The 57,497-nt window shown below is 68.8% G+C and carries 48 protein-coding genes (1 of these 48 cut by a window edge); 13 read left to right on the top strand and 35 right to left on the bottom strand.

The window, feature by feature from the left end; all coding sequences use genetic code 11:
• From acnD to prpB, 4 genes are all read right to left on the bottom strand, one after another.
• Positions 1-1,422, bottom strand: partial view of a Fe/S-dependent 2-methylisocitrate dehydratase AcnD gene (gene acnD / locus BLP83_RS10825; protein WP_091242455.1) — the 5' portion only. The gene continues 1,185 nt to the left of window position 1, outside the view; only the first 1,422 of its 2,607 coding nucleotides appear in the window; it begins with the start codon at positions 1,420-1,422; its stop codon lies beyond the left edge, outside the window.
• Positions 1,423-1,500: 78 nt separating this feature from the next.
• Complete coding sequence (locus tag BLP83_RS10820) at positions 1,501-1,998, bottom strand: GNAT family N-acetyltransferase (protein WP_091242452.1); 498 nt, start codon at positions 1,996-1,998, stop codon at positions 1,501-1,503.
• A 186-nt stretch (positions 1,999-2,184) separates the two neighbouring features.
• Entirely contained in the window at positions 2,185-3,348 is a 1,164-nt protein-coding gene (gene prpC, locus BLP83_RS10815; protein WP_245680015.1) for a bifunctional 2-methylcitrate synthase/citrate synthase, read from the bottom strand.
• Between the two features lie 69 nt (positions 3,349-3,417).
• Positions 3,418-4,305, bottom strand: a complete 888-nt coding sequence (prpB, locus tag BLP83_RS10810; protein WP_091242447.1) for a methylisocitrate lyase — start codon at positions 4,303-4,305, stop codon at positions 3,418-3,420.
• A gap of 424 nt (positions 4,306-4,729) precedes the next feature.
• Here prpB and BLP83_RS10805 point away from each other — a divergent pair, with 424 nt between their 5' ends.
• From BLP83_RS10805 to BLP83_RS10790, 4 genes are all read left to right on the top strand, one after another.
• Entirely contained in the window at positions 4,730-7,654 is a 2,925-nt protein-coding gene (locus BLP83_RS10805) for a cadherin-like beta sandwich domain-containing protein (RefSeq protein WP_176764139.1), read from the top strand.
• Positions 7,655-7,795: 141 nt separating this feature from the next.
• Positions 7,796-9,412 (top strand): propionate catabolism operon regulatory protein PrpR, encoded by a 1,617-nt coding sequence (gene prpR / locus BLP83_RS10800; protein ID WP_091242441.1) that lies wholly within the window; start codon positions 7,796-7,798, stop codon positions 9,410-9,412.
• Between the two features lie 108 nt (positions 9,413-9,520).
• Positions 9,521-10,828 (top strand): SDR family oxidoreductase, encoded by a 1,308-nt coding sequence (locus tag BLP83_RS10795; protein ID WP_091242438.1) that lies wholly within the window; start codon positions 9,521-9,523, stop codon positions 10,826-10,828.
• 4 nt (positions 10,829-10,832) lie between these two features.
• Complete coding sequence (locus BLP83_RS10790; protein WP_091242435.1) at positions 10,833-11,297, top strand: DUF2269 family protein; 465 nt, start codon at positions 10,833-10,835, stop codon at positions 11,295-11,297.
• 356 nt (positions 11,298-11,653) lie between these two features.
• Here the strand turns inward: BLP83_RS10790 and BLP83_RS10785 are convergent, their stop codons facing one another.
• The 23 genes from BLP83_RS10785 to BLP83_RS10675 form a co-directional block, all read right to left on the bottom strand.
• Positions 11,654-13,030, bottom strand: coding sequence for an ABC transporter permease (locus BLP83_RS10785; RefSeq protein ID WP_091242432.1), 1,377 nt, complete (start codon positions 13,028-13,030; stop codon positions 11,654-11,656).
• Entirely contained in the window at positions 13,027-13,959 is a 933-nt protein-coding gene (locus BLP83_RS10780; RefSeq protein WP_176764138.1) for an ABC transporter ATP-binding protein, read from the bottom strand. The genes BLP83_RS10785 and BLP83_RS10780 overlap by 4 nt, the downstream gene beginning before the upstream one ends.
• A 242-nt stretch (positions 13,960-14,201) precedes the next feature.
• Entirely contained in the window at positions 14,202-14,954 is a 753-nt protein-coding gene (locus tag BLP83_RS10775; protein WP_176764137.1) for a TadE/TadG family type IV pilus assembly protein, read from the bottom strand.
• 1 nt (position 14,955) lies between these two features.
• Positions 14,956-15,474 (bottom strand): tetratricopeptide repeat protein, encoded by a 519-nt coding sequence (locus BLP83_RS10770; RefSeq protein WP_091242426.1) that lies wholly within the window; start codon positions 15,472-15,474, stop codon positions 14,956-14,958.
• Positions 15,475-15,559: 85 nt separating this feature from the next.
• Positions 15,560-15,934 (bottom strand): DUF192 domain-containing protein, encoded by a 375-nt coding sequence (locus BLP83_RS10765; RefSeq protein ID WP_091242424.1) that lies wholly within the window; start codon positions 15,932-15,934, stop codon positions 15,560-15,562.
• Positions 15,931-16,794, bottom strand: coding sequence for a type II secretion system F family protein (locus tag BLP83_RS10760; protein WP_091242421.1), 864 nt, complete (start codon positions 16,792-16,794; stop codon positions 15,931-15,933). The genes BLP83_RS10765 and BLP83_RS10760 overlap by 4 nt, the downstream gene beginning before the upstream one ends.
• Positions 16,795-16,828: 34 nt before the next feature.
• Positions 16,829-17,674, bottom strand: a complete 846-nt coding sequence (locus BLP83_RS10755; protein WP_091242419.1) for a type II secretion system F family protein — start codon at positions 17,672-17,674, stop codon at positions 16,829-16,831.
• Positions 17,671-19,452 carry a TadA family conjugal transfer-associated ATPase gene (locus BLP83_RS10750; RefSeq protein WP_091242417.1) on the bottom strand — a complete coding sequence of 594 codons (1,782 nt, stop codon included), beginning with the start codon at positions 19,450-19,452 and terminating at the stop codon, positions 17,671-17,673. Before BLP83_RS10750 ends, BLP83_RS10755 begins: the two co-directional genes overlap by 4 nt.
• 4 nt (positions 19,453-19,456) lie before the next feature.
• Complete coding sequence (locus tag BLP83_RS10745) at positions 19,457-20,935, bottom strand: type II and III secretion system protein family protein (protein ID WP_218121238.1); 1,479 nt, start codon at positions 20,933-20,935, stop codon at positions 19,457-19,459.
• A 161-nt stretch (positions 20,936-21,096) separates the two neighbouring features.
• Positions 21,097-22,068 (bottom strand): Flp pilus assembly protein CpaB, encoded by a 972-nt coding sequence (gene cpaB, locus BLP83_RS10740; RefSeq protein ID WP_091242412.1) that lies wholly within the window; start codon positions 22,066-22,068, stop codon positions 21,097-21,099.
• A gap of 147 nt (positions 22,069-22,215) precedes the next feature.
• Positions 22,216-22,416 carry a hypothetical protein gene (locus BLP83_RS10735; RefSeq protein ID WP_091242410.1) on the bottom strand — a complete coding sequence of 67 codons (201 nt, stop codon included), beginning with the start codon at positions 22,414-22,416 and terminating at the stop codon, positions 22,216-22,218.
• A complete protein-coding gene (locus BLP83_RS10730; protein WP_091242408.1) occupies positions 22,413-23,111 on the bottom strand; it encodes a hypothetical protein in 699 nt (232 codons plus the stop codon). The genes BLP83_RS10735 and BLP83_RS10730 overlap by 4 nt, the downstream gene beginning before the upstream one ends.
• Before the next feature lie 2 nt (positions 23,112-23,113).
• On the bottom strand, positions 23,114-24,013 hold the full coding sequence (locus BLP83_RS10725) for a hypothetical protein (RefSeq protein ID WP_091242406.1): 900 nt from the start codon (positions 24,011-24,013) through the stop codon (positions 23,114-23,116).
• Positions 24,010-25,533 (bottom strand): Tad domain-containing protein, encoded by a 1,524-nt coding sequence (locus tag BLP83_RS10720; protein ID WP_176764135.1) that lies wholly within the window; start codon positions 25,531-25,533, stop codon positions 24,010-24,012. Before BLP83_RS10720 ends, BLP83_RS10725 begins: the two co-directional genes overlap by 4 nt.
• A gap of 242 nt (positions 25,534-25,775) precedes the next feature.
• Positions 25,776-26,078, bottom strand: coding sequence for a hypothetical protein (locus BLP83_RS10715; RefSeq protein WP_091242397.1), 303 nt, complete (start codon positions 26,076-26,078; stop codon positions 25,776-25,778).
• Positions 26,079-26,480: 402 nt separating this feature from the next.
• Positions 26,481-29,585, bottom strand: a complete 3,105-nt coding sequence (locus tag BLP83_RS10710) for a fused MFS/spermidine synthase (RefSeq protein WP_091242394.1) — start codon at positions 29,583-29,585, stop codon at positions 26,481-26,483.
• Positions 29,586-29,831: 246 nt separating this feature from the next.
• On the bottom strand, positions 29,832-30,431 hold the full coding sequence (locus tag BLP83_RS10705) for a pyridoxamine 5'-phosphate oxidase family protein (protein WP_091242391.1): 600 nt from the start codon (positions 30,429-30,431) through the stop codon (positions 29,832-29,834).
• A 137-nt stretch (positions 30,432-30,568) separates the two neighbouring features.
• Complete coding sequence (locus tag BLP83_RS10700; protein WP_091242388.1) at positions 30,569-31,411, bottom strand: MlaA family lipoprotein; 843 nt, start codon at positions 31,409-31,411, stop codon at positions 30,569-30,571.
• A 74-nt stretch (positions 31,412-31,485) separates the two neighbouring features.
• On the bottom strand, positions 31,486-31,776 hold the full coding sequence (locus BLP83_RS10695) for an STAS domain-containing protein (RefSeq protein WP_091242386.1): 291 nt from the start codon (positions 31,774-31,776) through the stop codon (positions 31,486-31,488).
• On the bottom strand, positions 31,763-32,380 hold the full coding sequence (locus tag BLP83_RS10690) for an MlaC/ttg2D family ABC transporter substrate-binding protein (RefSeq protein WP_245680014.1): 618 nt from the start codon (positions 32,378-32,380) through the stop codon (positions 31,763-31,765). Before BLP83_RS10690 ends, BLP83_RS10695 begins: the two co-directional genes overlap by 14 nt.
• A gap of 11 nt (positions 32,381-32,391) precedes the next feature.
• Positions 32,392-32,889, bottom strand: a complete 498-nt coding sequence (gene mlaD, locus BLP83_RS10685) for an outer membrane lipid asymmetry maintenance protein MlaD (RefSeq protein WP_091242384.1) — start codon at positions 32,887-32,889, stop codon at positions 32,392-32,394.
• Positions 32,890-32,896: 7 nt separating this feature from the next.
• The gene (locus BLP83_RS10680) at positions 32,897-33,637 is read right to left on the bottom strand and encodes an MlaE family lipid ABC transporter permease subunit (RefSeq protein ID WP_091242382.1); all 741 of its coding nucleotides are present in this window, start codon (positions 33,635-33,637) and stop codon (positions 32,897-32,899) included.
• The gene (locus tag BLP83_RS10675) at positions 33,630-34,424 is read right to left on the bottom strand and encodes an ABC transporter ATP-binding protein (protein WP_091242380.1); all 795 of its coding nucleotides are present in this window, start codon (positions 34,422-34,424) and stop codon (positions 33,630-33,632) included. Before BLP83_RS10675 ends, BLP83_RS10680 begins: the two co-directional genes overlap by 8 nt.
• A gap of 367 nt (positions 34,425-34,791) precedes the next feature.
• Between BLP83_RS10675 and BLP83_RS10670 the strand changes: the two genes are divergently transcribed.
• A complete protein-coding gene (locus BLP83_RS10670; RefSeq protein WP_091242377.1) occupies positions 34,792-35,664 on the top strand; it encodes a rhomboid family intramembrane serine protease in 873 nt (290 codons plus the stop codon).
• A 221-nt stretch (positions 35,665-35,885) separates the two neighbouring features.
• On the opposite strand, the gene BLP83_RS10665 is transcribed toward BLP83_RS10670, so the two are convergent.
• From BLP83_RS10665 to BLP83_RS10655, 3 genes are all read right to left on the bottom strand, one after another.
• The gene (locus BLP83_RS10665; protein WP_091242374.1) at positions 35,886-36,791 is read right to left on the bottom strand and encodes a lysophospholipid acyltransferase family protein; all 906 of its coding nucleotides are present in this window, start codon (positions 36,789-36,791) and stop codon (positions 35,886-35,888) included.
• On the bottom strand, positions 36,791-38,032 hold the full coding sequence (locus BLP83_RS10660; protein ID WP_091242373.1) for a class I SAM-dependent methyltransferase: 1,242 nt from the start codon (positions 38,030-38,032) through the stop codon (positions 36,791-36,793). Before BLP83_RS10660 ends, BLP83_RS10665 begins: the two co-directional genes overlap by 1 nt.
• A gap of 126 nt (positions 38,033-38,158) precedes the next feature.
• Positions 38,159-38,788, bottom strand: coding sequence for a DUF2238 domain-containing protein (locus BLP83_RS10655; RefSeq protein WP_091242370.1), 630 nt, complete (start codon positions 38,786-38,788; stop codon positions 38,159-38,161).
• Positions 38,789-38,934: 146 nt separating this feature from the next.
• Between BLP83_RS10655 and BLP83_RS10650 the strand changes: the two genes are divergently transcribed.
• Positions 38,935-40,479 carry an FAD-binding domain-containing protein gene (locus tag BLP83_RS10650; protein ID WP_091242367.1) on the top strand — a complete coding sequence of 515 codons (1,545 nt, stop codon included), beginning with the start codon at positions 38,935-38,937 and terminating at the stop codon, positions 40,477-40,479.
• A gap of 78 nt (positions 40,480-40,557) precedes the next feature.
• Here BLP83_RS10650 and BLP83_RS10645 read toward each other — a convergent pair whose 3' ends face one another.
• Together BLP83_RS10645 and BLP83_RS10640 are read right to left on the bottom strand one after the other, a co-directional pair.
• Complete coding sequence (locus tag BLP83_RS10645; protein WP_176764134.1) at positions 40,558-42,270, bottom strand: vWA domain-containing protein; 1,713 nt, start codon at positions 42,268-42,270, stop codon at positions 40,558-40,560.
• Positions 42,271-42,345: 75 nt separating this feature from the next.
• Positions 42,346-42,765: a MerC family mercury resistance protein gene (locus tag BLP83_RS10640; protein WP_176764133.1), complete on the bottom strand. Its 420-nt coding sequence runs from the start codon at positions 42,763-42,765 to the stop codon at positions 42,346-42,348.
• Between the two features lie 99 nt (positions 42,766-42,864).
• Here BLP83_RS10640 and BLP83_RS10635 point away from each other — a divergent pair, with 99 nt between their 5' ends.
• Genes BLP83_RS10635 through BLP83_RS10620 form a run of 4 tightly spaced genes read left to right on the top strand, consistent with a single transcriptional unit; the run spans position 42,865 to position 46,010 of the window.
• Positions 42,865-43,518, top strand: coding sequence for a ZrgA family zinc uptake protein (locus BLP83_RS10635; protein ID WP_091242361.1), 654 nt, complete (start codon positions 42,865-42,867; stop codon positions 43,516-43,518).
• Positions 43,515-44,246 carry an ABC transporter ATP-binding protein gene (locus tag BLP83_RS10630; RefSeq protein ID WP_091242359.1) on the top strand — a complete coding sequence of 244 codons (732 nt, stop codon included), beginning with the start codon at positions 43,515-43,517 and terminating at the stop codon, positions 44,244-44,246. Before BLP83_RS10635 ends, BLP83_RS10630 begins: the two co-directional genes overlap by 4 nt.
• Positions 44,243-45,496, top strand: a complete 1,254-nt coding sequence (locus BLP83_RS10625) for an ABC transporter permease (RefSeq protein WP_091242356.1) — start codon at positions 44,243-44,245, stop codon at positions 45,494-45,496. The genes BLP83_RS10630 and BLP83_RS10625 overlap by 4 nt, the downstream gene beginning before the upstream one ends.
• A 37-nt stretch (positions 45,497-45,533) precedes the next feature.
• Positions 45,534-46,010 (top strand): DUF3299 domain-containing protein, encoded by a 477-nt coding sequence (locus BLP83_RS10620; RefSeq protein ID WP_176764132.1) that lies wholly within the window; start codon positions 45,534-45,536, stop codon positions 46,008-46,010.
• A gap of 6 nt (positions 46,011-46,016) precedes the next feature.
• Here BLP83_RS10620 and BLP83_RS10615 read toward each other — a convergent pair whose 3' ends face one another.
• Positions 46,017-49,898, bottom strand: coding sequence for a bifunctional diguanylate cyclase/phosphodiesterase (locus BLP83_RS10615; RefSeq protein WP_176764131.1), 3,882 nt, complete (start codon positions 49,896-49,898; stop codon positions 46,017-46,019).
• Between the two features lie 236 nt (positions 49,899-50,134).
• Here BLP83_RS10615 and BLP83_RS10610 point away from each other — a divergent pair, with 236 nt between their 5' ends.
• Positions 50,135-51,805, top strand: coding sequence for a M28 family metallopeptidase (locus tag BLP83_RS10610; protein WP_176764130.1), 1,671 nt, complete (start codon positions 50,135-50,137; stop codon positions 51,803-51,805).
• A gap of 431 nt (positions 51,806-52,236) precedes the next feature.
• Here the strand turns inward: BLP83_RS10610 and glmU are convergent, their stop codons facing one another.
• Both glmU and BLP83_RS10600 read right to left on the bottom strand, forming a co-directional pair.
• Entirely contained in the window at positions 52,237-53,607 is a 1,371-nt protein-coding gene (glmU, locus tag BLP83_RS10605) for a bifunctional UDP-N-acetylglucosamine diphosphorylase/glucosamine-1-phosphate N-acetyltransferase GlmU (RefSeq protein ID WP_091242559.1), read from the bottom strand.
• 113 nt (positions 53,608-53,720) lie between these two features.
• Positions 53,721-54,875, bottom strand: coding sequence for a sensor histidine kinase (locus BLP83_RS10600; RefSeq protein WP_091242346.1), 1,155 nt, complete (start codon positions 54,873-54,875; stop codon positions 53,721-53,723).
• A gap of 179 nt (positions 54,876-55,054) precedes the next feature.
• On the opposite strand from BLP83_RS10600, the gene BLP83_RS10595 reads away from it, so the two are divergent.
• Together BLP83_RS10595 and BLP83_RS10590 are read left to right on the top strand one after the other, a co-directional pair.
• Positions 55,055-55,570 (top strand): c-type cytochrome, encoded by a 516-nt coding sequence (locus BLP83_RS10595; protein ID WP_091242342.1) that lies wholly within the window; start codon positions 55,055-55,057, stop codon positions 55,568-55,570.
• Between the two features lie 78 nt (positions 55,571-55,648).
• The gene (locus BLP83_RS10590; RefSeq protein WP_091242339.1) at positions 55,649-57,478 is read left to right on the top strand and encodes an ExeM/NucH family extracellular endonuclease; all 1,830 of its coding nucleotides are present in this window, start codon (positions 55,649-55,651) and stop codon (positions 57,476-57,478) included.
• Positions 57,479-57,497 lie beyond the last annotated feature (19 nt).

Below are 57,497 nucleotides of genomic sequence, written 5' to 3'. Positions count from 1 at the left end.
CGCAACGATGCCGAAGCCCAGCTTCTCCAGCTCGGTTTTCAGACCAGCCTCTTCCAGATACAGCGCCACGGCCTTCGAGCCCGGCGCCAGCGAGCTCTTCACCCAGGGCTTGCGCGACAGGCCCAGCGCATTGGCCTTCTTCGCCAGCAGTGCGGCGGCGATGACGTTGCGCGGGTTGCTGGTGTTGGTGCAGCTGGTGATGGCGGCGATGATCACCGCACCGTCCGGCATCAGGCCCTGCGCCTCCTGCGCGCGCGCAGCCTCCAGGTTCACCGCGATGCCCTTGGCAGCGAGGTCCGCCGTGGCCACACGCGCATGCGGGTTGGACGGCCCGGCCATGTTGCGTACCACTCTGGAGAGATCGAAGTGCAGAGTGCGTTCGTAGGTCGCGGTGGCGAGGTCATCGGCCCACAGGCCGGCGGTCTTGGCATAGGTCTCGACCAGCGCGACCTGCTCGTCGCTGCGACCGGTCAGGCGCAGGTAGTCGAGCGTCTGGCCGTCGATGAAGAACATCGCGGCGGTCGCACCGTACTCCGGCGCCATGTTGGAGATCGTCGCGCGGTCGCCGAGCGTGAGCGCTGCCGCGCCCTCGCCGCGGAACTCCAGATAGGCGCCGACCACTTTCGACTTGCGCAGGAATTCGGTCAGCGCCAGCACGATGTCGGTGGCGGTGATGCCGGGCTGCGGCTTGCCCGTTAGCTCGACGCCGACGATTTCCGGCAGGCGCATCCACGAGGCGCGGCCGAGCATCACGTTCTCGGCTTCGAGGCCGCCGACGCCGACCGCGATCACGCCCAGCGCATCGACATGCGGGGTGTGGCTGTCGGTGCCGACGCAGGTGTCGGGAAAGGCCACACCGTCCTGCACATAGATCACCGGCGACATCTTCTCCAGATTGATCTGGTGCATGATGCCGTTACCCGGCGGAATCACATCGACGTTGCGGAAGGCGCGCTTGGTCCAGTCGATGAAATGGAAGCGGTCCTCGTTGCGACGATCCTCGATGGCGCGATTGCGCTCGAAGGCATCGGGCACATAGCCGCCACATTCCACCGCCAGCGAGTGGTCGACGATGAGCTGCACCGGCACCACCGGATTCACTTTCGCCGGATCTCCCCCCTGATCCGCGATGGCATCGCGCAAGCCGGCGAGATCGACCAGCGCGGTCTGACCGAGGATGTCATGGCAGACCACCCGCGCCGGGAACCAGGGGAAGTCGCGCTCGCGCTTGCGATGGACGAGTTGCTCAAGGCACTCGCGCAGGATCGAAGGCTCGCAGCGACGCACGATGTTCTCGGCGTGCACGCGCGCGGTATAGGGCAGCGTGGCCCAGGTACCCGGCTGGATCGCATCGACCGCCTCGCGGGCGTCGAACCAGTCGAGGGCGGTGCCGGGCAGCGGTTTGCGGTGCTGAGTGTTCATTTGAGAGCCGGGATTGGGGAGTCGGGAGTCGGGATTCGTTTGGAGCGCTGGCGTATCGCGCGTCGAGGGATGTTGGGTCTACTGAGGCAACAGCTTCTTGAAGCCAAGGTGACTATCGACATAGCCCAGGCCACGGTAGAACCGATGCGCGTCGATCCGGCTGGCGTCCGAGCTCAGCTGCAGCAGGATGCAGCCACGCTCCCGCGCACGCGCCTCGCAGGCCCACATCAGCAGCGCGCCGAAGCCTTGGCCACGCACATCGGAAGCGATACGTACGGCTTCGACATTGCAGCGCCAGGCGCCGCCGCGGCTGAGGCCGGGGATGAAGCTGAGCTGGGCCATGCCGACGATGCAGCCATCGAGCTCAGCCACCAGAAGCTGCTGATTGGGGTCTGCACTGATCGCTTCGAAGGCCTTGAGGTAGTTGGGGTTGGCAGCGTCGAACTCGCGGTTCTTGCCGAGGGTGTCGTCTGCGAGTAATGCGAGTACGGCCGGGAGATCCGTTTGCTGGGCGGTTCGAAAGCGCAGCGATCGCGTGCACTGGTCGGCGGAGGCTGCTTCAGGGCTCGAAGACATTGCGCTGCTCCATTGGACGCTCTCGCACGTTCGGGCCCGGGCTCCGCTCGGCCCCTCACCCCAACCCCTCTCCCGTCGGGAGAGGGGCCTAAAGCGAGAAGCTCGCAGCGTCACCAGATCAGGCAGGGCGAAGCGATGCACGCTTGAAGCGAATCCCGAATCCCCAATCCCAAATCCCAGCTGTCATCAGGCGCGCTGATCGATCGGCACAAACTTCAGATCCTCCGGCCCCACGTAGTTGGCGCTCGGCCGGATGATCTTGCCGTCGATGCGCTGCTCGATGACGTGCGCGCTCCAGCCCGAGGTGCGGGCGATCACGAACAGCGGGGTGAACATGGCGGTGGGTACGCCCATCATGTGGTAGCTCACCGCACTGAACCAGTCGAGGTTGGGGAACATCTTCTTGATGTCCCACATGACCGACTCCAGGCGCTCGGCGATGTTGTACATCTTCATCGAGCCGGCCTCTTCCGAGAGCTCCTCGGCCACGCGCTTGATCACCACGTTGCGCGGGTCGGAGACGGTGTAGACCGGGTGGCCGAAGCCGATGATGACTTCCTTCTTCTCGACGCGGGCGCGGATGTCGGCCTCGGCCTCGTCCGGCGTGTCGTAGCGCTTCTGCACTTCGAAGGCGACCTCGTTGGCGCCGCCGTGCTTGGGCCCGCGCAGCGCGCCGATCGCACCGGCGATGCAGCTGTACATGTCCGAGCCGGTGCCGGCGATCACGCGGCCGGTGAAGGTGCTGGCGTTGAACTCGTGCTCGGCGTAAAGCACCAGCGAGGTGTGCATGGCCGCGACCCAGCTCGACTTCGGCTTGGTCCCGTGCAGCAGGTGCAGGAAGTGGCCGCCGATCGAATCGTCATCGGTCTCGACTTCGATGCGCTTGCCGTTGTGGCTGTAGTGGTACCAGTACAGCAGCATCGAGCCCAGCGAGGCCATCAGCTTGTCGGCGATGCCGCGCGCGTCGGGATGGTTGTGGTCGTCCTTCTCGGGCGTGAGGCAGCCGAGCACGGACACGCCAGTGCGCATCACGTCCATCGGATGCGCGGACGGCGGCAGCTGCTCCAGCGCGGCCTTCAGACCCGCCGGCAGGCCGCGCAGGCTCTTCAGCTTGGCCTTGTAGGCGTTGAGCTCGGCGCGGTTCGGCAGCTTGCCATGCACCAGCAGGTGGGCGATCTCTTCAAACTCGCAGCTGCGCGCCACGTCGAGAATGTCGTAGCCGCGGTAGTGCAGGTCGTTGCCGCTGCGGCCGACCGTGCACAGCGCGGTGTTGCCGGCGGCGGTGCCGGACAGGGCGACGGACTTCTTCGGCTTGAAGCCGGGGGTGGCGGGGGCGGTGGATTCGGTCACGGTCATGCTCCGTTGACGGGGAGGAAATCGCGCGACTGCCGTTGGCCGTCGCGCGCACAGGGGATCGGCTTACTGCTTGGCCTTGGCGAACAGCGCGTCCAGACGCTGCTCGAAGGCGTGGTAGCCGATCGCTTCGTACAGCTCCATGCGCGTCTGCATGGTGTCGACCACGTTCTTCTGCGTGCCGTCGCGGCGGATCGCGGTGTAGACGTTCTCGGCGGCCTTGTTCATGGCGCGGAAGGCCGACAGCGGATACAGCACGATGCCGACGTCGGCGCCGGCCAGCTCCTCCACCGTGAACAGCGGGGTCGAACCGAACTCGGTGATGTTGGCCAGGATCGGCACGCCCACCGCGGCGGCGAACTGCCGGTACATGGCCAGCTCGGTCATGGCCTCGGGGAAGATCATGTCGGCGCCGGCCTCGACGCAGGCCACCGCGCGCTCGATGGCGCGGTCCAGTCCTTCCACCGCCAGTGCATCGGTGCGCGCCATGATCACGAAGTCGGGATCGGTGCGCGCATCCACTGCCGCCTTGATGCGGTCGACCATCTCGGCCTGGCTGACGATCTCCTTGCCCGGACGATGGCCGCAGCGCTTGGCGCCGACCTGGTCCTCGATGTGCATCGCACCCGCGCCGAACTTGATCAGCGACTTCACCGTGCGCGCCACGTTGAAGGCAGACGGCCCGAAGCCGGTGTCGACATCGACCATCAGCGGCAGGTCGCAGACGTCGGTGATGCGGCGCACGTCGGTGAGCACATCGTCCAGCGTGCTGATGCCGAGATCAGGCAGACCCAGTGAACCCGCGGCCACGCCGCCGCCCGACAGATAGATCGCCTTGAAGCCGGCGCGCTTCGCCAGCAGCGCGTGGTTGGCATTGATCGCGCCCGGCAGCTGCAGCGGCTTCTCGTTGGCGACGGCGGCGCGGAACTTGGCACCGGCGGAAACGTGGCTCATGGGAACTCCTCTCGATAGGTCGATGGCGGACGCGCGCGTTGCAGCAGGCGGCTGTGCTTTCCCTTCCATCAAGACTCATGCCAGCTAAGGCGGAACCCCACAGTCGCTTCAAGCGCCTGTTTTTTAGGGACCTCGCTGCGTCGTAGCGTCGTCCATGTTGCAAGCAATGAAACATTGCGACGCAACTTGCAACACCCGCTGAGGCGACCCGATGCGGGTCGGTGTCGTTCGACAGGTTCGCGACTCCGATGAATGCCTTAGCATCCGCGCCCCGGCAGTCCCCGCCGCGCCACCGGGGACGCGCCAAGGACGGCCCAACGCCCCCGCAGGATGTTCGGATTCAAGCCGAGAGCGGGATCGATCCCTGTGGCCGGTTGCCGTCCTCCCGCTCGTGGCGATGCCTCGAACCCGGAAGATCTGCCGCATGACGCTTCGCCATTCGATCATCGCGACTCTGTGCTGTCTCGCACTCATCCTCATTTCCGCACCACCTGCCTTGGCCCAGACCGCCGTCAGCGGAGTGACCGCCATCGGAGCCGGCGAGAACCACACCTGCCTGCTGACCAGCACTGGCGCCGTCCGCTGCTGGGGCGCCAACGTTCATGGGCAGCTCGGCAACGGTGGCGTCGACCCCTTCGAGACCAGCGCCTTTCCCAGCAATGTGCTGGGGCTGTCCCAGGGTGTGACCCAACTTGCGGTGGGTGACAATCACGCCTGTGTCCTGACTGAGCAGGGCGGGGTCAAGTGTTGGGGAAGCGTTGTCGACTACCTGCCCGGCAACAACAGCCCCTTGAGCCGACCGGTGGATGTCGAGCTGGGTCGCGCGGCAGTCGCGGTGGCGTCTGGCAACGGTTTCAGCTGCGCCCTGCTCGACTCCGGCGCGGTGGAATGCTGGGGCACAAACACTTTTGGCCAGCTCGGCATTGGCAGCTTCGACTTTCCGTTTGCGCCGGCGAGCGTGGTCGGTCTGCCGGGCCCCATGCAGAGCATCGAGGCTGGCGGCACCTCAGCCTGTGCGCGCAGCGCGGCGGGCGCGACCTACTGCTGGGGCAGCAACGGTGATGGCCAGCTCGCCCTGGGCACCTTCGGCACAAACCAGCCGTCGGCGACCCCGGTCGAGGCCTTGGATGCGGCCTATGCCGCGATCCGCTTCGGCGGAAGCCACGGCTGCGGCGTCAGGGCTGGCGCCGCGCTCTGCTGGGGGCTCGCCGTCTACGGTCAACTGGGGAATGGCTCCCTCGCTCGCCAAGCGCTGCCGGGCGCGGTCACCGATCTGGGCACGGGCGTCGCCCGCGTCAGCGGCGGCCTGGAGCACAGCTGCGCTACCTTGGACGACGGCACCGCGCGATGCTGGGGACGCAACAGCAACGGCCAGCTCGGAAACGGCACCAGCACGCAGCGGCTGCTGACCCCCGTGCAGGTGACAGACCTCAGCGGGGTTGCATCGATTGCAACCGGTCACCGCCACAGCTGCGCGGTGCTGGTGTCCGGCGGTGTGCGCTGCTGGGGCTCCAACAGCAGGGGCCAGCTGGGTGATGGCACCACGCTGTCCAGTCTGGTGCCCGTGGTGGTAGTGCAGCGTTCTGTCCCTGATGCGCCCACGGCGGCCACGGCTGTAGCCGGCGACGCCAGCGCGACCGTCAGCTTCCTGCCGCCCGCTCGCGATGGCGGGCTTGCGATCCTGGGCTATGTGGTGACCAGCCAGCCGGGCAACGTGCAAAGCGGGCTCTGCGCAGGTTCGCCCTGCCCCGTTTCGGGCCTGCAGGACGGCACCGCCTACACCTTCACCGTGGTGGCCCGCAATGCGCTGGGCGACAGCCCCGCGTCGGAACCCACCGCAGCGGTGAGCACGCGCCGCGTGCAGAGCCTGAGCTTCGGCCCCAATCCCGGCCCCCTGCCCCGCAATACCAGCGGTGCCAGCGTGACGGCAACCGCAAGCAGCGGGCTAGAGGTGAGCTTCAGCAGCCTGAGCCCGGAGGTCTGCGAGGTCGATTCGGCCACCGGCGCGCTGAGCCTACTGGCGATCGGCCAGTGCACCGTGGCCGCTGACCAGGCCGGCACGCCGGAGTACCGCCCGGCCGCACGAATCACCCAGACCTTCGAGATCCTGCGGTCGCTGCAGAGCGGATTCGGCGTCTCGGCGCAGACCCCGCTGGTCTTGCTGGGCGGCAGCACCGTGGTAAGTGCTGCAGGCGGCCAGTCGAGTGGCGCGCTCGGCTTCGCCCTCCAAGCGGGCTCGCCCTGCACGCTGTCGGGAACCACGCTCAGCGGCAGCGACGTGGGAACCTGCACCGTGATCGCCACCCGTGAGGGCGATGCGGAGTTCCAGCCTGTCAACGCCAGCGTTTCGGTCAACGTGTTCGCCCGCGGCCTCTCGGATTTGCAGGTGCCAAGCCAGAGCCTCACCCCGGCCTTCAATCCGGCGGTTGGCCTCTACCGCCTGGTCGTTGCCAATGGCGTGCAGCAGATCCCTGTCCGCGCGACGGCGAGAGACCCCTCCGCGGCCGTGCTGGTCGGCGGCCAGCTGGCGACGACGGGGACCGCCTTGCCGGTCAATCTCAATGCCGGCACCAATGTCGTGCCGGTGACCGTGATCGCCCAGGACGGCAGCCAGCAGACCTACCAGCTGATCGCGACCCGCCGCTTCGCGCAGAGCATCCAGCTCGACCTGCCCTCGAGCGCCGTGTTGGGCGATGCGCCGCTGCCCTTGGCTGCCACGGGTGGGCCCTCGGGCCAGCCGGTGCAGGTCAGCAACCTCACGCCGACGGTGTGCGCCTTCAGTGGCAACGAGCTGCAGCTGCTGAGCGCCGGCACCTGCGAGCTGCGCGCCAACCAGGCCGGCGATGCCAACCACGACCCCGCGCCGGAACTGGTGCGCACGGTCCACATCCAGCCCGGCGTCGACCTGCAGATCAGCGTCGACAACGGCGTCAGCAGCGTCGCACCGCAGAGCGCCGTGGTCTATCGCATCGAGCTCGGCAACGCCGGCCCGAGCCCCGCGCCGGGTGCAGGGTTCAGCGTTTCGACGCCCGCGGCACTCGGCGACATCGAGTGGATCTGTACGCCGCTGCAGGGCGCGAGCTGCCCCTCGGCCTCCGGCACGGGTGCGCCGGCGCTGAGCGTGGATCTGCCGGTGGGCGGCATGCTGCGCTTCGAGGTCGGCGGGCGCCTCAACGCCACGCCCGGCAGCACCCTGAAGTTCAGCGCCAGCCTGCAGCCACCCGCCGGCACCGTCGAGCGCGCCGCCAGCGACAACACGGGCGTGGACACCGATCCGGTGCAACCCTTTGGGGTGTTCAGCAACGGCTTCGAGGCGGGCGCGGACGGCCTGCGCATGCAGCAACGCTGAGCCCCGGTCCGAGGCCGTGCGCTCCCGCTCGGCCCGGACACCGAAGCCACGCCCGGGGCCCCACAGGCTGTCTGCGGGGCCCCGCTGTTTTGTGCCGTCGCAAGAGTGTTTCAATGCACCACCTGCACTGAAACACGCGACATGAGCGCGCATCCCGAATCGACCCGCCTGCCCGTCATCTGGACGGCCTCCGTCTCGCGGCTCTCGCAGCTGCTGCGCGAAGTCACGCCCGAGTTCGACGGCCGCGCCCGCATCGAGAACTTGAACCTCGGCTTTGAGGACGCGGTGCGCCACATCCGCACCCGCCTGCCGCGCGAGCGGGTCGACGTGCTGATCTCGGCCGGCAGCAATGGCGCCTATCTGCGCAACCGCATCAGCCGTCCGCTGGTGCTGGTGCGCGCCTCCGGCTTCGACCTGATGCAGGCGCTGTCGCGCGCGCGGCGCATCGCCGAGCGCATCGGCGTGATCACCCACGAGACCGATCTGCCGGTGTTCGCCGAGTTCCAGCGCCACTTCGGCCTCGACATCGCCCAGCGCAGCTTCACCACCGCCGAGGAAGCGCGCTCGGCCGTGGGCGATCTCGTCAGCCAGGGCGTGCGCGCGATCGTCGGCACGGGGCTCGTCACCGAGCTGGCCGAACAGGCGGGCGTGGCCGGCGTGCTGATGTACTCGGCCGACTCGATCCGCCAGGCCTTCGAGAGCGCCCTCGACGTGGCGCGACCGCTGATCGCGCAGGAAGAGCACGCCCCCAGCCCGCGCGCGAAGAAGCCCGGCGCGCCGCGGCACGCGCTGGAGGATCTGGTCGGTGCCAGCGCGGCGATGGTCGAGCTGCGCGAGCAGATCCGCCGCGCGGCGATGAGCCCGGCCACCGTGCTGATCCAGGGCGAGACCGGCAGCGGCAAAGAGCTGGTCGCGCAGGCCCTGCACGGCGTCAGTCCGCGGCGACGCGGGGCCTTCGTGGCGATCAACTGCGGCGCGGTGCCGGAGTCCCTGCTCGAAGGCGAGCTGTTCGGCCACGAGGAAGGCGCCTTCACCGGCGCACGTCGCGGCGGCCGTGCCGGCCTGATCGAAGCCGCGAGCGGCGGCAGCCTGTTCCTGGATGAGATTGGCGAGATGCCGCTGGCCCTGCAGACACGTCTCTTGCGCGTGCTGGAGGAGCGCGAGGTGCTGCGTGTGGGTGCCTCCACGCCGATTCCAGTCGACCTGCGGGTGATCGCCGCCAGCCACGTCGATCTGCGCGCGGCCGTCGCCGAAAGCCGCTTCCGCGCCGACCTGTTCTACCGCCTCGACGTGCTGCGCCTGCGCCTGCCGCCGCTGCGCGAGCGCCGCGAGGATCTGCCCGCGCTGATCACCAGCCTGCAGGACAGCCTGCGCCGGCGCGGCCTGGGCATGCGCGAGCTGAAGTTCAGCGCCGAAGCGATCGCGCTGATGGCTGCGTACCCATGGCCCGGCAATGTGCGCGAGCTGCGCAACCTGCTGGAGCGGCTGCATGCGCAGGTGGATCTGGCGGTGGTGGAGATCGAAGCTGCGCTGTTGATGCGGCTGGCGCCGGAGTTGGGCGCGGGCGCGGCCATGGGCCGGGTCGATCCGTCGTTGCCCGCTTCGATGCGGGTCGGCAATCCTGCGGCAAACGCGACGGCAACTCGCCCCTCGGCCACGGAGCTGCGCGCGTTGCTGGAACGCCATGGCGGATCGCGCAATGCGGTTGCGGAGGCGTTGGGGGTTTCGCGCAGTACCTTGTGGCGGTGGATGCGGTAGGGCGACGCGAAGGAGCTCCCCGGTGAGTCGGGTTGAGCCCCTCCCCTCTCCCGCAGGGGGAGAGGGGCTAAGCTCGCCGCGAAACGTGGGATGACGTGAGATCCGACCATCGATACGCACACGCATGATTCCTCAAGCCGGCAGTGCACCGCGCTCGTCACCGGCGCCCACGGCTTCCTCGCCGGCTTCATCATCGCCGCCCTGCGCGCTCGCGGCTGGCGGGTGATCCGCGGCGTGCGTTTGCAGCCGACCGCTGCGGACGAACGCCACTGCGACTTCGCGCAGGCGCAGAGCAGCACCGACTGGCGCGTCCTGCTCGACGGCGTGGATGCGGTGGTCAATGTCGCGGGCATCCTGCGCGAGACCCGAACGCAGTCCTTCGAGGCGATCCACCACACCGGCCCTTTGGCGCTGGCGCGGGCCTGCGTCGAACACGGCGTCCGCGACTTCGTGCAGATCTCGGCGCTGGGCGATCCCGCCGATGGCGAGTTCATCGCCTCCAAGCATCGCTTCGATGCCGCACTGCTGGGCCTCGAGCTGCGGGCGCTGGTGCTGCGGCCTTCGATCGTCTACACGACGCGCGGCTCCTACGGCGGCACCTCCCTGCTGCGGGCGCTGTCGGCCCTGCCCGTCGTCGTGCCGCTGCCGGGCGCGGGCCACTGGCCGGTGCAGCCCTTGGCGGCGGAAGATCTCGGCGAGCTGGTGGCCGCCGCGCTGGACGGCCAAGAGCGCGGCATGTTCGAAGTCGGCTGCGAACGGCCGATGGCGCTGCGCGAATACCTGCTGCGCTGGCGTGGGTGGCTGCGGATTCCGGGCGCGCGCACGCGGCCGACGCCGCTGTGGGCGGTGGATGCCGCGGTCGCGGTCGGCGAGCGCTTCGGCATCGGGCCGATGGGCCAGACCATGTGGCGCATGCTCAAGCGCGGCAACGTCTGCGCGCCCGATGCACACGTGCGCGTGCTCGAAGCCTTTGGCACCGCACCGCGCGATCTGGATAGCGTGCTGGCGCAGACGCCCAGCCAGGTGCAGGACCGCTGGCAGGCGCAGCTGTATCTGTTGGCGCCCCTACTCCGTTGGACCGTGATCCTGCTGTGCCTGATCTCGGCCTGGGCCGGCTTCGCCACGCCGGCTGCGGAGATCGAAGCGCTGTCCGCGGGCTCTCTGCTCGCGCATCTGCAGCCCGTGGCCCTGGCACGCGTGGCCGGTGGCGTCGACCTCGTGCTCGCGCTGTGGCTGGCCAGCGGCTGGCGAGCGCGCGCCGCGGTGGCGTCGACCCTGCTGCTGGTGCTGGGCTACACGGCCGTGTTCGGCGCGCTCGTACCGGCGCTGTGGCTGGACCCGCTCGGTGGGCTGGCGAAGAATCTGGTGCTGCTGCCGGCACTGGCCGTGCTGTGGGTGCTGAGCGATCGGAGGTAGGGCGATGGACTATCTGTGGCTGAAGTGGATCCACATCCTGTCGTCCACCCTGCTGTTCGGCACCGGGCTCGGCATCGCCTTCTTCCTCTGGGTGGCGCATCTTCGCGGCGATGCGCGGGTGATCGCGGCCACGGCCCGCACGGTGGTGATCGCCGATGCCTGTTTCACTGCGCCGGCGGTGGTGGTTCAGCTGGTGACCGGTCTGCTGCTGTCGGCGCAGCTCGGCTGGCCGCTCGAGGCCTTCTGGTGGCGCGCCTCCGTCGTGCTGTTCTTCGTGGTCGGCGCCTGCTGGCTGCCGGTGCTGTGGCTGCAGCTGCGGGCACGCGATCTGGCACTTGAAGCGAGCGCATCAGGTGCCGAACTTCCGCCGGCGTATCACCGTGCGATGCGGGCGTGGTTCTGGCTGGGCTGGCCGGCCTTTCTGAGCGTGCTCGCGATCTTCTGGTTGATGGTGGTGAAGCCGGGCTAGGACTGCATCACCACCGTTGCGCAGGCGCTGATGGAAGCAGGACTGAGGCCAGAGCGGCGCTCATGGTGGGCCAGGGCCCACCCTATGGCGCCCGGGCTTGGGCTTCCACCTTGGCCTTTGACTGCGCCTCGGGCTTGGTTTCGACCCTGGCCTTCGCCGCCGCTGCAGTTCGGATCTTACGGGCAGAAGGGAGCGCCGTTGTCGGGGCGCCAGGGGATGGTGAGGCTCGCACGATCAGCCCGAGCGCTCTGCCAGCTGGAGAGGCGCCACGGCGCCTCCTTCAGCTCGGACGAGGGTCCAGCAGACGCACTCGCCACTGGGAGTGGGGCCCGAACGCAGCGCGCACGCAGCTGCACTCACGCCATCCGCACCCAGCGAACGAGCGTGGCGAAGTTCGGCGGCTTGCCGTGCATCAGCAGTCCCACACGGAACACCTTGCCTGCGATCCACATCGCGATCGCGGTCGAGACCAGGCCGATGAGCAGGGCCAGACCGATCTGCCAGACCGGCGGCGGGGTGTTCGAGCTGATCCGCATCACCATCACGAAAGGGCTGACTGGCGGTGTCAGGCTCAGAACAGTGGCTAGCATGGAATTGGGGTCGCTGCGGATGGGCATCCACAGCAGCATCGGCGCCACGGCAAAGAGAACGATTGGGGTGAGCAGGCTCTGCGCTTCGCGCAGCTCGTTCACCGCCGCGCCCGCGGCGGCCATCAGGGCACCGAAGGTGGCGAAGGCGATCAGGAAGAACAGGGCGAACACGGCGATCTGCCAGAACTCGATGAGCCCGGTCAAAGCGAAACTCAACAGTGCCAGCACGCCCAGACCCGCATAGACCGAGATCATCAGCAGGCCGACGCCGAGCTGACCCAGGATCTTGCCGGCCATCAGCTCGGTCGGCGACACCGCCGCCAGCAGCACCTCGACCACGCGGCTCGACTTCTCCTCGACCGTGGTGGTCACCAGCATCTGGCCAGCGGTCATGATGGCGAGGAACATCAGCATCATGAAGGCCATCGGCAGGATCTGGCCGACGACCAGCGCAGCCGAGTTCTCGCCCTCCTCGCCGACGGTGATCGGGCGGACCCGCGGCAAGGCATTGAGCGCGCGGACGCGCTCGGCATCGAAGCCGTTGGCCTGCATGCGTGCGTCGATCAGGGCGGGCCGCAGGGCTTCGCGGATCTCGTCGACGACGCGCTCATCGAGCTTCTTGCGGATGTAGAAGCTGTAGCTGCCGAGGCCGTTCGAGGACTGCGAATGCACCGCATCGGCGTCAATGACCAGCAGTGCGAGGCGGCGCGCGTCTTCTGCATCGGCCTCCAGCAGTCGGGCCTTTTCGCGCTCAATGTCCGCTTCGGCCGGCAGCGAGAGCACGCGCAGCTTCGGCACCTCACCGAAGGCCGCCTCCACGCCTGCCGAGGCAGCGGACTGTGCCTGCAGTCCGCGCAGGGCCTGCGGCATCGCCGCGTCCATCCGCGACTGCAGGGCCGCACGACGCTGCACCAAAGCTTCGGGCGACAGCGCTTCGGCCAGACGCGCGTCGATTCCTGCGCCGGAAAGGTCGAGAACAGCCACTTCACCGCGCACGGGCGGTGACTTGAAGTTGATCAGCAGCGGCACGAGCAGCAGGGTGACCGCCATCATCATCGGAACCGCCACCAGACCGATCAGGAACCCCTTCGTCAGGGCCGTGGCGGCGAACTCGCGCCAGGCGATCTGCAGCACCTTGCTCATGCCGGCAGGCCCTCTTCCGATGTGCGCGCCACGATGTCGATGAAGATGTCCTCAAGGCTGGGACGCACGATGGCGAGTCGTGCCGGTGGCCAGGTCCGGGCGAGGTCCGCCATGAGCCTGGGAAGCTCGGCGTCGGCGTCGAGCCCGATCCGGTAGCCGACCTCCTGCGCGCTGATGCCCGTAATGCCCGGCAGCCCGTGCACCGTCTCGGGGATCGGCGCCGACGCGTCGAGCGGCTCGAGTTCGACCGCGTTCGGGCGGTGGCCTGCACGAATGCCGGCGAGGGTGTCGTCCAGCACCTTGCGGCCCTGGTGGATCATCACGATGTGCTCGCACATGGTCTCGGCCTGCGGCATGACGTGGGTGGAGAACAGCACGGTGCAGCCTCGCGCATGCTCGGCTTCGATGAGCCGCTTGAGCAGTCGCATGTTGACGGGATCGAGCCCGCTGAAGGGCTCGTCGAGAATCAGCAGCTCAGGCTCGTGCAGCACGGCGGCGATGAACTGGATCTTCTGCTGCATGCCCTTCGAGAGCTCTTCGCAGCGCTTCTTCGCGACATCGGGAAGCTCCACCCGCTCCAGCCAGGCCTGCGCCCGTCGAGCGGCTTCCGCCCGCGGCAGCGACTTCAGCACGCCCATGTGCAGCAGGAAGTCCGCCACCTTCATCTTGCGATAGACGCCGCGCTCCTCGGGCAGGTAGCCGATGCGATCCTTGGCCTTGAGCGCGGAGTCGAAGCCGAGAACGCGCACCTCGCCGCGATCCGGAAACAGGATCGACAGCAGCATGCGCAGCGAGGTGCTCTTGCCGGCGCCGTTCGGGCCGATGATTCCGTACAGCGCACCGCGGGGCACCTGCAAATTCAGGTCACGCACGGCGTGCCGGGTGCCGAAGGACTTCTGCAGTCCGATGAGTTCGATGGCGGGCGTCACAGGCGGCTCCGTGGGTCGGGACGGCACCGCGAGTATCGGACAGGGCCGGGTGTGACGGGGCAGTGCCATCGGGCAGGGCGGAGCGCGCTGCCACCAGGGCAGCGCAGCCGTGGATGAAGTCCGCGAGCAGACGGGCAGCTACCCGCCGCCGCGTCGTCAGGGCAGCGACTCGACCGCGCCTGCGGAGTGCCGGTGTGGCTAAGCAGGCGCCTGCGCCTGCGCCTGAGCTTGAGGGCAGTGAATCAGTTCAGATTGGTGCGCAACACCGGTGACTGCATGCGGGCGATGCTGTGGCTGCGCAGCACGATGTACTGACCCGGGCGGCCGTAGCGGGCGTCATCCGCCAGCTTCACCCCGACGCACTGCGCGGGCACGCCGAGCGGCCCATTGACCATGCGCGCGATCACGCGGTCGAGGATGGGAACCTTGAGGCGTTCGCACCAGTGGCTTTCGATCTTCAGGATGTTCGCGTCCTGCACTGTCATCGGTACGTTCTGGTTGCCGACCCGCACCTGCTGGACGGCGGCCGAGCGCCACATCAGGTTGTCGTTCGGGATCACCCGCTGGCCGATTTCGGCAGTGTCGACCGTGGTCCGCACGGTCTGTCGCTGGGCAAAGCGATCGAAGATCGCGCGGTTCGGGCTGATGATGCGAACGCCGCCACCGCCGGCCAGCATGCGGCCGCGTGCTTCAGCCAGCGACTGCACCACCGCGGCGGGTGTTCGCCCGCGCAGCAGGTGCGGCGCCATGCCTTCGGCCAGGCCGCGCTGCATGGGCGCCAGCAGGGCGTTCTGCAATGAGCCCTGCTGGGCGGCCTCGAAGGTGGCCGCATCCAGCACGGCGCGCGCCCGGTACAGCATGCTCAGCTCGAAGATGCCGCCCATCAGCAGGGCGAAGATCGGCAGGATGATGTACAGCTCGACCAGTACCGCACCGCCCTCGGCGCCGCGCCGTGGGCGCGCGCGGAGTGTCCGTTGAATCGCGGATGCCTGCATGTCAGCGCCCCTCCGTGACCTCGTTGCTTGTGCTGTCGACGACCCGACGGCGGAACGCATCCAGACGCGCGGCCTGCTCGGAATCGGTGATGAACTGGCCGGCCTGATCCAGGGTCAGGTTCGCCATCTTTATATAGGTCAGCGCCAGATTGTTCCAGCACCTTGCATCATCCTGCATGAACTTCAGGCACTCGCGGTAGGACCGTGCGGCGGCTTCGAGCTCACTGTTGCGCAGCTGCACATTGCCCAGCCGCAGCCAGGCATAGGCCGACTGCGGCATTTCGCGCAGGAGCTGCCGGTAGAGCTGCTCCGCGTCCAGCAGGCGACCCTCGGCATACGCCTGATCGGCACGATCCTGCAGCGACACCAGCCCTCCCGGCACGCGCTCGCCGCCTGGAGTTTCGCTGGCCGCGGCGGGCGGCCGCGTGGGCGCGGCACAGCCGACCAGCAGCATCGCCATCGACAGGCCGAGGCCGATGCCGCGCAGCCCCCACGCGCGTGAGCCCGGCTTGGGCAGCACCAGCGCCGATCCAGACGCGGGCGATTTCGGCATCGGGTGCTGAGCGGTAGCGGGCCGAGGGCGCTGGCTCCTCGACGGCCATGCGTCACTGCAGGTTTTCATGTTCACGGAACTCCAGCTGATCGCCCAGGCGCAGTCCAAGTGCTTGGATCTGATGCGCGGCGAGTTCAAGCGATGCATCGGCGCCGGCACAGGCGCGGAAGCGGTAGGGGCGCAGATCCTCGCACAGGCGAATGACTTCGCCGGCACGGAGAAAGACGAGATCGATCGACATGCGCATGCCGAACATGTGCACCGCCGAACAGCGATCGAACCAGAGGGCCTCCTGCGGATCCAGACGGCTGCGACCCAGCAGGCCGCGCGCCCGCGCTGCGAAACCCTGCGGTTGCGCGGCACGGGCCAGCAGCAGCCCGCGCCGTGCGCAGTGCACGCTGCCGTTCCGATAGCGGAAGACGCTCATACTTCGTAGAGGAACTTCATGAAGATCGGGAATCCCAGCACGATGAAGGTGGTGGGAAAGATGAAAGCAACCAGCGGAAACACGAGCTTCACGGGGGCCTCCAGCGCCAGCTTCTCGGCGCGCTGGAATCGCTCGGTGCGACGCTGATCCGCCTGTATCCGCAGGGTCTGTCCGAGGCTCGCACCGGTGCGCTCGGCCTGCGCCAGCGCCGAGGTGAACGAGTGGATCTCGCGGATGTCCAGGCGCTCCGACATGGCGCGGATCGCTTCCATGCGCGACATGCCCGCCTTGACGTCGCGCAGCACCTTCTGAAGCTCCACGCGCAGAGGCCCCTCGGGGCCCTTTTCCACGGCCTGCTGCAGGGCGCCGGAGAGGTTCATGCCGGCCTCGACGGCCATGGTGATGAAGTCGAGAAACATCGGCAGCGCGCGGACGATCTTCTTCTCGCGCAGCTTGCGCAGGTCGTTGACCTTCATCAGCGGGAACATCCAGCCCAGCAAGCCCGCCAGCAGCACCCAGAGCGGCTCGAACCGGTCGAGCATCAGCAGGCAGAGCACCATCAACACAATGAAGATGCCGGCGGCGACAAAGCGCAGCGAGATCATCTGCACCGGCGTCATCAGGTACTCCATGCCCGCCTTGCGCATCTTCAGGCGGGTCTGTTCGACCTGCTCCACGGGAATGTAGTCGCCGAGGTGCTGGGTGAGCAGGTTGACCAGCGGCCAGATCAGGCGCAGCGCGGGGGGCAGCGGATCGAGGAAGGCGCGGTCGTCCTCGCGGATGCTCGCACGGATGTTGCGCAGCGCGATCGCCAGGGCGATCACGCTCAGGGCCACGAGCAGGGCAATCACGAATGCCATGGTCTTCTCCGGGTGCGCGCGTGCGAGGGCGGCCTCATACGTCGATGTTCACGATCTTGCGGATGAAGAAGAAGCCCACCGAGAGCACGCTGATGACCACGGCAAGCGTGATCCATCCATAGAGTTCGGTGAACAGCCGCCCCATATGGACGGGCTCCATGTAGTACAGCACCACGCCAAGGAAGATCGGCAGCAAGGTCATCACGATGCCCTGCATGCGCCCCTGCGCGGTGAGCGCCTTGATCTTGCCTTCCATCTCGATCTTGCGACGCAGCGTGTCCGCCAGCCGCTCCAGGGTTTCGGCGAGGTTGCCGCCGATCTCGCGCGAGATCTTCATGCCGGCGACCACGAGGCGCAGCTCCTCGCTGGGCACGCGTTCAACCAGATTGTTGAGGGCATCCTCGTAGGACACGCCCACCCTGAGCTCACGCAGGAACAGGCCCCATTCCTGCGAGATCGGCCCCTTCGATTCAGCGACCAGAATCTCGATCGCCTGCACCACACTGGCACCGGCTTTCATGGCGCCGGCCACCGACAGCAGGGCCTCGGGCAGCTGCTGGATGAACGTCTGCAGGCGGCGCGCCTTCAGGACCTTGAAGGCGATGCCGGGCACAAAGCCCATGGCCGCGGCGATCAGGGCCGCCAGCAGCAGACTGCCGGTCAGCAGCCAGAACAGGATCAGCGACAGCGCGATGACCGCGAGGTTGATGCGATACAGCGTGCTCGCATCGACGAACAGGAAGAGGTCACGAAGCGAGGCGCTGGTGGCGTTGGTGAACACCTCGCGGTAGTTGGTGGACGCGCGCGCGAGCGCCCTTGCCCCGACCATCCCGAGCAGGACGAAGCAGGCGGCAAACACCGCGCTGATCAGCAGGTTCACGCCTCGGGCTCCGGCTTGGTGAAGATCGACAGATCCACGCGTTCGCCGCGCGCGCGCAGCTTTTCGTAGAACTCGGGCACAAGGCCGGTGGGCTCGAAGCGCCCCTGCACGCGGCCGCGCTCGTCATAGCCGGTCTGCTGGAAGCGGAAGATCTCGGCGAGCTGCACGCGTCCACCCTCCACGCCGGTGACTTCCGAGATCGACGTCACCTTGCGCTGGCCACAGGAGAAGCGCGTCTGCTGCACGATCAGGTTCACCGCCGACGAGATCTGCTCGCGAATCGCGATCGAGGGCAGATCCATGCCCGCCATCATCACCATCACCTCCAGACGGGCCACGCAGTCGCGCGGCGAGTTGGCGTGCGCGGTGGTGAGCGAACCGTCGTGGCCGGTGTTCATGGCCTGCAGCATGTCCAGCGCCTCGCCGCCTCGACACTCGCCAACCACGATGCGGTCCGGACGCATGCGCAGGCAGTTCTTGACCAGGTCGCGGATGCGCACCTCGCCCTTGCCCTCCTGGTTGGGCGGCCGTGCTTCGAGCGAGACCAGGTTCGGCTGCGGCAGCTGCAGCTCGGCGGCATCTTCGACCGTGACCACGCGCTCGTCGAACGGAATGAAGCCCGAGAGCACGTTGAGCAGGGTGGTCTTGCCCGATCCCGTACCTCCGGAAATCACCACGTTGCGCTTGGCCAGCACAGCCGTTCGCAGCACGCTGGCCATGGCGTCGCTCATCGATCCGAAGCCGACCAGTCGCTCGATGGTCAGCCGCTCCTTCATGAACTTGCGGATGGTGATGCAAGGACCCTTCAGGGCCAGGGGCGGAATCACCGCGTTCACGCGGGAGCCGTCGCGCAGGCGGGCGTCCACCATCGGTGAGCTTTCATCGATGCGCCGCCCCAGCGGGCTGACGATGCGCTCGATCGCGGCCACCACCGCCTGGTCGTCGGTGAAGGTGATCTTCGATTTCTCGAGCCGGCCATTGCGTTCGAAGAAGATCTGATCGGCCGCGTTCACCATGATCTCGCTGACCGACTCGTCTTCGATCAGCTCCTCCAGCGGTCCGAGACCGACCGCCTCGTCGACGACCTGCTTCTTGAGCGCCTCGCGCGACAGCTCAGGGGGAAGCTCGCGCTGCTGCTGCTGAAGGATCTGGTCCAGCAGATCCTCGGTCACCTTGCGCAAGGCGTCGTGCGACATCTGCGTCACCGCGACGCGGCGCAGATCCATCTGCTCGAGCAGGGCCTTGTGCAGGCGCTTGCGCCACTCGACGGTCAGCGCCAGATGTCGCTGCGCGGCGGTGTCGTTCTCTGCGGGGGGCGTCGTGGCGTCCTCGGCCACAGCCGCCGGCGAAGCCATGGAAGCGGCTGCAGGCGCCGTCTCCACAGGCTTGGCCGGCAGGCTCGCACCCTGCGGCGCGCCCTCCTGTCGGGGCGAGGCTGGCGCCACTGCCTCATTGGCGGAGCGCGTCGGCATCACCGAACGATTGGTGGGGGGTTTGATGCGGATCTGGTAGCCGGTGATTTCGATGACGTCATCGACGCTCAGCGGCCCGAAGCTCTCGACGCGTTTGCCGTTGACCTTGGTGCCCGAACCGCTGCCGTGGTCATCCAGGAACACATCCGCCCCCACCAGCCGGAGACTGGCGTGCTTGCGACCGACCTGCCAGCCGTGGAGGACGATGCGATTGTCCTGGTGCTTGCCGATCGTGCACAGCTCCTCCGAGACCAGCTCGTTGCTGATGACGGTACCCTTCAGGGTGCTGACGTGGATCTGGTACATAGCGTTACTCGGCCAAGGCGCCTTCGAGAATCAGTTCGTCGAGAAGACCGCGCATGCGGCGAGTCGTCGATTCGACGCCCTCGCCCACGCGGTCCGCGTCCTGAACCAGGGTGGGCGTCACCAGAACGACCAGCTCGGTCTTGCGGTTCTGGAAGCTGCGTGACTTGAACAGATTGCCGAGCACGGGAATCTCGGAAAGCCCGGGAATGCCGTTGGCGTTCTTGACCTCATCGGCGGAGACCAGGCCGGAGATGATCATTGTCTGCCCCGAGCGCAGGGTGACCGTGGACTCGGTTTCGCGTTTGAGCAGGCCGGGCACGTCGGCCACGGTGTTGGCCCGGTCGAGGGTGCTGATCTCGGCGCGCACGGACGTCTGCACGTTGCCGTTGAGATCCGCGGTGGGCTGGATCTCGAAACGGATTCCATAGTCCTTGAACTCGACGCCCGGTTGGCCGAACTGCCCGATCACCGGATACGGGAATTCGCCGCCAGCGAAGAAGGTCGCCGGCTCTCCGCTGCGCGTGGTGAGGTTGGGCTCGGCCAGCGTGGTGGCCTGGTTGTCGAGCTGCAGCATGTCCACCGTGGAGAACACGCGGGTGGTCCAGCCGGCGTAGGCGAACCAGCGGGCATCGTCGATGTTGATGCGCGAGACCAGGCTGTCCAGACCGTTGGGAACGACCCGAAAGCGGGTGTTCGCGATGGACGCGCCGGTGCTGCCGATCGAAGGCCCCGGGAAGGCCGCGTCCCAGTTGATGCCAAGACGCCTCGTGTACTCGCGATTCACCTCGAGGATACGCAAGGACACGCGCACCATGGGCAGCGGATTGAAGCGTGTGGAGCGCACCAGCGAGACCGCGTTGGGGAACCCCTGCATGGCTTGCGCGAAGCGCGCGTACTCCGATTCCGCGACTTCGCCTTCAACCACCGACACGCCGTCGACTTCGCGCACCCTGACACCGGCGAAGCTGCTCATGACCAGATCAATCGGCGCGGTGGCGGGCTCGACCAGGGACACCACCCCCGGAATCTGTCCAACGATCTCGCGCACGCCTTCGATCTGCGTCCGTGGCACCGTGCCATCGACCACGATGATGCCGTTGATGGCGCGCACGCGCGCCCCTTGGAAGTCCGCCAGCAGCGCGCTCAAGGTGCCCACCACCGCCGCCAGATCCCGCGGGTGAACCTGGACGCTGTAGGCATACTCGGCGCCGTCCCGCGTCCACACCCGCAGGTCGCTGGTACCGGGCTCGAGCCCGATGAGCAGCAATCGCCCGCCTTCGAGCACCGAGTGGCCGAGGCGTGCGTCGTCGCCGACGACCACGCGTTCGACTTCGCCGGTATCCAACACGCGTACGGCGCCCGAGTGAAGGTCCAGCATCTCGGGCAGAGTCGCCGCCTGCAGCGTGGCGGTCGCCAGACAGAGCGAGAGCACGAGAAGAATCAAGGGAACGGCGTTGACAACAAGGGCGTGACGCTGACGCACCGGAGCTTCCTTTTGCACTTCTGTAATCGATCGCCCCGTCTCGCTGGCGCGTGGCCGGCGCGAGAGGCCTGGGATGGATTGCTGGCTCGCCTGTCGCGCTTTGCCGGGGGCGGGCTCGAGGCGACCGCGACACCTTGGATTCGCGAAGGCCGCCGCGCACTTCAGTTCGACGTGCCTCCCAGCTCGCCAGCGGGCAGGCTCGGTTCGGGCTCGCGCCTCGGGATGGCAGCCTCGGGCTGCCGCCGCCGCGGCGGCGCCGACACCTGCTTGACGACGGGGCGCAAGCTCCCGCCCTCAGCGTTCGAGCCTGCAATGTAGGAATAGCTCTGGCCAGGGCGGGTGCCGCCGAGCAGCGTTTCCGCGCTCAGGCTCTCTGCCTCCAGCGGCGATTCGTCGCGGCGATTGCGAAGCAGAACCACGACCGTCCCCATGTCCTTGGCCAACATCAGCTGCGCCGCCTGTTCGGCATTCACGCCGACGGTAACGGTCGAGTAGGTGCTTTCGGCATAGCCTTCCTCCGGCTGCAGGCCGAAATCGGCTTCGCGGGTGGCCAGCGCCGAGGTCCCCGTTGCCAGCAAACGCACGTTCTCGACGAGCGGATACAGGCTCTGGCCTCCTCCGCCGGAGCGTTCGCCGCCTTCCTGCTCGGCGAGCAGCAGCAGGTCGACACGGTCACCGTGTTCGAGCATGCCTTCACTCGATTTCAGGTCGTCCACCGGAAGGGTGACCGCGCGCTCGCCCTCCAGCAGCAGGTCGGAGAAGCGCTCAGCGAACTCGCCAGCGACGAAGTGCATCAGCAGCGGTTCGCCGCGGCTCATGGGAGCGACGAGGACACGGTTGGCGACGGCGTCGAATTGCTCCGGCGTCACCGCGTTCGCGGAAAGATGCGTGTCCGGCACCATGGCAAGAGCCATGTTCTCGCCGCTGACGGCCACGCCGGGCTGCAGATCGGCCTTCGCCACCACCACCTGGCGACGCCCTTCACGCTGGGCCAGAAGTTCGTCCGTGAGCGCGCGTTCTTTGTTCGAGAGGTACCAGTTGCTGGCGAAGAAGGCGACCACACCCAAGGCCAGCGCGGCAACCAGCAAGCCCCAACTCTGCGCGGCGGACTTGAGGGATTCCTTCGTTTTCATCGTCGTGCTTCCAGGGTTCGGGTGTGGTGACTATCGAGCGGGGCGTCGATCACGGGCTCGAACCCGTCTGGAGGGCAGGCGCAGACAGCGGATACTGCGCCACGCCAGTGCGCCAGCATCGCCCTGCTCGGCACTCAGGTCGCGGGCTCACAGGGGCAGTCGCGGTAAGCCGATGCCATAGGCGAAGTTCGCGAAGAGCTGCTTGATGACATCGATCAGGGTCACGATCACCGGGCGGCCGTTGAAGGGCGCGATGTCGGGCATCGGCACCAGCAGGGCCGCGACGATCACCAGCCCGGCGAGGAGATACTCGACCGTCACCTGACCTGACTGGCGCGAGGCGTTCAACGGGCCTCCCAAACGGCGATTGTGCGCGTCGCATCGTCCTGCTCGAACACCGTCACCGACAGGCTGTCGTTGCCGCGCCGCGCGGACAGCGCCGCTGAGCCCGAACGGCCCTGCACCGAACTCTCGACGACCCAGCCGTCCTCACCGAGCGACTTCGCATAGTGCGCGATGTTGGCGGTGACCGAGCGACGATTGCTGGCGGTGATGGTGCGCGCGGTCCAGCCCACCTCCTGCGTTTCCAGAACCGATTCGACGGTCGTCCCCCCCAGCACGGGGAAGTCGCTGGCGAGCTCCTGCGGCGGCTGGCCGCTGCCGGCCAGCAGATCGCTCACGCCAAGCAGGGCGAAAGCACCGGCATCGTCCGGCCTGACCTGCACCGTATAGGTCAGGCCGGCGGACTCGTCGACATGGGTCAGCAACTGCCAGTCGCCCATCGGTACGAGCGTATAGCCGGGGCGCCCAGGGTCGGATCGTCCCCAGTGCTGCACGTAGTAGTCCAGGACCTCACTCGGCCCGAGTTCGCTGTGCAGCTCCCAGGCCGACATCCGGATCCCGTTCAGACGCATATCCACACCGACCACGTCGACGCGCGAGCGCTCCGGCGCAGGGAAATCCGCAAGTGAAGCCGCCTGCACTGCGCCAAGGCCCGGAACCAGTGCCAGCAGCAGCGCGGACAGCGCGGAAACCATGCGCATGCTCATCGGTATTGGCCCAGTCGATGCGCCGGAACCTGTTCGGGATCGACCTTGCCGAACTCGAACATGCCGATGTCGCGTGTCACCCCGAGCGGCAACCGGCCGACGATGCGCATGGCATTTTGAAGCCGATCGTTATCAAGGAACTGCGTCGACAGCATGGCGCGCGCCTGGCTTGCCGCATGGTTCGGACCTGCGACATTCCAACCGTCAGTCAGCAGCAGCAGCTGACGCTCGCGGCCGCGATGACGGTCGAGCCGCAGATCGATGGGGCGGCGGTTGTTGTCCGGCCCCTCTTCGAATTCGCTGAAGCTGACGACATCGGTGAGGTCGGCGGTGAGTCGAGTCGTATACAGGCTGCGGGTGTTGACGCGGAACCGGGTCGCCGATTCGATAGCCTCGAAGGCACGGGCTTCGGCTTCACCTGCGGTGCCGGCGATGGCATTGCCGGTCTGCTGGGCGCGCGCGTGCACCGGCGCATTGCTGTTGTTGCCCTGATCCTCGAACCAAGGCCGGTAGCCGCCCGGCGACTGGTTCAAGGCCACTGCGGTCGGCCGGTAGAGGATGTGGTCCACAGGCGCATCTTCGGGCCGGCGGCGGCTGCGATCATCGGCGCGAATGAGCGCCTCGGCGCGACCGAAACTCCGCGCCTGGACCTCTTGCGCGAGTTCGGCCGCGCTCTTGATCGGCGCGCTGGGCGCATTGGCCGGACGCGTTTCAAACCAGACGGTGCGCTCCCAGGCGGCATAGCGCAGCGCCTGCTCGTAGCGCTGCTTGCCGGCCACCATCTTGCCGATGACCGGGGTCAGCAGGAGCAGTGGCCCCAGCAGAAAGACCGTCGCGATGCAGAACTCGACGAGCGAGGCGCCGCGAAGCCGGCGCGGGCAGCATTGCGTCTTCATAGACGTATCCCCACGGCAAGCAGCGCGAGGCCACGCTCGCCCCGCGTCGACGGCAGCAGTCGCGCCTGCCAGTAAGGGTTGTAGAGATTGCTGTACTCGCGTTGGGCGCGGCTCGCAGTGCCGCGCGAAGTGCGGGGGGCGTGATCACGCGAGAAATACACGCCCGACTTGGCGATCGCCGCCATACGCTCCCCCGCGAGACCGCCCTGTTCGGCGGTGTTGAAGGTCGGCTGCACCTGCGCGCCGCCTTCCACGAGAACGCGCTCCCAGGCAGGAAGATCGCCCTCTCCCTTGGTCAGAACGATATGCAGATCGAAGCGATCGTCAGGCACGCGCCCGTCGCGGCGCAGGTCATAGAAGGGCTGCAGCCCGCGGTTGGTGGGGCTGCGCGAGAGGTTGTTGTTGGCATACATGCCTGCCGCGGCTGAGGCGTTGACGCGCAAGACCCAAGCGCCATTGCCCCACAGCCGCCGGCCGTTACGACGCGTGTTCTGGTCAAGAAAGTAGTTGTAGCGCCCGCCGGTGGCGCTGCCCGCCAGCGCATGCGCGGCGCCATACCCGAACGGCGTCGGCGTCTGGCGCCAGCTGCACCAGCTGAGGCCGGTCCAGCCGCAGCCGATGGTCCGGTATTCAATACCGACGGTGTCCATGGCGGTCCATTGGACGTATTCCCGGCGCTCCGGCGATCGACTCGGGACCAGTTCCGACCCGCCATATTTGCGGATTCGACCCCCCAAGGGACGAAGCCAGCTTGGCGTGCTGATCCAGGTGTGGCTGCGCTCGAAGGTGAACTGATCCCGGCTGCTCTCCGTGACCACCCTGAATTCTTCCATCCGGCGCCGCTGCCGATTCGCGCTGGCGGTATAGCTGCCACGCATCTGCGGTTCGTTGCGCTCCTGCTCTCCGAACAGGACACCGCTGCGGGGGTCCAGCAGCTGCAGCCAAACCGCTCCCTGGGTGATCGTGCTGACCGATCCGATGTCCGGATCGGATTCCGTGACCACCTGGGTCATGGCCTGACGCGCCAGCTCGGCGGTCAGCAGATGATGGGCGCGCTGCGCTTCGCTGATCGCCATGATCAGACCTTCCTGCACCGGAACGAGCACGCGCGCGACCGCAGTGACGACCTCGTCGAACACGCGCGCGCCCTCTCGCAGCGCGCGTCCGAGCGCGCGAATGAAGGGGCCGACATAGGGGATCGCACCGAGGACATCGGTCACCAGCGAGAAGTTCTGCCCGGCATTGCGCAGCATCTTCGACCAGGACGCCAGGCCGACGACCTGCCCGACCACGACCTGGTTCGCCACCATCGCGCGATTGGTGTGGGCTTTGAAATTCATGTCGCGCGCGATGACCAGCGAAACGCTGTAGCTCGCAGAGTCCGCGACCGTCTGCAGGCGAACCTTTTCGGTCGTCAGGCGGCCGGTGTTGTACATACCGATGCCGGCCAGCCCGACCGCGGCGAACAGGATCAATGTCAGCATGGTCGCGTGACCACGCTGGAGTCTGGCGAGTCCCATGGGCCTCTCCTGCATCGGTGGCGCAGCGCGCTCCCGCCCGTTGCCGAATGGCATCGGTCAAGCCGCCCCGCCTCTAACCTGCGGGCTGCTTGAACACGGCTTCGCCCTGCGGCGCGCAGCGGCGCGACACATTTCGCGGAAGCTCAAGCACCCCATTGATCGCGAAGCCCGTGCTCGGCGAGGTCGCCGAGCCGGGGGTTCGCGCTAGACCGGGCGCGCGTGGCGCCCGGCAACACGGGATCTCAGTTGGCGCCGACGTTGGAACTGGCCGCGTCGTCGTAGTTGCCGAGGTTCGTGTTGTTGTGGGCGGCGTTGGCCACCTGGGCAGCGGTGTTGCCGGCGTTGGTGGCCTTGCCGACCTGGGCGTTCGCCGAAGTGCCACCCATTTCCTGGGCCATACCGGCCATCTGGCTGCGCACGGTGCCGCCGAACAGGCTGAACACGGCGATGGCGGCAATGGCGATCAGGGCGACGATGATGATGTACTCGGTCATGCCCTGACCACGGATGCGCTTGGGAGCGCGTGCACGGTTGATGCTGTTCATGAGTTGTCTCTCCGAAGTGTATGGACTGAATGCCGGCACGCGCGTCCATGCAGCCGGCTACGCTCGCGGGCGATGCTCGCCCACGAATACCTGTGACGCTGTTGATTTCCCCGTTCTGGCTCCGGTCGATCCCCCGTCATGCCGACCCGGCATGACACACCGCCAACCGTCACCGCCTGTATTCAACCACTGAAATCGAATGGTTGCGTTACAGTCGGATGCAAATCTAGCCCAGGACCTTTGTGCTAGCAAGCAGGATGCCTCCGGGCTAATGGTTGCAACCGTAACAGTCGACGCGATAGAGGCTGAGTTCGGATCCTTGCGAGCAAGAACGTTCACAACGGCAGGGAGCCGTGGCCAGTCACGCGCCCGCCGCTGCGTGGTCCGCTGGAACTCACGGCCTCAGTCGGTATCGAACGCATCCGCGCCCTGACCTGCACCCGCTTCATGCTCCTCGGCCCGCATCAGCACGTCGGCCGTCAGGCGCAGGGCGAAGCGCGCCGCAGTCGTTCGATCGGGTTGCATTGTCAGAAGACGCTCGAGCTCGGCGCGCATGCGCGCCGCCCCACCCATCCTGTACGCAGCAAGCAGCGAAAGATGTTCCAGGGCCTCACGGTCCTGCGCGGCAAGCTGGATCGGCGACAGGACTTCAAGTGTGCGGAGCGCGCCGGCCAGCGCCGCCCAGTCGCTGCGGGCGTAGGCGGCGAGCACTTCAAGCAAGTGTTCGACGGGTGCAGTGCTTTCGCGCCTGCCCTCAGGACAGGCGAGCCAGGGCGGAGCGGCATAGAGGCTGCGCAGGCGCCCTGGGTCCAGGAAGGGCGCGGTGAGCTCCAGCGCCTGCAGCAGCAGCCCGTGGGCTGTCGAGGGATGCACCCCTTGGAAGCAGACCTCGCCCAGCTCTCGAAGTCGCAAGGCCAAGCCCCGCAAGCGATGGTCGGCAGGAGTATCGCCCGGGGTGCCCTCAGGGCTGCTGTCGAGCATCAGCGCGGCGAACTCTTCCGCCTGCCGGCGCGCGCTGATGATCTCAAGTGGTACCGGCGGGTCTCGCCAGGCATCGTTCTGGTTGAACTCGCCCAGGCCCGCCTGCTCCAGCACACCCAGCGGGCTTCGGTAGTAGCCGAGGATCCGAGTGGCGCGGGCGCCGAGGTAACGATCCTGCGGCGCCCAATGGCTCAGCACCGGCCGGAAATCGGAGTTGGCGGGGCCTCCATCCAGACCCAGCAGGGGCTGGATCCGCCGCCGATCGGCGAGGCGGCGTTCCCGCAACTCTCGAACGGATCGGATGCCTGCCCGTTCGGCGCTCCAGCGAAGTCCGGGTTGCGCGAGAAAGTCCGCCTGCAGTTCCGGCAGCTGACCCTCTGCGGTCGCGACGATGACGAGGTCACTGTCATTGCTGAGGTACAGGGCGTAGTCCGCGAACTCGGAGTCCAGGGCGCGCAGGATGGTCAGGAAGGTCGCATCGGAGATTTCGTAGGCCTGGACCCACTGCACCAGTCGCCCACCTGGCTTGAGATGACGCTTGGCAAACCCGTAGAACTCGATGGAGAACAGCTTGGAAACGCCGGCCACCCAAGGATTGGAGGGCTCGGAAACGATCAGGTCGTAGCCTGCGCCGGCGCCCGAGAAGTAGGCACGGGCATCGTCGATCACGATCCTCGAACGCGGGTCCTGGAAGGCGCCTTCGACGCGCGCGCCGAAACCACGCGCCGCCTCGACCATGTTCGGCTCGATCTCGACCGTGGTGATGCTCGCGAAGCCGGCGTGCTGGGTCAGAACATGCGTAGTCAGCCCGGAACCGAAGCCGATGACCGCCACGTCGCGCGCCGCCGGCTGGGCCGCGAGTCCGAGCAGGGCGGCCAGAATCATGGTCGGCTCATCCGGCGTCGGCGCCAGCTCCGGGGCGAGATTCAGTGAGGCATCGGGCTTGCCATTGGTGGCGATCGTGAGGCTCTGGCCGGCCATACCGTGCAGGGCAATGGACGCAGTCTTGCCATCCGCGCTGTAGTAGACGCTGCGCTTGGGGTCGAGGTCCGCCAGACGCGAACGGTAGACACCCGAGTGCAGACGCATGGGATTGAAGTCCGCGAGATGCAGGGTGCAGGCAACGGCGGCGGTGCAGACGGCAGCGGCGCTGAGCAGCGCGCGCGCCCGCCGCGGTGTCTGCGAAAGCACAAGCAGCAGCAGGCCGAGGCCGAGGTCCAGTCCCGCCGCCAGCACCATGGCGTGCTTCAGGCCCAGGACAGGCATCACCAGATGCACCATGAGCAGAACGCCGGCGATCGCGCCGAGCGTGTTAAGGGCATAGACCTTGCCCACCACCGCCTCGCCCTGGCCCCGCCGCAGCAGCAGGAACGTGAGTACCGGCAAAGTCATGCCCGCAAAGAAGGCGGCCGGCAGCATGATCGCGATGGCGATGAGGGCGGTCGACGCCGTGTAGAGAACATAGCCACGCGCACTTGACGCAAACGTGTCCATGAGTGCGCTGAGCACGACGAAGGCATGGTCATAGAGCGGCAAGGTGGCCAAGGCCGACAGACCCATCAGCAGCTGCACCACCGCCGCATAGCGCACCGCGTCGCCAACAGCGTCAAGGCGGCGTTTGACGTAGAGCCCACCGAGGGCAAGACCGCCGATGAACGCGGCGAGCATCAGCTCGAAAGCATGTTGGCTGCTGCCCATGACCAGCGACAGCATCCGAATCCAGCCGACTTCGTACATGAAGGACGAAAGGCCGGTGACACAGGCGACTGCGAGGATCAGGCGCACGAATCCCGGGCTGGCCGGGGGCTCTCCCTCGGCGGCGCCCATTTGCGTTGGAGAGGGCGCATCCTCCACGCCGCGCCCGGGCACGCCAGCGTAGTAGACACCCGCCAGGATCAGCAGATTCAGCAGCCCCGCAAACGCCATCGCACCGGCGAGCCCGGCCGCGGGGATCAGCACGAAGGTCGCCAGCAGGGCACCCACGGCCGCGCCGATCGAGTTGTAGAAGTACAGCCCGCCGAGTACAGCGCCGGCCCGATCCGGAAGCCAGCGCATCAGCCCCGCACTCATGATCGGAAAGGTCATGCCGAGCAGGAGGGTCTGCGGCGCGATCAGCAGGGCTGCGAGCAGCCAGCGGCTGAAGGCGATGCTCTCCGACGATTGCAGCTCCGGCAGCCAGCGGGTGTAGAGCCACTGGGTCGTCAGCAGGAAGAGTCCGTGGAAGACCAGACCGGCAAGCCCGATGAGGCCCTCGATCCAGGCGTAGGCGAGCAATAGATTGCGCAGTCGGGACAGCAGGTGTGCTGCCATCCATGCACCCACCGCCATGCCGCCCATGAAGATCGCGAGCACCAGCGACTGGGCATAGGCGGAGCTGCCCAGCAACAAAGCGAGGTACTGGCTCCAGATCGACTGGTAGATCAGTCCGGAGACACCGGACAGCACGAAGAAGGCGAGCATCCAGTGCAGGCGCACGGGATGCAAAGCCTCGCCCTCACGCGCTGGGCGCGCGTTGCTTTCGAACATGGTTGTACCTGCCCCGATTTCCGCGCGTCGACCGTGTCTGGAACACCCTGTCCTTGGGCATGCCAGTCTTGTTTACGCTCTGTTACAGAGTGTAGACATTCTGGCGCGCGTAAACACACCCGTCGGCCAGAGCGCCGTCCGATGGCCGCTTCGGTTGGAGTCTGGGAGCCCGCAGCGGGATCGGCATTGCGGGCGCTGCCTCGCGCAGGCAACGCGGACGCACTCCCGCGTTCCCGAGAGCGGTCCTCAGGGCTGCACCCACCGCCCCTGCCAGCCGTCATCGGCCTCGAACCGTGCGCGTCGATGACCGCTATGGGCGAGATGCAGCCAGTCGATGCGTTCGAGCTGGAACTCGACCAGAGCGAAGTGCTCACGGCCGAGGTCCACGAGTGCGGGCGCCAGCCCGGGCTGCAGCGACTCGGCCGGCAGTCCGCTGCCGGCCTCGATCAGCACGGCGCCCGGCGCATTCCCGACGGTGTAGCAGCGACGGCCGAACGTGCTGGTGCGCTGCCAGGCGGCCTCGACGCGTTCGCCGTCGGTGCACGGGGTGGCGCGACCTGCGAGACGCAGCTGTACGCCCTCGCCGAAAAAGCACCAGCTGGCGCGTGGATCCTTCTGCAGCTGGCCCAGCTTGGGCGAGCGGCGGTCGGTGTGGAAGGCGAGCCGCGCCTGCTCACGCTCGGCGCGGCGCAAGACGACGTAGCGCGCTTCCGGTCCTGCGTCGCCAAGGTTGGCGAGCACGCCTTGATGGAAGGGCGACTGGCGGCGCGCCGCGCCTTCGATCAGCAGGCTCCAGGCCTGGTCGAGCACGGCATCGAGACGGTCGGGCTGCGGCTGCGTGGACATGGAAACGCCTGCGGTCTGCGGTCGGGCTGCATCGGCCCTTGTGCTGGAAAGCGTAGGCGCGACGGGAGCGTCCGGCCGTGAATGCGAGCAGCGGGCGGTTACTCAGCCCACTCCGCCGCCGCTTCGCGTCTGCAGGCTCAGCGCCGGATCTCGCCGAAGTCGACGTCCGGGATCTCGTAGTCGTAGTCGGGCAGCAGATAATCCGGCAGGTCGCCACTGCAGTCCTCGATCTGACAGCGGCGGCGCTGCAGATAGGCATCGCGGATCAGCAGGTAGTCGTCTTCAGCCTCGCGCAGCAGGTCGTCGAACTGCAGCGCGTTGGCGCGCGCATCGAGGCCGTACATCACGCTGACACCCCAACCGTATTCGCGGGCCGTCCAGCTGACGGGGCTGACGCGGGTGGTGGCAAGGCGGCCGCCGACATCGCGCACGGTGCCCGGGCCGAAAATCGGCATGACGAGATAGCGCGACTCGCGCCAGCCCCAGCGGCCCAGGGTCTGGCCGAAGTCGGCGTCACGGTAGGGAATGTCCATGCGGCTGGCCGGATCGAAGAAACCGCCGATGCCGACGGTGGCGTTGATCGCGAAGCGGCCGAGCGCGGCACCGGCCGGACCGGGCTCGCCCTGCAGCAGCAGGTTGAGTGAGGCCAGCGGCTGCTGCAGATTGCTGAAGAACCTGCGCACGCCGTTGCGCAGCGGCGCCGGCGCCAGCGTCTGGTAGGTCTTGGCCACCGGCCGCAGGGCGATGCGGTCCAGGGTCATGTTGAAGCGATGCATGGGGCGGTTGAAACGCTCCCAGGGGTCGGCCGGCGACTGCGCCGAGGCGTGCTCGGCGCTCCGCGGGCCCGAGTTCTCGAGGTCCAGACTCGGGCCCCAGCTGGAGGACGTGCCGGTGTCCTGCGCGCGGCCATCCTGGCCCAGGCCCAGCAGCGCCAGCGCAAGGGCGCCAACGACGAGGCTGCGTGCGGTGCGAGTGTTCATGGCGCTCTCCTGCGCTCGGTGCGACGGGGTGTGGCGGTGGGTCCGCTCAGCGCGAAGCGCGCCGAGTGTACGCGTCAGTCGATGGACAGTCGGTGGGCGATGCAGATGGCCCGATAGCGGGGCGACACCGGCTGCAGGACCAACGTACGACCCGCGGCGCGGGCCTGCCGCTGCAGCAGGTGCAGGCAGGCCACGCCGGCGCTGTCGATGTCATCGAGCGCGCCGAGGTCGATGCGCTGCAGGCCCGCAGCGTGTTGCGTCGTCTCGGCAAGCAGCTGCGCCGCCTCGTCGACGCCCAGGCGCCCCTGGAGCTGCAGCACGCCGGCCTCGAAACGGGCGCGCAGGGCGGGCTCAGCCTTCGACATCGATCTCGCCGCGGTTCAGCCCTTCGATGACCTGGTCGAGGCTCTGTCGGCGCAGGCGTTCGTCGAACTGCGTGCGGAAGGTCTGCACATAGGACACGCCCTCGACGATCACGTCGAACACCAGCCAGGCGTCGCCGGCCGGGCGGAACAGGTAATCGACCTTGACCGGCGCACCGCCGCGGCGGTGGATCTCGCTGGCCACGCGGACGATCTGGCCGCCGCGCAGCTCGGTCTCGCCGGCGACCTTGATGTCGAGGCTGGGATCGGCGTCGAGCAGGGCGGCGCCGTACTTCTTCAGCAGGCTCTTCACCAGCGCGTCGGCGAAGGCGCTGACCTTGGCCGGGTCGGCGCCGCGGCTGTGCCGGCCCAGCACCAGGCGGGCCGAGTATTCGCGATCGAACAGGGCGTCCAGCTCGGTCTCGACGAAGCGGTCGAGCTTGCCGCGATCGGCGCTGAACTCGGCGCGCTGCTCGACCAGGGTCTTGAGCACGCTCTCGGTGCGCTCCTCGACGATGGCGGCAGGGCGCACATTGGCGGCCACCGCCACACTTGCGCAGAGCAGCAGGGCAAGCAGGCTCGACTGCACGAGATGGGTAATGCGCATGGGGTTCTCCTTTACTCCTTAGCGCCGGGGTTCGAGTCGGTCTTGTCGCCCGACTCGCCGTTACCGAACATGAACTGGCCGATGAGCTGCTCCAGCACCACCGCCGACTGGGTCAGCAGGATCTCGTCGCCGTCCTTGAGCGGCTCGGGGTCGCCGCCCGGCGCCAGGCCGACATAGCGATCCCCCAGCAGTCCGCTGGTGTAGATCGCCGCGGCGGTGTCCGCCGGCAGCTCGCCGGCGTCCGCGCTGATACGCAGGGTGGCGATGGCATCGAAGCTGACCGGGTCCAACACCACGCTCGCGACCTCGCCCACCTTGACGCCGGCGATGCGCACCGGCGCGCGCACCTTGAGCTCGCCGGCATTCGAGAAGCGGGCGATCACGCTGTAGCTCTCGCCGCGCAGGCCGTCCTTCGAGTTGGTGGAGGCAAACGCCAGCACCAGGGCGCAGGCGAAGCCCATCAGGATGAAGAAGCCGACGCTCCATTCGGTCTTTGCAGAAGTTGCCATGGCGTCCTCAGTACAACGTAGCGCTCAGGATGAAATCGAGGCACAGCACCATCAGCGAGCCCATCACCACCGAGCGCGTGGTGGCCACCGAGGTGCCCTCGATGGTGGGCGGCGCGTGGTAGCCGGCGTAGGTGGCGATCAGGGTGGTGGCGATGCCGAAGAAGATCGACTTGACGATGGCCTGGCCGAAGTCGTCCACCAGGTCGATGTTCTGCTGCAGCGAGCTCCAGTAGAAGCCGCTGTCCAAGCCGAGTACCAGCACGCCCTGCACGTAGCCACCGAGGATGGCGAAGGCGCAGAACACCATGGTCAGCACCGGCAGGCTGATGACGCCGGCCAGGAAGCGCGGCGCGACCACCTTGCGCACGGGATCGATGGCCATCATCGACAGCGCGGTGATCTGGTCGGTAGCGCGCATCAGGCCCAGCTCGGCGGCCATCGCCGAACCGGCGCGACCGCAGAACAGGATCGCCGCCAGCACCGGCCCGAGCTCTCGGTAGAGCGTGAGTCCCAGCAGCGTGCCCAGCGAGCTGCCGGCACCGAAGGTGCTCAAGGTGCGGTAGCCCTGCAGGGCCAGCACCAGGCCGACGAAGGCGCCGCCGACCGCGACGATCGAGACCGAGCGCGAACCGATCGAATAGATCTGCGCGGCGGTGTCGCGGACGAAGCCGTGGCCCGGCCGGATCGCGCCCAGCACGCGCAGCAGGAACAGGCCCATGCGGCCCAGCGCGGCGAGCATCTCAGCCATGCGCCGCTCCTGTGCCGCTGCGGCGGTAGTCAAAGCCGATCGGACCGTCCGGCGTACCGTTCAGGAACTGGCGCAGCAGCGGGTCGCGGGTGGCATTCAGCGCATCGGGCGAGCCGGCGAAGGCGATGCCCTGCTCGGCGACGACCACCACGTGATCGGCCATGGCCAGGGTCTCGGCGACGTGGTGGGTGATCACGAAGCTGGACAGGCCGAGGCTGTCGTTCAAGTTGCGGATCAGCGAGAGGATCACGCCGCAGGCGATGGGGTCGAGGCCGGTCAGCGGCTCGTCGTAGAGCATCAGCGGCGGATCCAGCACCAGGGCGCGCGCCAGCGCCACGCGCCGCGCCATGCCGCCGGAGAGCTCCTGAGGCATCAGCGCGCCGGCCTCGGCCAGGCCGACAGCGTTCAACTTCATCTGCACCAGCTCGCGCAGCACCGGCTCCGGCAGGCGGGTGTGCTCGCGCAGCGGCAGGGCGACGTTCTCGAAGGTGGAGAGGTCGGTCAGCAGACCATTGCCCTGCAGCAGCACGCCCATGCGTCGACGCAGACGGAACAGCTCGGCGGTGCTGCGCGCCGGGTGCTCGAAGCCGAGCACGCGGACGCGGCCAGCGCTGGGCTCAAGCTCGCCAGTGACCGCGTGCAGCAGGGTCGACTTGCCGGCGCCCGAGGGGCCGATCACCGCGGTGACCTTGCCGGCCGGCACGCGCAGGCTGGCCTCGCGCAGGATCACGCGCGGGCCACGCGCCAGCGTGACGCGGTCGAACTCGATGGCGGCGGAGTCAGTCATTCGGTGTGTTCTGGGAGCGCGTGAGATCCGCGTAAAGCGCGGCGGGCGCAGGACATTCGTGAGGGCGCGCATCTTACGGCCTGCGGCAGTGCAACAAGGACAAGGACGGGTGAGTGTGGCCGCAGCAGCGCCCTGGCTCGGCGTCGCCGGAGCCCCCGACATCGCCCAGCAACTCAGGATTTACCCTGTATTTTCAGTGCCTTGTAAAAACCCGCGGCAGCGGCCTGCGGTTCTGGCGGGCATGAAGCGCGGCTGAAAGGGCGCAGTGCGCCGGGCGTCTTGCGGCAGCCTCTGCGTGAGCCCACGCGCGCAACGCGCCGACGCCGACTCTTGCGCAGGCAGCAGCGCGCCCCAACCGATAGCCTCCATGGACCTGCCCGTACACGAAACCCATCCCGACCCGGCCACCCAGGCCGCCCACGATCGCCAGCGTATGCGCCGCGGCCTGCTGATCGCCGGCGGCTTCATCGTGCTGTTGTGGTGGATCAAAGCCTTCGAGCTCGCCTTCGACACCGACTTCGGCGTGCTCGGCAACCGCCCGCGCGAGTGGGCCGGCCTGCTCGGGGTGCTGACTGCGCCGCTGCTGCACGGCTCGGTGGCGCATCTGATGTCGAACACGCTCGCCCTGCTGGTGCTGGGCACGCTGGCCTTCGCTTCGTTCCCGAAAGCCAGCTGGCGCAGCCTGCCGCTGATCTGGGGGCTGGCCGGGCTGGCGGTCTGGGGCTTCGCCCGCGAGAGCTTCCATATCGGTGCCAGCGGGCTCACCCACGGCCTGATGTTCCTGCTGTTGACGCTGGGCCTGATGCGTCGCGACCGGATCGCCATTGCCACCGGCTTCATCGCTTTCTTCCTTTACGGCGGCATGCTGCTGACCGTACTGCCCCGCGAGCCCGGAGTGAGCTGGGAGTACCACCTCGCCGGCGCGGTGTTCGGCGTGATCAGCGGCCTCTTGTGGGCGCGGCTCGATCCCCTGCCGCCGCGCAAGCGCTACAGCTGGGAGATCGAGGAGGAATTGGAAGCACAGGCACGCGCTGCCGACGAGGCGACTTTCGAACCGGCGCGGCCTGACGAGGTGCGGCCGCTGTGGGAGGGCCCGCATGCGGGATCGCCCCCGCCGGCCCTGCGCGGGGTGGTGGTGCGTTTTCCGCTGCGGATCGAGGCCGACGAGAAGGGCCACACAGCACGCGCGGAACGCGGTGAGTTGGAAAGCAGCTCAGATCCGGACGCGCCACGCAGCTGAACTCGCGGTGGGCCTGCACTGCTCATGCAGCGACTGAGGTCTCGAAGGCGGCTTGTCGCGGGAAGCGCGGCGCATAGAGGGTGGGTCTGTGGTCGCAGGATCCCGTTCGGCGCGTCGGCCCGCATGGCGGGCGGTCATCCAGGAGCGTCATGCCTACCCGCAACGACGAAAGTTTTCTAGAGGCCCGCCAACGCGTCACGGTGTCCACTTCGATTACCGCATCAAGGATCAGCCAGTTCGGGAAAGAAGCTGGGTGCGATTGACCAGAAACGCCAGCCGCTCGGGTCGCGTTGAATATGACGGTCGAGCAGACGCGCCAATTGCTTCACCTGCGCTCGTGGCTCACCCTCGGCGCGCTCGAAATAGACCCGGCGCAAGCCGGTTTCCAGCTCGGTGTCGGACATGAACAGGTAGACAGGTACCGACTCGCGTGCAGCCAGCGCGAACATATTGTCTGCCAGGCGCGTGCGCCGTCCGCAGAGTTCAACCTCGACCGCGTTCTCGCGGTTGGTAGGGATGTCACACAAGCCGAATGTCACCTGCCCGGCGCGCATCAGTTCGGTCAAGGCGGCCACCGCGTTGCCGCGGTAGACCAATGGACGCCCGGTGGCGAGGGTCAGCAGCCAATGCCGCATGCGCGAATAGATGTTCTGCAGGAGCGAACTGCGCGCCAACAGCGGGCCGAGCTGCGGCGCCACGATGTTCGGTGGTAGGCCGTGTTCGCGCACCAGCGGCAGGAACCAGTAGCCGCAGCCGAAATGAGTGCCGATGAACATCACCGGCCCCTGCTCTGGCAGCGGATCCCCCTCGGCGCGCACCCAGCGCTGCAGGTAGCGACGCGAGCGCAGCGGCACCAGGAAGCCGTCCATGTGCTCGATCAGCAGGCGCCAGCGCATGCGCCGGCCGAAGGCGGCGCGATCCGGCGCGAAGCCGGCGCGGTGGGCATACTCTTCGGCCGGCTGCACCTCATCGCGGTACCAGCTCTGATGCGCAGCCAGGCGCGCCAGCAGTCGCCGGGTCAGCGACCATGGCAGCAGCGCACCACATAGCGGCAGCGCGTACATCTCGGTCAGTTCGCGCGCGCGTTTGCGCCAGGCACGCAGGCTGAGCAGGGCAGGCCGCTTCATCAGGACGGGATCAACGGCCGCTGCAGATAGCCGGGCGGGCGCGGGTGCTTGCGGTTCCAGCAGCTCACGTAGAGCTCGCTGATCGCCAGTCGGGTAAACGGGTAGTGGACGAGGTCAGGCGGGTAGTCGACCCGATCCTCGCAACGCAGGGCGAGCCGCCAGGGTTCGAAATCCAGCGCGCGCAGGTCGCGCTCGAAATCCTCCACGGTCATCTTGTTGAGCTCGTCGTACCACTGAAGGTATTGATCAGGCGTCGCCACATGGCCGCTTCGGTCCATGAGCTGGGGCGGCGTTTCACGCACGATGCGCTCGATCTCCTCACGCGAGTGGCGCAGGTGGAACCAGGGCTCGGCGCAGAATTCGGCGAGGTGCGAGCCGAACTTGGCGTAGTAGAGGCCAGGATGCGCGAAGAACAGGCCGCCGTCGCGCAAGACCCGCTTGACCTCCCGCATCACCTGACCGTAGCCGCCCGGCACGTGCTCAAGCGAGCCCCAGGACACCACCACGTCGAAGCTGTCGTCCTCGAAGGGCAGATGGCGACCGTCGGCCTGCTCGAAGCGCAGACAGGCCGGGATGACATCGCGCGGCACGTGGGCGCGCTCGATCATCTCGGGCAGGCGCTCGAACAGCGGAAACGGATCGATCCCAACCAGCAGCTCAGGCTCGCAGCGCAGGGCCATCCCAAGCGCGGTGATTCCATCGCCGCATCCGAGGTCGAGCACGCGGCCACGCAGCAGCGGGTGGTCATCGAGCATGTAGCTCAGCACCGTGCAGGCTGCGTGGTCGAAATGCCGGAAGAACCAGTCTTCGTGGCCGCGTGCCCAGGCCAGCTCGGACAGCGGCGTGGTACCGGGCGCACTCTCGAGGTGCAGGTGAACCATGGGGGCAGTACCTGCGCCGCCGTGGCCTTCGACCACAAACTCAAGCTCGGCGGCGGCCTCACTCCGCCACCCTTCCACACGCTTGTGCGAGGGCTCGATCCAGGCGCGGTAGCGGCCAGGCGGCAGGCTCCATTCCGGCAGGCTGGCGCTGAAACGGTACTCGCCGCGCGGCAGCCAACCGGCGGGCAGGCTGTGGCGCAGTCGGGCATCGGCGACGAGGCCGCCCTCGGCATCCAGCAGACGCAGTTCGAGCTCAGGCTCGAACACGATCGGCGCATCGATCCTGAGCGAGAGCCGCAGGCTGAGCGGTTCGCCGACCCGCGGGCACGCGGGCAGGCAGGTGAGATCGGAGAGCTTCATCGGAGTCCTTGCTGGTATCGCGCGAGCGCGCGGGCACGACTGGGGCACATCGCCGCGGCGCAACAATCTAGCAGGTCGCCCCGGCGCGGCTGCAGGGCCGGGCGCCGCGTGGCGAACAGAGACGGCTCAGGCCGCCGGCAGCTGGCGCGCGTGCCAGCGAGCCAGCAGCAGCTGCGCTGCAATCGCGCCGCAGAGCGCGAGGAACATGTCCCACTGGGTGTCCCAGACGTCGCCCTGGGTGGCGAGGAAGGCATCGGCGGCGCCGCCCCAGACCAGCGCCGCCCACCACTCCAGCATTTCGAAGAAGGCCGAGAAGGCGAGACAGGCCGAGGTCACCAGGTAGAACAGCCAAGCGCCCTCGCGCAGTTCGGTCTTCCGCAGCAGCAGCTCGCGGCCGAGGATGGCGGGGATGAAGCCTTGGGCGAAGTGGCCAAGGCGGTCGTAGTGGTTGCGCGAAAGCTCCAGTGCCTCCTGCACCCACAGGCCCAGCGGCGTCTGCGCATAGGTCCAGGCGCCGCCGTAGATCAGGATCAGGCAGTGGATGGCGATCAGCCAGTACAGCAGCCGGGTCAGCGGAAAGCGCCGGCGGGTGGCAATCAGCAGCGGCAGGGCGGCGATCACCCAGACCACTTCCAGCAGCCAGGTCAGGCGATCGGTGGGGTCGATGGCGGACCACACCAGGGCGGCAACCACGACTGCGATCAGGATGGCGAACTCGGTGGCGCTGGGGGTGCTGCGTGGGGCTTGGACGAGCATGGGATTCGGGATTCGGGATTCGGGATTCGGGATTCGGGATTCGGCGTCGAGCATTGCCGGAGCGCGACTCTGAAACAACAAAGGTTGCAGATTCGCGGCGCTCTCGCTTCACGCCCTGCGCAAGCGCACCCCGCAACACTGCGCCCATGAGCACCCCCACCACCCTGGTCTGGTTCAAACGCGACCTGCGCGTGCACGATCACGCGCCGCTGGCCGTCGCCGCCGAGCGCGGTGCGGTGCTACCACTGTATGTGGTGGAGCCCGGCTACTGGCAGCTCGATGACGTGGCCGCGCGGCACTGGCGGGTGCTGCGTCCGGCGCTCGCCGGGCTGCGCCAGGCGCTGGCGGCGCTGGGCCAGCCGCTCGTGGTGCGCGAGGGTGAGGTCTGCGCGGTGCTCGACGCCCTGCATCGCACCCTGCCCTTCGATGCGCTGTACGCGCACGAGGAAACCGGCAACGCCTGGACCTTCGCCCGCGATCGTGCGGTGGCCGCCTGGTGCCGGCAGCGCGGCGTGGTGTTCCGCGAGTGGCGGCAGTTCGGCGTGGTGCGCGGCTTGAAGCGCCGCGCACGCTGGGCCAGCCAGTGGGAGGCGCTGATGGACGCGCCGTTGATCGATGCGCCGCGCGCGCTGAGGCCGCTGCCTGCGCATCCGGCGCTGGCGCCGGGCGCGATTCCCGAGTGGCCGCGTGGGCTCGCGGGCTCGCCTGAAGATGAAACGGTGCAGCCCGGCGGCCGCGCCGCCGCACTGCGCTGCCTGCAGGGCTTCCTGCACGAGCGCGGCGAGCACTACACGCGGCAGATGTCGAGCCCGCTCACCGCCGGCCGCGCCTGCTCGCGCCTGTCGCCGCACCTCGCGCTCGGCACGCTGTCGATGCGCGAGGCGGTGCATGCAGCGCGGCTGCGTCGCGCCGAACTGCAGCAGCTGCCGAAGGAGCTGCGCGGGCAGTGGCCACGGGCGCTGGCCAGCTTCGAGTCGCGCCTGCACTGGCACTGCCACTTCATCCAGAAGCTCGAATCCGAGCCGGCCATCGAGTTCCGCAACGTCAACCCTGGCTATGACGGCCTGCGCGAGGACGCCTTCGACAGCGCGCGCTTCGAGGCCTGGGCGCGCGGCGAGACCGGCTGGCCCTTTGTCGATGCCTGCATGCGCGCGCTGGTGCAGACCGGCTGGCTCAACTTCCGCATGCGCGCAATGCTGGTGGCGATCGCCTCCTGGCAGCTGTGGCTGCACTGGCGGCAGCCGGCCCTGCATCTGGCGCGCTGCTTCACCGACTACGAGCCCGGCATCCACTACAGCCAGGTGCAGATGCAGGCCGGCGTCACCGGCATCAACATCCCGCGCATGTACAGCCCGGTGAAGCAGTCGCAGGACCAGGATCCACAGGGCGACTTCATTCGCCGCTGGGTGCCGGAACTGGCGAACGTGCCGGCGACCTGGATCCACGAGCCGTGGAAGATGGGGGCTGTGCAGCAGGCGAAGTACGGCGCAGTGATCGGCCGCGACTACCCCGCGCCGATCGTCGAACACGTGCAGGCCGCGCGCGAGGCGCGCGCCCGCCTGAGCGCCTGGCGCCAGCAGCAGCCGGAGCTGTCGCGCTTGAACCGCGAGGTGCTGGAGCGCCACGGCAGCCAGCGCCGTCGGGTGGCGGTGCGGGTGCCGCCGGCCTCGCCGCAGGGGGAGTTGTTTTGAGCGCGGGAGTTCAGGATTCGCTGAAGCCGATGGGCCTCAGCGCGTCGGCATACCCGACGCGCACCGCCGGCGTTCGCCTCAGCGCAGGGTGATCGGCCGCCGCGCCAATACCTTGCCGTCGCTGCTCACCAGCTTGATCTCGTAGGCACCCGTACCCTCGGGTGCGGTGAGCTCGACGCTGAGCGGGCTGCTGTCGAAGTCGGCGTACTGGCCCTCCCAGGCACCGTCGCCCGCGCCCACCGGCGCGAAGCCGATCCAGCTGCCGCTGGCCGCGGGGCCCTCGACCGTGATCGCGACGGCGCTGCCCGCGGGGGCCGAGGCCGGCGCCTCGATGCGCACCTGCGCGGCCACGACGCGGATCGGCTGACGCGCCGCCACCGCTTCGGATTCGTTCAGCACGTAGCGCAGCTCGTAGTCGCCGGGCTCGCCGGGCGCGCGCAGGGTGTAGCGGGTCTGGCCTTCAGCCGGCCGCACGTAATCGCGGTAGCTGCCGGCATTGCTGCCGGCCGGCGCAAAACCGATCCAGTGACTGCCGTCGATCGGGCCGGCCGCTTCGACTTCGACGCTGCCGCCGGCGGGAACCTCGGCCGGACCGCGCACATAGACGCTCGCAGCCAGCACCTTGATCGGCCGGCTCACCAGCACGCGCTCGGATTCGTTCAGCACATAGCGCAGTTCGTAGTCGCCGGGCTCTGCCGGGACCATGAGTTCCAGCTCGCTTTCCGGTCCGGTCGGGCGCGCATAGCCGAGCGCCGCGCCCGGCGCGCTGCCGACCTTGGCGAAGCCGACCCAATGTCCACTGCCCTCGGGGCCGCGCGCGCGCACCGTAAGCCGGGTACCCGCGCTGACTTCGGCGGGCGCCTCGATCGCGGCACCCACGTCGGTCACGGTCAGCGGACGCTGCGCGAGCACCGCGTAATCGCGCACGGGGCTGACATAGCGCAGCTCGTAGCGGCCGGCTTCGGCGGGCGTTGCCACCTGCACGCGGCCGTCCTCGGCGTTCTCGACCCAGGCATAGCGCAGCTCGCTTTCGTTGGCGGCGGCCGCGGCGCGGTACAGGCCGATGAAATCACCGCGATCGGCCGGGCCGGTGAAGCTGACCGACACGGAGGCCGCGGCCGGCGCTTCGTCGGCGGACTCCAGCGAAGCGGATGCCGGCGGCGGCGCGGGCTCGGTGCTGACCGCCACCACGGCGCCGAGCGCGCCCGAAAGCTCATCGGCATTGCGCGCATTGAAATAGCGGCCGCCGGTGTTCTCGGCCAGGCAGCGCAGCTGCGCCTGATGCTGCGGATTGGCGACGTCGAAGCCGATCACGTGGGCGGTGAAGTCGACGCCGGCCGCCTCGAGCTCGCGGCCGACCTGGCAGGGGTCGAGGTTGCAGGTTTCCTCGCCGTCGGAGACCAGGATCACCGTGGCCTTCTGTTCGACGTGGCGCAGCGACTCGGCGGCCTGCACCACGGCGGCGGAGAGCGGGGTCATGCCCTTCGGATTCAGCGCGTTGACCTGGCGCAGGAAGCCGTCGGCATCAAGCGGGCCGGATTCGATGAGGGTCTCGATGTCGGCGCAGTCGCCCTTGCGGCGATGCCCGTAGGCGACCAGCCCCAGCGCATTCGCGGGTTTCCAGTCGCGGACCAGACCGGCAACGGTCTCGCGGGCGATCTCGATCTTGCTGCGGCCCTCGATCTGACCCCACATCGAGCCCGAAGCATCAAGGACCAGCACGACGCGCTCTTCGGCGGCAGCGGCGAAGGACAGGCTCAGGGCGGCGGAAAGCAGGGCGACACGCAGCATGGCAGGGCCTCGAAAGCGAAGTGATCGGGACAGGATACGGACTGCGAGCGCACTTTCCGACAGGCCCCGCATTGTTCAGCTGCAGCGGCGCCAGCCCCGCAGCTGCCGGTAGTGGCCGAGCGCGATCATCAGGGCCCCACCGCTCACGGCCGGCACGCTCCACAGGCTGTGCGCCAGCGGTGGCCACCACAGGCCCAGGCTCACGCTGCCTGCACCGAGCAGCAGCAGACTGCGTGCGCCCGGCGCGCGCAGCTTGCGCAGGGCCAGCAGCAGGGCCAGTGCGGCGATGGCGAGACTAAGGCCGGCGATCCAGCGCTCGGCCTCGAACAGCCAGAGGAACTGCGGCGCCTGGTAGCGCAGCTTCAGCCAGAGCGCGGGAAATCCGATCAGGACGGCGGCGGTGGCGAGACAGTGCAGGGCGCACAGCACCGCCAGACCGAGGCCGAAGCGATCGACCCAGGCGCGGGGTGAACCGCGGCCGGCGGGAGAGGACATGGGCATCTGCCAAGGGGTCGCAAGCGCTATAACATAACTCAGCCGCGGTCCTGACGGCCCGCCGCCCCTTTCCCACCACTGCTCCATCAGGAACCGCCCATGCGCACACGCCTGCCGCGACTGCACCCCTCGAGCTTGCTCCTGCTCGCCTGCGCATTGCCCGGCCTTGGCCTGGCGCAAGCCCACGGGGATCACGCCCATGAGCCCGCGCCTGCGGGGGCGGCGCCGCGCGAGCAGGGAGCGCACGAACACGGCGCGGCGCGCCTCGACGTGGCGTTGTCCGGCGGCACGCTGGAGCTGCAGATCGAGGGCGCGGCCTACGGGTTCGTCGGCTTCGAGCGCGCCCCCGAGGGCGCGGAGGAAGTCGCTCGCGTCGAGCAGGCGCGGCTGCTGTTGAACAACCCCAGTGCGCTGTACGGCTGGGAACCCGCCGCCGGCTGCACGGTGCAGTCCGCGCGCATCGACGCCGACCTGCCCGAGGCCGCGGGGGCAAGCAACGATCACGATCACGATCACGACCATGCGCACGAGCACGCGCACGAGGGCCATGACCATGGGCACGGCGGCCACAGCAGCTGGCGGGTCTACCATCGCTTCGAGTGCAGCCGACCCGAGGCGCTGGGCGCGATCGAGGTCCGGCTGTTCCAGCACTTTTCCAAGCTCGAGCGCATCGACTACCAGCTGGTCACCGACACGGCCCAGGACGGCGGTCGACTGGCGCCGGGCCAGAGCGTGATCCGACTGCAGCCATGACCTCCACGCACGCGCCGGCCGCGGCGCTCGAACTCGACGGCCTGCGCTTCGCCTGGCCAGGCAGCGCTGCACCGACGGTGGCGATCCGTCATTTCCATCTCGCCGCTGGCGAGCGCCTGTTCCTGGCCGGGCCCAGCGGCAGCGGCAAGAGCACCCTGCTCGGCCTGATCGCCGGCACCCTGGCGCCGCAGGCCGGCTCGCTGAAGATCGCCGGCCATGCGGCTGAGCGCCTGTCGCAGCGCCGACGTGATCGCCTGCGCGCCGACCACATCGGCGTAATCTTCCAGCAGTTCAATCTGCTGCCGTTCCTGTCGGCGCTCGACAATGTGCTGCTCGCGGCGCGCTTCTCGAAGCGCCGCGGCGCGCGCGCGGCGGCGCGTGACGGCGACGCGCGGGCGCAGGCGACCCGGCTGTTGTCCGAGCTCGGCCTGCGCGACGCCCTGGTGCAGCGCCCCGCCGCCCAGCTCAGCGTCGGCCAGCAGCAGCGCGTGGCCGCGGCGCGCGCCCTGCTCGGCGCACCCGAGCTGATCCTGGCCGATGAGCCGACCTCCGCGCTCGATTCCGACCTGCGCGAGGAATTCATCGCGCTGCTGCTGCGCGAGTGCGCGCAGGCCGGCAGCGCGCTGCTGTTCGTGAGCCATGACCGTGCGCTGATGCCGCTGTTCGACCGCAGCCTTTCACTGCCCGAGCTGCAGGCCGAGGGCGCGCGCGCGGAGGCCGCCGCATGAGCGCCCTGCTCCGACTGGCCTGGGCCAGCCTCGCCAACCGCCGCTTCACCGCCTTGGTCACAGTGGCGACCATCGCGCTGAGCGTGCTGCTGCTGCTCGGCGTCGAACGCCTGCGCAACGAGGCGCGCAACAGCTTTCTGCGCACCGTGGCCGGCACCGATCTCATCGTCGGCGCGCGCGCGCACCCGGTGCAGCTGCTGCTGTACTCGGTGTTCCACCTGGGCGACGCCACCAACAACGTCAGCTGGGCGAGCTACCGCGAAATCGCCGAGCGCGAGGACGTGGCCTGGACGGTGCCGATCAGCCTCGGCGATTCGCACAAAGGCTATCGGGTGGTCGGCACCACGGCGGGTTTCTTCGAGCACGTGCGCACCGGCGGCAACCGCGCGTTGCGCTTCGAGCAGGGCCAGGCTTTCGACGGCCTGTTCGAGGCTGTGCTTGGCGCCGAGGTCGCCGAGCGGCTCGGCTATGTGCTGGGCGAGTCGATCGTGCTGGCCCACGGCACCGGCACCCTCAATCCCAACCAGCACGACGACCGGCCCTTCACCGTGGTCGGCGTGCTCGCCCGCACCGGCACGCCGATCGACCACAGCGTGCATGTCAGCCTGGAGGCGATCGAGGCCATCCACCTCAACTGGCGCGCCGGCACGCGGATCGGCCGGGCACCGGATGAGATCCCGCCCGAGCGCCTGCAGCCGCGCGCGATCACGGCCTTCTTCGTTGGTCTCGAATCGCGCATGGCCACCTTTGCGGTGCAGCGTGCGGTCAACGAGTTCCGCGCCGAACCCCTGACCGCGGTGCTGCCCGGCGTCGCCCTGCAGCAGCTCTGGGGCATGCTGGGCGTGGTCGAGAAGGCGCTGATGCTCACCGCCGCCTGCGTGGTCGCCGCCGGCCTGCTCGGCATGCTGGCCGCCCTGCTCGGCACCCTGAGCGAGCGCCGCCGCGAGATGGCGATCCTGCGCGCGCTGGGCGCCGGCCCCGGCACCGTATCCGCCCTGCTGCTGCTGGAAGCCCTGCTGCTGACGGCCGTCGGCCTGCTGCTGGGGCTGGCCCTGCTGCACGGCGGCCTGGCGCTGATGGCGCCGACGATCGAGCGCGCTTCGGGCATTGCCATCGAACTGGGCTGGCCGAGCGTCGCCGAATTCAAGCTGCTTGGCCTGGTGCTGGGCGCCGGCGTGGCGGTCGGCCTGATCCCTGCCTTTCTGGCCTATCGGCGCTCGCTGGCTGACGGCATGATGGTCCGCCAGTAGGCCGCCACGGCCCTCTCCCACGCCCCGGAACCCCATGATGAAACGTCTGCTGCTGAGCCTCACGTTTGCCCTGTTCGCCCTGCCCGCGCTGGCCGAGGTGCGTACTTTCGACTGGCTGGAACTGATTCCCGAGGACGAGCTCAAGCTGCTGCAGGACCAGGCCGTGGTCGACCACGACGGCGAGCCGGTCGCGCCCGACTACAGCGAGTCCACGCCGGTGCTGGCGCTGAACGGCGCGGAGGGCCGCCTGCCCGGCTACATCGTTCCGGTGACGATCACCGAGGACAACAAGATCAGCGAATTCTTCGTCGTGCCCTACTTCGGCGCCTGCATCCACGTGCCGCCGCCGCCGCCGAACCAGATCGTGTTCGCCGCCCCCAAGGAGCCGATCGAGATGACCGAGATCTGGGCCGCCTACTGGGTCTACGGCAAGCTCGAAGTCAAACCCACGCGCAACAGCGTCGCGCAGTCGCACTACGTGATCGAGGTCGAGAAGGTCGAGCCCTGGGAGTAAGTCGGCTCAGGCGCGGCCGGAACCGCCCTCGGCCAGCGCCACCACCAGATGTTCCAGGCCCTCGATGAAGCGCTGGCCGCTGGCCAGCAGGGATTCGCGTCTGCCTCGTGCGGCCGCGATACCGCCGGCGGCATGGGCGGCGACCGCGGCATCGAAGTGCTGGTGCAAGGCCTGATAGTCCAGCCAGACCTGCCGCGCTGCTGCGCCCTCGCGCAGGTCGGGCGGCAGATCCGCCAGCCAACGACCGAAACCCCGTGCCGGACGCGCCGGCGGCGGTCCGCCGCTGTCGACGCCGTCAAGCCAGTCGCCCAGCTGCTGCAGCCAGCCCCGGTGCGCGGCCTGTACGAACATCGCCATGTGGCCGCCGGCGGGCAGCTCTCTGACGTGCACCCACTCCGGATCCGGCCGCCAGCCGCGCAGCCAGGGCACCACCTCCGCCGCCGGCATCGGCCGGGCGATGCCATAGCCCTGGGCCTGGGTGCAACCCACGTGCAGCAGGGCACGGGCATGCTCGCCGGTCTCCACGCCCTCGGCGACCAGACGCAGGCGGAAGGCCCGCGCCAGCCCGACGATGCCCTGGATGATCGCGAGGTCCTCGGGGTCGGCCAGCATGTCGCGGACGAAGCTGCGGTCGATCTTGAGCTCGCTGAAGGGCAGGTGCTTGAGGTAGGCCAGCGAGGAATAGCCGGTGCCGAAGTCATCAAGGGCGCAGCCCACGCCGAATTCGCGGCAGCGGGCGATCACCGAAGTCGCGCGGTCGATGTCGTCGAGCAGACTGCTCTCCAGCACCTCCAGCGTCAGGCTGCCGTACTCCAGCTGCGGGAAGGCAGCCAACAGGGCCTGCAGGCGCTCGACGAAGCCGGGGCTCAGCAGGTGGCGCGGTGCGATGTTCACGCTGACGCCGAGATCCAGGCCCTGCTGCTGCCAGCCTGAAAGGTCGCTCAGCGCCTGGCGCAGTGCCCATTCGCCCAGGGCAAGGCCAAGCTCCTCGCCCTCGCTGAACGGCAGGAAGGCATCCGGCGGCAGCAGGCCGCGCTGCGGATGCTGCCAGCGCATCAGCGCTTCCATGCCGAGGACGTGGCCCGAGCGCAGCTCGAAACGCGGCTGGTAGAACAGCACCAGCTCGCCGGCGTCCAGCGCCTCGCGCAGCCGCTGCAGCAGTTGCTGGCGGCTGCGGTTGCTGGCATCGAGGGCGGCGTCGAAGTAGCGCACATGACCCTTGCCGCCGTGCTTGGCCTGGTACATCGCCTGGTCGGCCTGGCGCAGCAGCTGCTCGGCCTCGAGCTCTTCGTCCTGTGGATACAGGCTGACGCCGATGCTGGCGGCGACTGGCAGCTGCAGCGACTCCAGCTGCAGCGGCTCGGAGAGCGCGCGCTGCAGGCGCTCCAGAAGCTCCTGCAGTGGGCCGCCCTCGGGCAGGTTGACCAGCAGAACCACGAATTCGTCGCCGCCGATCCGCGCCACCGTGTCCCATTCGCGCAGTTGCTGGCGCATGCGCTCGCCGACCGCGCAGAGAAAGCGGTCACCGATGTCGTGTCCATGGTGGTCGTTGATCGCCTTGAAGCCGTCGAGGTCGATATAGGCCACCGCCACCTGCATCTGCTGGCGCCGCGCATGCGCCATCGCCTGGCGCAGGCGATCGGCCAGCAGCACGCGGTTGGGCAGGCCGGTCAGCGAATCGAAGTGGGCGATCCGCTCCAGGTGCTGCTGGTAGGTCTTCTGCGCGGTGATGTCGGCGAACAGGCCGACGTAGTTCAGCACCCTGCCGGCGTCATCGCGCACGGCGTTGATCTTGAGGTACTCGGCATAGGCTTCGCCGTTGCGGCGCCGGTTCCAGATCTCGCCGACCCAATGGCCCTGCTCGACCAGACTGCGCCACATCTGCGCGTATAGATCCTGATCGTGCCGACCGGACTTCAGCAGCGCGGGCGTCTGCCCGATCACTGCCTCGCGGGGGTAGCCGGTAATCTCGGTGAACGCCTGGTTGACCTCGACGATGCGCCCCTGCGGATCGGTGATCAGCACGCCCTCCTGGGTGTGGGTGAACACGCTGGCCGCCAGCCGCAGCTGCTCCTCGGCGCGGCGCAGCGGGCCCAGGTCGATGTCGAGACAGAACAGTTCGCGACTGCCGTCAGCCTTGATCTGCATGGCGTGACTCGACAGCACCACCACCTCTTCGCCGTCGGCGCGCAGCAGGCGCAGCTCCTCGGGCGGGGCCACTTCGCCGCCGGCGAACCACTCGGCAGTACGCTGCTCGACCAGGCCGCGGAAGGGCGGCGGGATGATCAGTTCGGTCAGCCGCTGTCCCAAGGCCTGTTCGCGTGGATAGCCGTAGAGCCGCTCGCTGCCGGCATTCCAGAAGGTGACCTTGAGCTCTCGGTCGTAGCCCTGCACGGCGATGCTCGGCAGAGCCTCCAGCAGTTCGCGGAAGCGCTGCTCGCTGTCGGCCAGGGCGCGCTCGAAGCGCTTGCGGGCGGTGATGTCGCGCGAAATCGACAGCGCCCGGCCATCGGCCAGGCCGACCAGGCGCAGCTCGAAGTCGCAGAGCTGGGCGCCGACCGGCACACGGTAGTCGAAGCGCGCCGAGCCGCCGCCCAGCACCTCGGCGAGGGCCTGGCGGGTCTGGGTCGCGAGCTCGGGCGGCAGCACCTCCTCCAGCCTGCGGCCGAGAAACTCCCCCGGCGCCATCATCAGCAGGCCAAGCTCACCGCCCTTGAAGTCGAGGAAGCGACCGTGGCGGTCGAGCACGAAGATCAGGTCGGGAATGGCGTTGAACAGCGCATGCAGTTCGTCCAGCGCGGACTGGCGCTGGCGCTCGGCGCGAGTGCGCAGCAGGGCCTGGCTGAGCAGTTCGCCGACCACCTGCAGCAGGCCAATCTCGGCCTCGCTCCAGCGCGGGCGCTCGCGCGCGCAGTCGAGGCCGACAAAGGCCGCCAGTTCGCCGCCGGCCAGCATGGGCAGCAGCACGATGGCGCGAATATCCTGCGCCGCCATGCTCGCGCGATCGGCCGCGGCCTCCGGCGGCAGAGCCTCGCCGTCGGCAATTTCGACCCGATGGCCGCGGCGCAGCTGCGCGGTCGCCCAGGGCCAGGCGGCGTCGATGTCGCAGTCCTGCAGGCGGGCGATCTGCGGCTCGACGCCAGCGGCGCACCACTCGTGGGTGTTGTCGGCGCGCCTGCCCGCCTCGTGCAAGAGGAACAGATGGCTGCGATCCGCGCCGGCCGACTGCCCGACCAGGGCCAAGGCACGCCGGATCGCCGTGTCGACCTCGGCGTGATCCGCCGACATCAGACCGCGCGAGATCTGCAGCAGCTCGCGCTCCAGCGCATAGCGCTGCTGCAGGCGCGCCTCGGCCTCGCGCTGCTCGGTCACCTCGGTGGCGATGGTCACCACCCCCTCGGCGCGGCCGGCGGCATCGAGCACGCGCACCTTGACCACATCGAAGTGGCGGCGGCGTCCTTGCGCGTCCTCGCGCGTCTCCTGCCCGAACACCGGCTCCTCGCGCGCCAGCGCCTGCGCCTCGCGCCCCGCCATGCGTGCGGCGGCGGCCGGCTCGAAGGCGTCGCGGAAGCGCGGCAGCGCTTTCAGTTCGTCCTCCGTGCGGCCGAGGGCCTCGCACAGGCGGCGATTGGCGAATACCAGCCGGCCCCGGGTATCGGTACGCCAGATCGCCGCTGGCGCCTTGTCCAGCAGCTCGCGCAGGCTCTGCTGTGCCAGCCGCCCATCCTCCAGTGCCTGCTGCATGGCGCGATGCGCGCGCCGGCGCCCGAGCAGCAGGCCGAACAGAAGCAGCAGGCCTGCGCCGAGCGACAGGTCGCTCAGGGTCCAGTCGGGCAGCGCGGGGTCCGTGGCCAGGGCGGTCAGTGGCAGCACCAGCAGGGTGGCCATCAACGCAGCGCCCTCGAACCTCGCTGTCGCCGGACCCGCACAGGCGCGCACCGGTTGCGGGCGGTGAAGGCGCGAGGCGGGTCGGGCAAGGCGCATGGCGGGCCTGCGGTCACGAACGGTGGCAGCGGTTAAGCAAGCCGCATGCCGGAAGGCCTGGCCCAATGACCTTCGGCCCTTACCGCCCGCGCGGCAGTCGCCAAAGTAGCCGGCTGATCCGCACAGCCTTGGAGATTCGCATGCCGCGCACCGCCCGCCCCTTCGCCCTTGCCGCCGCGCTCGCGCTGGCGCTGGCCGGCTGCACGCAAGCGCCGCACAGCGTCGCGCCACCGAGCTTCGACGAGAACGGCGCGGCGCGCCGGATCGAGGCGGATCTGCGCTTCCTCGCCGACGACCTGCTGGAGGGACGCGCCGCCGGCACCCGCGGCTATGACATCGCCGCCCACTACGTCGCCGCCGAATACCGTCGTCTCGGCCTCGAACCGGGCGGCGACGACGGCAGCTACTTCCAGCGCGTGCCGCTGATCGAGGCCCAGCGCGTGCCCGGCGCCGCCGAACTGGTGCTCGAGGGCATCGGCGACAACGCCGGCCGCAGCGAGCGCTTCGAGTTCCAGGCCGATTTCCTTCCGGGCGTGAACTTCAACGCCAACACCCATTCGCTGGAGGCGCCGCTGGTCTTTGTCGGCCAGGGCGTTGCTGCGCCCGAGTTCGAGCACGACGATTTCCGTGGCCTCGATGTCCGCGGCAAGGTGGTGGTGGTGCTCAGCGGCGCGCCAGAGCGCTTCCCCAACGACCAGCGCGCCTACTACAGCTCGGGCCTGGTCAAGAATGCCGGCTTCGTCCAGCGCGGTGCGGTGGGTGTCATCACCCTCGGCGATCCCGAGCGCGAGTCGAAATCGCCGTGGGCGCGGGGCGCCCGCAACTGGCTGGTGCCGGCCATGCGCCTGCGCGGGCCGGACGGCAAGGCGGTCGACAGTTTCCCCGAGTTGACGGCCACCGCATCCATGGGCGCCCATGTCGCCGAGCGCCTGTTTGCCGGCGCGCCGATGCCGGCCGAGGAGGTGTTCGCCCGGCTTGATCGCGGCGAGCTGGTCGGCTTCGAGCTGCCCTGGCGCGTGCGCATGGCCGGACAGACCCGGCAGCAGAACGTCGACAGCGTCAACGTGGTCGGCCGCCTGCCCGGCAGCGATCCGCAGCTCGCCGACGAACACGTGGTGCTGACCGCGCACCTCGACCACGTCGGCATCGGCGCGCCGGTGGACGGCGACAACATTTACAACGGCGCCTTCGACAATGCGCTGGGCAGCGCCATCCTGATGGAGGCCGCGCGCCAGGCCATGGCCGCGCCACGACCGAAGCGCTCGCAGCTGTTCATCGCGCTGACCGCCGAGGAGAAGGGCCTGCTGGGTGCGGAGTACTTCGCGCGCTGGCCGACCGTGTCGAAGGACGGCCTGATCGCCAACGTCAACATGGACATGCCGGTCATGCTCACCGACCTGCGCGACGTGATCCCGATCGGCGTCGAGAACAGCTCGCTGGCACCGATCGTCAAACAGGCCGCCGGCGAGCTCGGCATCGAGCTCTCGCCGGACCCCAAGCCCGAGGAAGTGGTGTTCGTGCGCAGCGACCAGTACGCCTTCATCCGCCAGGGCATCCCGGCGGTCTACATGGACGGTGGCGTGGTCGCCCGCGACGCCTCGGTCGACGCGCTCGACCAGCTCGATGACTTCCTGCGGGAGCGTTACCACCAGCCCAACGACGATGCCAAGCAGCCCATCCACTACCCCAGCGCTGCACGTCTCGCGCGCCTCAACCAGGTGGTGGCCCAGCGCGTCGCCGACGAGGCCCAGCGGCCGCGCTGGAACGAGGGCAACTTCTTCGGGCTGCGGTTTGCGAAGGGCGGGGATTAGGGATTGGGGATTGGGGATTCGTAGCGCGCGCGGCCCGCGGCATCCGGGCGTAGTCGCGACCCGAGGCTGTCTCCCCTCTCCCCTTGTGGGAGAGGGGCAGGGGGAGAGGGGTAAAGGCTGCGCGAGGTCCCGCCCCCTCTCCCCAACCCCTCTCCCGCCAGGGGAGAGGGGCTGAAGCGGCGCCTGCGCTCACTGAGCGTGCATGAGTCCCGGCGGACACGGCGGGCGGACAGCCCAAGGCTGACGTCCTTGGACTCAGGCGATAGCGCAACCGGGAAGATCACCGCGAGCGCGCTCCGCGAACCCCGAACGCCAATCCCGGCCCTTTGGCAGCAGGGAACTCCGCGCTGCAGTCGTTGGGCTCAGGCCGGAGCGCAGGCCAAGAGATCACCACCAGCGCGCTCTACGAATCCCCAATCCCGGCTCTCCGCCTAATCCCGGCGCTTGGAAGGCCGCTTCCAATCCGCGAAGGACTGCTGCCGCGCCCGCGCCACGGTGAGCTGGCCGGCGGGCGCGTCGCGGGTCAGCGTGCTTCCCGCGCCCAAGGTGGCGCCGGCGCCGACGGTGACCGGAGCGACCAGGGCGGAGTTGCTGCCGATGAAAGCGCCGTCCTCGATCGTGGTGCGGTGCTTGTTCGCACCGTCGTAATTGCAGGTGATGGTACCGGCGCCAATGTTCACCCTGGCGCCGATCACGGCATCGCCGAGGTAGCTCAGGTGGTTGGCCTTGCTGCCCTCACCGAGCGTGGCGTTCTTGGTCTCGACGAAGTTGCCGATGTGCACGCCGGCGGCGAGCCGGGTGCCCGGGCGCAGGCGGGCGAAGGGGCCGATCGTGCAGGGGCCTTCGGTGACCACGCCGTCGAGCTCGCAGTGGCCCTGGATCACGGTGCCGGCGGCGAGCGTGGAGTTGCGAATGCGGCAGAACGGACCGACCTGCACTTCGTCACCGAGTTCGACCGCGCCTTCAAGCACCACGTCGATGTCGATTTCCACATCCATCCCGGCAAGGACGCGGCCGCGCACGTCGATACGCGCGGGATCGGCGAGCCGCACGCCGGCCTGCATCAGCGCGCGCGCCTCGCGACGCCGGTAGAGCGCTTCGAGCTCGCTGAGCTGCAGCGGATCGTTGGCGCCGAAGCTCTCGCTGGCATCCGCCACTTCGACGCAGGCGGCGCGTTCGCCGTCGCGGGCGGCCAGCGCGAAGATGTCGGTCAGGTAGTACTCGCCCTGGGCGTTGTCGGCGCGGATTTCGGCGAGCCAGCCGCGCAGGCGCGCGGCGTCGCAGGCGATCAGGCCGGTATTGATCCAGCGCACCGCGCGCTGGGCCTCGCTGGCGTCCTTGTGCTCGACGATGGCCTCGACGCGACCTTCGGCGTCGAGGATCAGGCGGCCGTAGCCGCTCGGGTCGTCGAGTTGGGCACCGAGCACGGCCAGCGCGGTCGGAGCGGCCAGCAGCGCGCGCAGGGTTTCACTGCGGATCAGCGGCACGTCGCCATACAGCACCAGCACGCGCCCTTCGGCGGGCAGCACCGGCAGAGCCTGCTGCACGGCGTGGCCGGTGCCGCGGCGTTCGCTCTGCTCGATCCAGGACAGGTTCGCCTGATCGGCGAAGGCCGCCCGCACCTGCTCGCCAGCGTGTCCGTAGACGATGTGGATGCGCGCGGGTTCGAGGCGGCGCGCGGCCTCGATCACATGCGCCAGCATCGGCCGGCCGGCCACCGGCATCAGCACCTTGGGCCGGCGCGAGCGCATGCGTTTGCCCTCGCCGGCGGCGAGGATCAGGACGTGCAGGTCGGTGGACATGGCGGTCATGGGCATCCGGCAGCGTGATCGGGGTCACGCATGATCGCGTCTGCGCTCAGCGGGTGCCAAGCCCGGGCCAAAGCGAGGACAGCGCCCGCGCCGCGATGCCGGGCTCAGACCAGGCCGATGGCGCGCTGTCGGCCGGTGACGGTCGCGCTGCCCGGCTGCAGGGGCAGGTCGACGTCGATCGCGCTGCCCTCGGGCTCGCGTCTGCGTCGCAGGCCATAGCCCTCGCCGTACAGGCGGCGGATGCGCTCGGCGGCGTTGGCGAGGCCGATATCGCTCTCGGGCTCGGCGCTGCAGGCCGATTGGTCGACCACGGTGAGCCGCAGCTTGCCCTCGATCTCGCGGGCGATGAGCTTTACCGCGACCAGGGTCTGCTCGGGCTCGTCGCTGCGCCGCAGGGCGGCATCCAGCAGCGGCTGCAGCAGCAGGCGCGGAACGCGCATTCCGCGCAGCGCCTCGGGGACGTCGATCTGCACGAACAGGCGCTCGGCGAAACGCAGGCGCATGATGTCGAGGTAGAGATCCAGCACGCGCAGCTCCTCGGCCAGCGTGGCCTCGTGCTCGCGCGCCGGCGCAAAGGCGTGCTTCATCAGCGCCGACAGCCGTCGGATCATCTCCTCGGCGGCAGAGGGACGGCTGTAGATCAGCTCACTGACGGCATTCAAGGTGGTGAACAGGAAGTGCGGCTCCAGCTGCCGGCGCAGTGCTTCGAGCTGTGCCTCGGTCAGGCTGGCGCGCAGGCGCTCGGCTTCCAGCTCGCGGTTGCGGGCAGCACGGTAGCGGTCGATCTGATGGGTGATGGCAATGACCAGCGCATAGACGATCAGCTGGTTCGGCAGGGCCAACAGCACGCGCTGCAAGTCGGGAACGTAGCTTTGGTCCGAGAATCCGGGCAGATCGACCAGCAGGGTGCGCAACAGGGCCGACAGGGCGGTATGCGCCGCGCCCACGGCGAAGGCGAAGCCCACATGCAAGCCGAGATGCTTCAGCCAGTCGCGGCCGTGCACGGCAAAGCGCCGCGCCAGCATCACCATCAGCGGCACCAGCAGGGCCGCGGCCCAGGCGCCGGACATTTCCTCGAACAGCACCCGCAGCAGGTCGGCCGAACGCCCGCCGGCGATCCGGCTGAGATAGCGATCGGTGAAGGTGAGGAAGCCCAGCGCCGTGCTCAGCAGCAGCAGGCCCCAGCCCAGGCGCTGCCGGCGCACACGACGGCGTTCGGGCTCGCTGCTGGGGGGACGGGTAGGCGGCTGGCGGGACATTGGCAGAGGCGCAGGGATGGGCCCCGCAGCCTAACGGCTGGGCGATACCGCGTCATCCGCCGGCCCCCGGGGCCATGCGCGCTTCCGCCTCCGCGGGGTGGCCGCTATACTCCCGCGGTTTCCGCGCCGTCCCGCAGGGTCGGCCGCGTCGCCGTCTACAGACAACCGCAGGTGCTCCCGTGGTCAATCACGATCTCGTCTTCCTGAAGCGCTTCTCCACGATCATCGCGGCCCTGATGCTGCTGACGATCGTGCTGATCCTCGGCGCCCGCGCCCTGTACCTGAGCGCGCCCAAGGAGCCCAACACCCTGGCCGAACAGCGCACGGCCGAGCGCCTGCAGCCGGTGGGTGCGGTCTACGCCGGCGAGACCGGCGCGGCCGCCATGGCCGCGGCCGCCGAAGCGGCTGCCAAGGCGGCGGCCTCGATGGTGGCCTACGACGGCAGCCTCGACGGCGGGTTCATCTACAACCAGCTGTGCGGCGCCTGCCACACCTCGGGGGCCGCCGGTGCGCCCAAGCTGGAGCAGGCCGCGTGGGCCACCCGCCTGCCGCAGGGGGTCGACATTCTGATCAAGCACGCGATCGAGGGTTACCAGGGCTCGGCCGGCATCATGCCGGCGCGCGGCGGCAACCCCGCGCTCAGCGATGCCCAGGTCGAGGCCTCGGTGCGCTGGATGATCGACAACCTGAAGTAATCCGCGCCGGCTCAGCCGTCCGCTTCCACGACGCCGCCCGCGAGGCGGCGTCGTCGTCTCTGCAGGAACCCGCCGCCGATGAACCTGCCCCGCCTTTCCCGTCTCGCTCTGCTGCTTGCCCTGCCCCTGCTGCCGGCCTGCACGCCCTCGCAGGACAGCGCCCAGGTCCCCACCTCCCCGCGCCGGATCGGCGAACTGCAGGGCAGCGGGGAACGCAGCCCCTTCGAGGGCCAGCGCCTGCGCATCCAAGGCGTGGTGACCGGCAATTTCGGTGGCTTGGGCGGCTTTTTCCTGCAGGACGCGGTCGGCGAGGACGATGGCGACGCCGCCACCTCGGACGGAATCTTCGTGCAGTGGCCGCGTGAGTCCGAGCCGCGTGTGCGCCGCGGCGATCGGGTGCGGGTGAACGCCGTGGTCAGCGAACTGGGCCCCGAAGGCGCCACCATGACCACCCTGACCGAGGCCAAGGTCGAGGTGCTGGGCCGCGGCGCCGCCGCCGCGGTGGTGATCGGCGAGGCGCCCACCCGCGCCGCGGACCACGAGCGCCATGAGGGCATGTGGCTGCGCATCGAGGCGCCGCTGACGGTGAGCGGCAACGATGGCCTGCTGCGTTTCGGCGAACTCGCAGTGAGCTTCGGAGAACGCCTGCGCCAGGTCACCGATGTGTTCCCGCCCGGTGCCGAGGCCCGCGCCTTCAGCCAGGAGCAGGACCGCCGCAGCCTGATCCTCGATGATGGCCGCCGCGGCGAGTATCCGGAGCGCCTGTGGTTCCTGCCCGAACCGCTGTCCCACGCGGCCCCGCTGCGTGCCGGCAGCACCCTGGCCGGCGCCGAGGGCTTGCTGGAACAGCGCGGCAACCGCTGGGCCCTGCAGCTGCGTCGTGACCTGGTGATCACGGCACAGGCGCCAAGGCCACAGCCGCCGAGCCTGCAGGACGGCCTGCGCGTGGCCAGCTTCAACCTTGAGAATTTCTTCAATGGCAACGGCCGCGGCGCGGGCTTCCCGACCCCGCGTGGTGCCGCCAGCGCCGAGGATCTCGCCCGCCAGCGCGCCAAGCTGGTGCAGGTGCTGTCGACGGCGCGCGCCGACGTTGCCGGCTTGGTCGAGGTCGAGAATGACGGCTACGGTGCGCGCAGCGCGCTCGCCGAGCTGGTCGACGCGCTCAACGCGGCGATGGCGGAAGCCGCGGGCGATCCGGCCGCGGGCGACTACCGCTTCGTCCGCACTGCCGAAGGGCTGGGCGAGGACCAGATCCGGGTGGCACTGATCTACCGCAGCGGCGCGGTCGAGCCGATCGGCGAGCCGGCAGCGCTGTACGGCGGCGCCTTCGAGCGCGGCAGCCGCGTGCCCCTGCTGCAGACCTTCAAGCCCCTGGCGGGCGGTGCTCCCTTCTCGGTGGTGGTGAACCACTGGAAGTCGAAGGGCGGCTGCGAGAATGCCGAGGGCGGCGACCGCGATCTTGGCGATGGCCAGGCCTGCTGGAACGCCGCGCGCGTCGCCGCCGCCCGCGAGTTGCTGCAGTGGCTGGACAAGGACCCCAGCGGCGGCGCTGACGGCGGTCGCCGGCTGATCGTCGGCGACCTCAATGCCTACAGCCAGGAGGACCCAGTGCGCCTGCTGCGCAATGCCGGTTACCGCGATGCTTTGGAACTGGCCGGACGCAGGGACCAGTTCAGCTACAACTTCCGCGGCTACGCCGGCAGCCTGGACCATGCGCTGGCCAGTCCGGCCTTGGCCAGCGAGGTGCGTGACGCCAGGATCTGGGCGATCAATGCCGACGAAAGCGAAGCCTTCAAATACCGCAGCCACGCCCGTAATCCCGACTGGTACAGCGCCGAACCCTGGGCCAGCTCGGACCACGACCCCCTGATCCTAGTGCTGCGCCAGCCCCGTGCCGATGCGAGCTGAGCGTAGAATCCGGGCGCCG

The organism is Aquimonas voraii, from assembly GCF_900101825.1.
Classification (GTDB): Bacteria; Pseudomonadota; Gammaproteobacteria; order Xanthomonadales; family Xanthomonadaceae; genus Aquimonas; species Aquimonas voraii.
The sequence above is the reverse complement of the archived record's forward strand: the minus strand, read 5'-3'. Positions and strand labels throughout refer to the sequence as shown.

Coding starts and splice junctions, on each gene's coding strand:
- BLP83_RS10820 (WP_091242452.1), bottom strand. CDS start 1,998: ATGTCTTCGAGCCCTGAAGCAGCCTCCGCCGACCAGTGCACGCGATCG.
- prpB (WP_091242447.1), bottom strand. CDS start 4,305: ATGAGCCACGTTTCCGCCGGTGCCAAGTTCCGCGCCGCCGTCGCCAAC.
- BLP83_RS10805 (WP_176764139.1), top strand. CDS start 4,730: ATGACGCTTCGCCATTCGATCATCGCGACTCTGTGCTGTCTCGCACTC.
- prpR (WP_091242441.1), top strand. CDS start 7,796: ATGAGCGCGCATCCCGAATCGACCCGCCTGCCCGTCATCTGGACGGCC.
- BLP83_RS10790 (WP_091242435.1), top strand. CDS start 10,833: ATGGACTATCTGTGGCTGAAGTGGATCCACATCCTGTCGTCCACCCTG.
- BLP83_RS10785 (WP_091242432.1), bottom strand. CDS start 13,030: ATGAGCAAGGTGCTGCAGATCGCCTGGCGCGAGTTCGCCGCCACGGCC.
- BLP83_RS10775 (WP_176764137.1), bottom strand. CDS start 14,954: ATGCAGGCATCCGCGATTCAACGGACACTCCGCGCGCGCCCACGGCGC.
- BLP83_RS10765 (WP_091242424.1), bottom strand. CDS start 15,934: ATGAGCGTCTTCCGCTATCGGAACGGCAGCGTGCACTGCGCACGGCGC.
- BLP83_RS10760 (WP_091242421.1), bottom strand. CDS start 16,794: ATGGCATTCGTGATTGCCCTGCTCGTGGCCCTGAGCGTGATCGCCCTG.
- BLP83_RS10750 (WP_091242417.1), bottom strand. CDS start 19,452: ATGTACCAGATCCACGTCAGCACCCTGAAGGGTACCGTCATCAGCAAC.
- cpaB (WP_091242412.1), bottom strand. CDS start 22,068: ATGAAAACGAAGGAATCCCTCAAGTCCGCCGCGCAGAGTTGGGGCTTG.
- BLP83_RS10730 (WP_091242408.1), bottom strand. CDS start 23,111: ATGCGCATGGTTTCCGCGCTGTCCGCGCTGCTGCTGGCACTGGTTCCG.
- BLP83_RS10725 (WP_091242406.1), bottom strand. CDS start 24,013: ATGAAGACGCAATGCTGCCCGCGCCGGCTTCGCGGCGCCTCGCTCGTC.
- BLP83_RS10720 (WP_176764135.1), bottom strand. CDS start 25,533: ATGGGACTCGCCAGACTCCAGCGTGGTCACGCGACCATGCTGACATTG.
- BLP83_RS10715 (WP_091242397.1), bottom strand. CDS start 26,078: ATGAACAGCATCAACCGTGCACGCGCTCCCAAGCGCATCCGTGGTCAG.
- BLP83_RS10710 (WP_091242394.1), bottom strand. CDS start 29,585: ATGTTCGAAAGCAACGCGCGCCCAGCGCGTGAGGGCGAGGCTTTGCAT.
- BLP83_RS10705 (WP_091242391.1), bottom strand. CDS start 30,431: ATGTCCACGCAGCCGCAGCCCGACCGTCTCGATGCCGTGCTCGACCAG.
- BLP83_RS10700 (WP_091242388.1), bottom strand. CDS start 31,411: ATGAACACTCGCACCGCACGCAGCCTCGTCGTTGGCGCCCTTGCGCTG.
- BLP83_RS10695 (WP_091242386.1), bottom strand. CDS start 31,776: ATGTCGAAGGCTGAGCCCGCCCTGCGCGCCCGTTTCGAGGCCGGCGTG.
- BLP83_RS10690 (WP_245680014.1), bottom strand. CDS start 32,380: ATGCGCATTACCCATCTCGTGCAGTCGAGCCTGCTTGCCCTGCTGCTC.
- mlaD (WP_091242384.1), bottom strand. CDS start 32,889: ATGGCAACTTCTGCAAAGACCGAATGGAGCGTCGGCTTCTTCATCCTG.
- BLP83_RS10680 (WP_091242382.1), bottom strand. CDS start 33,637: ATGGCTGAGATGCTCGCCGCGCTGGGCCGCATGGGCCTGTTCCTGCTG.
- BLP83_RS10675 (WP_091242380.1), bottom strand. CDS start 34,424: ATGACTGACTCCGCCGCCATCGAGTTCGACCGCGTCACGCTGGCGCGT.
- BLP83_RS10670 (WP_091242377.1), top strand. CDS start 34,792: ATGGACCTGCCCGTACACGAAACCCATCCCGACCCGGCCACCCAGGCC.
- BLP83_RS10665 (WP_091242374.1), bottom strand. CDS start 36,791: ATGAAGCGGCCTGCCCTGCTCAGCCTGCGTGCCTGGCGCAAACGCGCG.
- BLP83_RS10660 (WP_091242373.1), bottom strand. CDS start 38,032: ATGAAGCTCTCCGATCTCACCTGCCTGCCCGCGTGCCCGCGGGTCGGC.
- BLP83_RS10655 (WP_091242370.1), bottom strand. CDS start 38,788: ATGCTCGTCCAAGCCCCACGCAGCACCCCCAGCGCCACCGAGTTCGCC.
- BLP83_RS10650 (WP_091242367.1), top strand. CDS start 38,935: ATGAGCACCCCCACCACCCTGGTCTGGTTCAAACGCGACCTGCGCGTG.
- BLP83_RS10645 (WP_176764134.1), bottom strand. CDS start 42,270: ATGCTGCGTGTCGCCCTGCTTTCCGCCGCCCTGAGCCTGTCCTTCGCC.
- BLP83_RS10640 (WP_176764133.1), bottom strand. CDS start 42,765: ATGTCCTCTCCCGCCGGCCGCGGTTCACCCCGCGCCTGGGTCGATCGC.
- BLP83_RS10635 (WP_091242361.1), top strand. CDS start 42,865: ATGCGCACACGCCTGCCGCGACTGCACCCCTCGAGCTTGCTCCTGCTC.
- BLP83_RS10630 (WP_091242359.1), top strand. CDS start 43,515: ATGACCTCCACGCACGCGCCGGCCGCGGCGCTCGAACTCGACGGCCTG.
- BLP83_RS10625 (WP_091242356.1), top strand. CDS start 44,243: ATGAGCGCCCTGCTCCGACTGGCCTGGGCCAGCCTCGCCAACCGCCGC.
- BLP83_RS10620 (WP_176764132.1), top strand. CDS start 45,534: ATGAAACGTCTGCTGCTGAGCCTCACGTTTGCCCTGTTCGCCCTGCCC.
- BLP83_RS10615 (WP_176764131.1), bottom strand. CDS start 49,898: ATGGCCACCCTGCTGGTGCTGCCACTGACCGCCCTGGCCACGGACCCC.
- BLP83_RS10610 (WP_176764130.1), top strand. CDS start 50,135: ATGCCGCGCACCGCCCGCCCCTTCGCCCTTGCCGCCGCGCTCGCGCTG.
- glmU (WP_091242559.1), bottom strand. CDS start 53,607: ATGTCCACCGACCTGCACGTCCTGATCCTCGCCGCCGGCGAGGGCAAA.
- BLP83_RS10600 (WP_091242346.1), bottom strand. CDS start 54,875: ATGTCCCGCCAGCCGCCTACCCGTCCCCCCAGCAGCGAGCCCGAACGC.
- BLP83_RS10590 (WP_091242339.1), top strand. CDS start 55,649: ATGAACCTGCCCCGCCTTTCCCGTCTCGCTCTGCTGCTTGCCCTGCCC.